Origin of the sequence: Streptomyces sp. NPDC059524, from assembly GCF_042749255.1 — a bacterium.
Lineage (GTDB): Bacteria > Actinomycetota > Actinomycetes > Streptomycetales > Streptomycetaceae > Streptomyces > Streptomyces xanthii.
On sequence record NZ_JBHYTK010000033.1, the window covers coordinates 1 to 54,844 of the forward strand.

A 54,844-nucleotide genomic window follows, 5' to 3' on the forward strand; every position below is an offset into this window, starting at 1 on the left:
GACTTATGTCCACCCCGCACCAGGGGGCGGCCCCGGGTGGCGGGTCAGAGCCGCTGGATGATCGTGCCGGTGGCCAGGGCGCCGCCCGCGCACATGGTGATCAGGGCGAACTCCTTGTCCCTGCGCTCCAGTTCGTGGAGGGCGGAGGCGATGAGGCGGGCGCCGGTCGCGCCGACGGGGTGGCCGAGGGCGATCGCGCCGCCGTTCACGTTGACCTTCTCCAGGTCCTGTTCGAAGACCTGGGCCCAGCTGAGGACGACCGACGCGAAAGCCTCGTTGATCTCGACGAGGTCGATGTCCTTGAGGGACATGCCGGCCTTGCCGAGGACGGCGCGGGTCGCGTCGACGGGTCCGTCGAGGTGGTAGTGCGGGTCGGCGCCGACGAGGGCCTGGGCGACGATGCGGGCGCGCGGCTTGAGCTTGAGGGCGCGGGCCATGCGCTTGGAGGCCCACATGATGGCGGAGGCGCCGTCGGATATCTGCGAGGAGTTGCCCGCGGTGTGGATGGCGGTGGGCATGACGGGCTTGAGGCGGGACAGGCCCTCCATGGTGGTGTCGCGCAGGCCCTCGTCGCGGTCGACGAGCCGCCACATACCGTGGCCGGCGGCCTGCTCCTCCTCGGTGGTGGGCACCTGCACGGCGAAGGTCTCGCGCTTGAAGCGCTCCTCGGCCCAGGCGGCGGCCGCCCGCTCCTGCGAGATGAGGCCGAGGGAGTCGACGTTCTCGCGGGTCAGTCCGCGGCGCCGGGCGATGCGCTCGGCGGCCTCGAACTGGTTGGGCAGGTCCACGTTCCACTCGTCGGGGAACGGCTTGCCGGGGCCGTGCTTGGAGCCGGAGCCGAGCGGGACGCGGGACATTGCCTCGACGCCGCAGGAGATGCCGACGTCGATGACGCCGGCCGCGATCATGTTGGCGGTCATGTGCGAGGCCTGCTGGGAGGAGCCGCACTGGCAGTCCACGGTGGTGGCCGCGGTCTCGTAGGGCAGGCCCATGGTGAGCCAGGCGGTGCGCGCCGGGTTCATGGACTGTTCGCCCGCGTGCGTGACGGTGCCGCCGACGATCTGCTCGACGCAGTCCGCCTGGATGCCGGTACGGCCGAGGAGCTCGCGGTAGGTCTCGCCCAGCAGATACGCGGGGTGGAGATTGGCCAGCGCGCCACCGCGCTTGCCGATCGGAGTACGTACGGCTTCGACGATGACGGGTTCCGCTGCCATGACCTTCGTCCCTCCACACATTCCCGGACCACCGGACCGACGGGCGACGCGCAAAACTAGAACGCGTACCAGTTCTCCGTGCAGTCTCGACGCGCTTACCCCGGGTACGCAAGGGGCGTGCACGTACATCGCACGGAACCGACACCGACGCAGGCCTTGCCACTTCTAGAACCGGTTACTACCTTTCGAGCCAGAACTGACGGATCGTCAGAACCAACACGGGAGTGACCCATGCCGTGCCCCGCGCTGCCCGACGGGTTCGACTTCACGGACCCCGATCTGCTGCAAGACCGTGTGCCGTACCCCGAGTTCGCCCAGCTGCGGCAGGCCGAACCGGTTCGCTGGATACCGCAGGAGCCCGGGATCTCCGGCTTCGCGGACGCGGGCTACTGGGCGGTGACCCGGCACGCGGACGTCAAATACGTCTCCACGCACCCGGAGCTCTACTCCTCCAACACCAACACCGCGGTGATCCGCTTCAACTCCTCGATCCAGCGCGACCAGATCGAGGTCCAGAAGATGATCATGCTGAACATGGACCCGCCGGAGCACACCCGGGTGCGCCAGATCGTGCAGCGCGGCTTCACCCCGCGCTCGATCCGCTCCCTGGAGGAGAAGCTGCGCAGCCGGGCCCTGGACATCGTCGCCAAGGCCCTGGAGCGGGACACGAGCGACGGCGGCTTCGACTTCGTCACGAACGTCGCGGTGGAGCTGCCGCTCCAGGCCATCGCCGAGCTCATCGGCATCGCCCAGGAGGACCGCGCCAAGGTCTTCGACTGGTCGAACAAGATGGTGGCGTACGACGACCCGGAGTACGCGATCACCGAGGAGATCGGCGCCGAGGCGGCGATGGAGATCGTCTCCTACGCGATGAACCTGGCCGCCGCCCGCAAGGAGTGCCCGGCCAAGGACATCGTGAGCCAGCTGGTCGCGGCCGAGGACCAGGGCAGCCTGTCCTCCGACGAGTTCGGCTTCTTCGTCATCCTGCTGGCCGTCGCCGGCAACGAGACGACGCGGAACGCGATCACGCACGGCATGCACGCCTTCCTCACCCACCCCGACCAGTGGGAGCTCTACAAGCGGGAGCGCCCGAGCACGACCGCGGAGGAGATCGTGCGCTGGGCGACCCCGGTCGTCTCCTTCCAGCGCACCGCCACCCAGGACACCGAGCTGGGCGGCCAGAAGATCAAGGCGGGCGACCGGGTCGGCCTCTTCTACTCCTCCGCCAACCACGACCCCGAGGTCTTCACCGACCCGGACACCTTCGACATCAAGCGCGACCCGAACCCGCACCTCGGGTTCGGCGGCGGCGGACCGCACTTCTGCCTCGGCAAGTCCCTCGCCGTCCTGGAGATCGACCTCATCTTCAACGCCATCGCGGACGCCATGCCCAACCTGCGGCTGACCGGCGACCCGCGCCGGCTGCGCGCAGCCTGGCTCAACGGCGTGAAGGAACTCCAGGTGTCGACCTCGGCACCCTGAGTGAGGAAGGGGCCGTAGGATCGGTGCCCGTGGCCACGGTCGAACTGCCCCTCTTACTCCTCCGCCGCTTCACCCTCACCGCGTCCCAGCGGACGGCCCTGTGCGCGACGGCGCCGGTGCTGCCGCTGTACGCGGTGTGGGCGCTGTTCCTCGCGACGGGCGGCGGCGACCTCGCGGCCCAGGAGGCGTGGGCCGCGTTCGCCGCCGAGCACGGCGGCTCGGCGTACGGCCTGTTCTGGTACGGCGGCACGCACGCCGCCAACTACTCCGTCCTGTCGCCCTGCCTGATGGCGTGGGCCGGGGTGCGCACGGTGACGGTGCTGTCGGGGATCGCGGCGTCCTGGCTGGGCGCCGTGCTGATCGTGCGCTGCGGGGTGCGGCGCCCGGCGGCGCCCGCCCTCCTCCTGTCCCTGGCGCTCTGGTGCGACGTGGCGTCGGGCCGTACGACGTTCGCGCTCGGGGTCGCGTGCGGGCTCGGCGCGTGCGTGGCGGTCACCGGGCGGCCCAGGTGTGCGGCCGGCGCGGTGTGCGCGGCGCTCGCCACGCTGGCGTCCCCGGTCGCCGGACTCTTCCTCGCCGTCGTCGGCGCCGGCCGGTTCCTCGTACGGAGTCGGGGTCCGGCGGCTGCGCTGGCGTTGCCGCCTGCCGCCGTCGTGGGCGCCACGACCCTGCTCTTCCCGTTCCGGGGCGAGCAGTTGATGCCGGCGGACCGGATCTGGCCACCGTTCCTGTTCGCGCTCGCGCTGGTGGTGGCGGGGCCCGCTCGGTGGCGTGCGGCGCGCGGGGCCGCCGCCGTGTACGCGCTCGGCACGGTCCTCACGTATCTGATCCCCTCCCCCGTCGGCACGAACGTGGAGCGGCTCGCCGAACTGGCCGCGCCCGCCGCCCTCCTGGCGGCCCTGCGCGTCCCCGGCCTGCCCCGTCTCCAGGCGCTCGTCCTGGCGGTGGCTCTCGTCTGGTCCTCGTACTGGGTCGGGCAGAAGACGCTCGACGACCTGAGGGTGTCCACGCGAGTCCCGGCCTGGGCGCGGCAAACCGGGGGCGTCGTACGGGAGTTGGAGCGGCTCGGCGCGGACCGTACGCGCGTGGAGGTGGTCCCCGCGCGCAACCACCGCGAGGCGACGCTGCTCGCCCCGCACGTGAACATGGCGCGTGGCTGGAACCGGCAGCTGGACGTGGAGCGCGGGCGCCTCTTCTACGACGGCTCGTTCTCGGCGGCGGCCTACCGGGCGTGGCTGGACCGGTGGGCCGTCGGGTTCGTGGTGCTGCCCGGGGGGAAGCCGGACGGGCCCGCGGAGCGGGAGGCGGCGCTCGTGCGGCGCGGGGCGCCCTATCTGGAGCCGGTGTGGCGGGACGCGCACTGGCGGGTGTACCGGGTGCGGGACGCGGTGCCGCTCGTGTCCGCGCCCGCGTCCGTGGTGGACACGGACGGGGCGCGGGTCACGGTGCGCTTCGCGCGGGCGGGCACGGCGACGCTGCGGGTCGCGTACTCGCCGTGGCTGCGGGCGGAGCACGGGTGTCTGCGGGTGCGGCAGCGCGGCGAGTTCACCGAACTGACGGCACCCGCCGCCGGGACGTACCGGCTCGGATCGGCGCTGCGGAGGCCGTCAGGCGCCGGCTGCGGTGCACGGTGACGGGCTCTCCGTCGGGCCCTCGGTGGGGGTGTCGGTCGGGCTGGGGCTCGGGGAGTCGGTCGGGCTCGCGCTGTCGGAGGGGCAGTCGGTCGGGGTGCCCGGGTCGGTGGGCGTGTCGGTCGGGCCGTCGGTGGGGTCACCGGTGACGGGCGGCGTGGTGGGCGGCTCCGTCGTGGGCGGCGGGGCGCTGTCCGAGGGGCCCGGGCTGGGGCTCGGACCGTCCGTCGGCCGGTCGGACGGCTTCGGTGTGCCGGGCGTGCGGGTCGGCTCGGGGCCGATGACGATGCCGCCGCCTCCCTTGCCGCCGTCCGAACCGCTGTCCCCGCCGTCACCGACGGGCTTGGTCGCGGGTGTCTTCGACCCGGCGCCGGGGCTGACCGGTACGACGCCCTTCCCGTCCGGCACCTTGTGGACGCCGCTGCGGTAGAACTCCATCCAGTACAGGACGAGCCGCACGTAGTCGCGCGAGTAGTTGTAGCTGAGGATGCCGCGCTCCAGGCCGCGCGCGGTGCCGAGGTCCCGGTTCCCCGCGCACAGGTAGTGCCCGGCGCCGAGGGCCGCGTCGAAGATGTTGTTGGGGTCGGCGCGGCCGTCGCCGTTGCCGTCGGCGCCCCAGCGGCGCCAGGTGCCGGGCAGGAACTGCATGGGGCCGACGGCCCGGTCGTAGACGGCGTCGCCGTCCCAGGCGCCGCCCTCGGTGTCCCGGATCAGGGCGAACCCCTTGCCGTTCAGCGGCGGTCCGGTGATCCGGTGCCGGGTCGTGCCGTCGGCGGTGACGTCACCGCCGCGGGCCTGCCCCGACTCGACCTTGCCGATCCCGGCGAGCAGCTGCCAGGGCAGCCGGCAGCCCGGGTCGGTGCGGCCGACGGACGCCTCGGCGCGGCGGTAGGCGGCGAGGACGGTCGCCGGGATGCCGGCCTCCGCCCGCACCTGTTCGCGCGGGAACGTCGTGCCCGGCGCGTCCGGCGTCCTCAGCGGCGGGAGTTCGGTGTGGTACGAGTCGTCGCCCTGTGAGGCGACGGGCGGCAGAGGCTCGTCGAGCACGGCGAACGGGTCGCTCCGGCCCGCCTTGTCGGCGCCGGAGCCCGCGTCGCGGAGCAGCTCCGGGGCCTGGGACGCGGTGAGCAGGGCGGTGGCGGCCACGGCCACGGCCGTGCCGCGCAGGCCCCGGCTCAGCCGGGTGGCGCGGCGCGGGCGGCGTCGGATACGCAGGGTGCTGCGCGGGGTGCGCAAGGGGTGCCCCTCTCGTTCGTCGCGTGCGGGTCGGTGGGTGCCGGTCAGGTGCCGAAGGTGTCGATGCCGGACACGCGCCAGCGCCCGTCCTTGCGGACGAGGTCGACGGCGAGCATGGCGCCCGCGTAGTTCGCGGCGGTGTCGGACTTGGCGGCGGTGCCGGTGCTGCTCTGGTCGGCGAACACGAGGACGCGGGCGCGGGGGCCGTCGATCCGCTCGACGGCGCTGTCGGTGACGGTCGTCGTGACGACCGTCTTCTGCTTCTCGGCCTGCGCGAGCACCGGCGCGAGCAGCTTGCGGTGCTGCTCGACCGCCTTCCCGGTCAGCAGCCGGTCCGCCGCCGCGCGCGCCGCCCCGGGATCCGCCTGGTCGTACGAGAACAGCGCCTCGACCGCCTTCTCCGCCTGCCCCTTGACCTCGCTGGTCCGGGCGGGATCGGACAGCGCGGCGTTGCGCGCCGCGGCCCCTGCGTCGAGGCTCTGCGCCCGGTGGAACGCCCAGCCGGCGAAGGCGCCGAGCAGGAGGGTGAGCAGGCACAGGGCGACGAGGGCCTTCGGGACGCGGGGCGCGGGCCGCGCGGACTCGCTCCGTACGGGCTTCTTCGGTACGGAATTCTTCGGTACGGATTTCTTCGGTACGGATTTCTCTGCCGGGGCCGGGGCCACGGCCGGGGCGGGCACCGCGGCGAGGCGGCGCTGCCGGTTGAGATGGTGGCGGGTGGTGTGGCGCGTCGTGGACATCGGGGTCCGCTCCCAACGGTTCGGGGGTCGGTCAGTCGGTGGTCGCGCTGTCGCCGACCGGGGCCTGGCCGAGGGCGCTGAGCTTCCAGTGGCCGTCGGTGCGGGTGAGTTCGCCGAGCATGCGGCTGTCCTTCTGCGAGGACTTGCCGCCGGAGGCGGTGACGGTGACGCGCAGGGCGACCATGACGCGGGCGCGGCCGGCCCGTTCGTCGAGCTCGGTGAGGGCGCCGTCGAGCACCTTCGCGGTGCTGACCGTGCGGGCCTCGCGGACCTGCTTCTCGAACGCGGAACGCCCACCGGTGAGTTGGCTGTGCAGCTCGCCGGTCGTGGACGACTCCCACAGGTCGAGGCCGTGCGCGAGGTCCTTGTGATCGAGGGTGTTGAGGTTCTGCACGGCCTGCTCTCCGGCCTCCAGGGCGTCGTCGCGCGCGGTGGCGTAGGCGGCGGTGTCGTCGTGCGCCGCGCCGTACCAGGACCAGCCGGCCCAGGCGGCGAAGGCTCCCGCGACGAGGGTCAGGGCGAGCGCGGCGAGCAGCAGTGGGCGTCCGATGCGGTCCATCCGGGTTCCTTTCAACGGGCCGTTCACCGGGCCTTGATGTCGACGATGCGCCAGACGTCGTCGCGCAGTTCGGCGGTGACGGACAGCTGGGCGGCGGACGTCGTGGGCTTCTTCGTGCCGCGCCGGGCGGTCTGGTCGAGGAACACGAGCAGGTGCGCGGTGCGGCCGCGCAGGCTGACGGTGCCGACGCGGACGGCCTGCGTGGACAGGGTGACCTTCTGGTCCCGCACATCGGCCCGGACCCGCGCGAAGAGCTGCGCGTACTGCTCCGCGGCGCGCCCGGACAGGACGGCCCGCGCGGACCGCTCGGTGGCCTCGGTCCCGTCGGGCGTGTACGAGAACACCTTGCCGAGCGCGTTGCTCACGTCCCCGTTGACCCGGGCGGTGGCGGCGGCGTCGGTGAGGGCGTGGTTGCGGGCGGCCGGGGCGTCGCGCAGGGAGTGGGCCTGGAACAACAGCACGCCTCCGGCGAGGGCGAGGAGCACGCCGAGGGTGACGGCCCCGATCGCCGCGCGACTCCACCGGCCGGTACGGGACTCGGCCTCGGCCTCGGCGGTGCCGGTGTCCTCGGGATCGGTGTGCAGGACGGGCCCGACGGCTTCCCTCTGCTCGTCACCCTTCGTGTCGCGCTCGGTGCCGGTCGTCCGGTCGCTCTTGGTGTCGCTCATCCGCCCACCGCCGTCACCGGGATCGCGTTCAGGGCGCGTACCTTCCAGGTGCCGTCGGACGCGCGGGACAGCGTCGCCTCCAGGCGTTTGCGGTCGGTCGTCGGGGTCTCGGCACCCTTGGGGGTGGTCTCCACGCGCAGGGTCGCGATGAGTTTCGCGGTGCCGGCATGATCGTCGAGGGCGGTGAGGGCCGCGTCCGTGACGGTGGCGCGGGAGGAGGGCCCGGAGGCCGGCGCGAGGCGGGAGAGATCGGTGCGCAGGGGGCCGGAGGTGACCGACTTCCAGGTGCCGATGCCGGCCTTGGCGCGGGCCGTCGTCGACGCGTCCAGGGTGGAGAGCGTGGCGACGGCGGCGCGGCCGTCGTCCAGCGCGGCGTCCCGCGCCCGCGCGTAGGCGAGGTCGTCGTCGCCGCGGGCCTGCGCGTACGACCAGGTGCCCGTCCCGCACAGGGCGACGGCCGCGGCGAGCCCGAGGCCCGTGAGGACCCGTCTCATGAGCCGTCCCCCGTTCCGCTCAGGCCGAGCAGTCCGGCCATGTCGCCGGAGGAGCCGTCGGCGCCGCTCTCCCGCAGGGAGGGCAGGTTCAGCGCTCCCGGCCGGGCCGGCTTCGGCACGGGACCGCCGCCCGGTGCGTGCGCCGATCCCCGCACGCCGACCCCGCTGGACGCGGGCGCGGTGCAGCGCGCCCCGGTGTTGAGCGCGGGCGCGGGACTCGTGTCCGTGCCGAGGCGGTAGCGGGTGCCTCCGTAGCCGGCCGTGCACGGGAGGGGCTTGAAGAAGGTGACCGTCATGCCGAAGTTGACCTTCTTTCCGTCGACGGCCGTGGCGCCGGCGGCGACGGCCCGGGGCAGCTGCACGAGCAGTTCCTCGGTGCCGCGCTGCCGGGTGACGGCGACCTCGGACGTGGTGAGCAGATTGGCGAGGACGACGCTCAGGTCCGGGTCCATGTCCCGCAGCAGCCCGCTGACCTGTGTGGCGGCGTCGGGCGCGGCCATGACGAGGCGGCGCAGGTCGGCGTCGGAGCCCTTGAGCGTGGCGGCGAGGTCCTTGGCGCCGGACGCGAAGTCGCGGATGGCCTGTCCCTCCTCGGCCTGGGTGCGGAGCACGACCGCGCCGTCGTTCATGAGGGTCGTGGTGCTGGGCAGGGCCCGGTCGGCGGCCCGGACGAAGTCGGTGCCGTTGTCGAGGAGCACCTGGAGGTCCTCACCGCGCCCTTCGAAGGCCTTGCCGAACTCGTCGACGACGGTGCGCAGATCGTCCAGCGGCACCGAGGTGGTGAGGTCGTCGACGCTCGTGAGCACGTCGGTGACGGGCCGCGGCACTGCGGTCCGGCTCGCGTCGATCCGCGAGCCGTCCTCCAGGTACGGGCCGTCCCCGCGCTGGGGCCGCAGGTCGATGTACTGCTCGCCGACCGCCGACAGGCTGGCGACGACGGCCTGGGTGTCGTCGGGGATGCGGGGCGCGGACTTCTTGATGCGCAGCTCGGCCTCGACCCCGTCGGCGGTGAGCCCGATCGGTCCGACCCGCCCCACGGACACGCCCCGATAGGTGACGTCGGAGTGCGTGAACAGGCCTCCTGTGCGCGGGAGTTGGACCTTCACGGTGTAGTAGTCGGCGGCTCCGACGTACCGCCCCAGGTCGGCGTACCGGATCCCGAGGAAGGCGAGGACGACGACGGCGATGACGAGGAACGCGAGGTTCTTGAGCCGGATGGCGAGCGTGATCACCGCTCCTCACCCCCTGAGGCCGACGCGGAGGCCGCCGCCGACGCGGACGGGTCCGGGGCGGAGGTCGCGGGCAGCGGCAGCGCGGGCCCGCTCGCACCGCCGGAGGCCGCCTTCTGCGTCCCCTTCTGCGGCTGCTGCCGCGTCCCCTTCTGCGCGGTCGCGGTCGGCGTCGGTGAGGGTGAGCCCTTGGTGAGCGGCGGGATGAGCTGGGTGCCCGGCGCCGCCGTCATGCTCAGATAGACGTTGAGGTAGTCGCCCTTGACCCCGCGCAGCACCTCGTCCGTGAACGGGTAGGTGAGCAGCACCTGGAGCGAGTCGGGCAGGTTCTTGCCGGAGTCGGCGAGCGCCTTGAGCGTGGGGGCGATGGCCTTGAGGTCGGCGACCATGTCGGCCTTGCCCCGGTCGACCGTGTCGACGGCGACGCCGCTGAGCCGGTCGAGGGAGCGGAGCATCGTCATGAGCGAACCCCGCTGGTCCTCCAGGGTCTTGAGGCCGGGCGACAGATCGGTGAGCACGGTGGCCACGTCTTCCTTGCGGTGGGCGAGGGTCGCGGAGAGCCGGTTGACGCCGTCGAGCGCGGCGGTGATGTCGCCGCGGTGCGTGTCGAGGTTGGTGACCAGGGTGTTGACGCGGCGCAGCGTGGAGCGGACCTCGCTCTCGCGGCCGCCGAGCGCGGAGTTGAGTTCCTTGGTGATGGTCTTGAGCTGGTTGACGCCGCCGCCGTTGAGGAGCAGGGACAGGGCGCCGAAGACCTCTTCGACCTCGGAGTTGCGTCCGGTGCGGGAGAGCGGGATGCGGTCGCCGGCGGCGAGGGCGCCGGTGGCGCCCTTGGCGGGTGCGACGAGCTGGACGTACTTCTCGCCGAGGAGACTGGACTGCTCGAGCCGGGCTCCGGTGTTGGCGGGCAGGTCGACGTCGCCGTTGATGCGCATGGTGACGCGGGCGTTCCAGTTCCGCCCGCTGCCGAGCCGGATGTCGGTGACGCGTCCGACGGCGACGTCGTTGACCTTGACCGCGGACTGCGGGACGAGGCTGAGCACGTCCTTCATGTCGGCGGTGACGGTGTAGGGGTGGTCCCCGAGGTCGGCGCCGCCGGGCAGCGGCAGCTCCTCGATGCCGCCGAAGGAGGGAGCGGGCAGCGAGACGACTCCGAGGGTCACGCAGAAGGCGACGGCGACGGAGACGGCCCCGCCGACGAGAAGGCCTCGCCGCATGGCTACTCACCCCCCACGGCGGGCAGCGGCAGCAACGGCCCGCCCTGGCTCAGCTCGTTCAGGTTGGCCCGCCCGTCGAGCGTCCGGGTCCGCGGGTTGTAGGCACTGACGACGTTCTGCGCGGCGAGCGGCGCGACGTCCAGCGCCTCCGCCAACGACGCCCGCTGCTCCACCAGCGCCCGTGTGATCGGCACGAGTTTGCGTACGTTCTTGCGCAGCTCGCCCCGGTTGTCCTTGATGAACTTCTTCACCTGCCCGAGCGCGATCCCCAGCTCCTTGAGCGCGCCTCCGAGATCGTCCCGGTTGTCGGCGAAGTAGCTGGTGACGTCGTCGAGGTTCTCCTGCGCCTTGCGCACCCCGCCGTCCTTCTTCTTGAGCATCGTGGTGAACGCCTGGAGTTGGCTGAGCGTCGTGAACAGGTCATCGCTGCGCCCGTCGAGCGTCTTGGCGGCCTTGCCGAACTGCTCGATGCTGTCGCCCATCGCGGCCCCGTTGCCTTTGAGGTTCTTCGCCCCGGTGCCGAGGAGGTCGGACAGGGCGCCCTTCTCATTGGCGCCGCCGGGTCCGAGCGCCTTGCTGAGTTCGGTGACGCTGTCGTAGAGCTGGTCGACCTCGACCGGCATGCGGTTGCGGGACGCGGGCAGCTTCGCCCCGTCCTCCAGCTGCGGGCCGCTCGCGTACGCGGGTGTCAGCTGCACGTACCGGTCGGCGACGACGCTCGGCGCGACGGCGACGGCGCGTGCCCCGGCGGGGATCTTCACCCCGTCGTCGACCGCGAGGACGACGCGCACCTGGGTGCCCTGCGGCCGCACCTCGGCGACCTTGCCGACGCGGACGCCGAGGACACGCAGGTCGGAGCCTGCGTAGATGCCGACGGCCCGGTCGAAGTAGGCGGTGATCCGCATGCCGCCGGAGTCGGCGGCGCGTACGCCGACGACGCCTGCCGCGATGAGCACGGCGAGGGCGACCCCGCCGACCAGAAGCTTCCACTTGACGGACATGCCCGCGGATGTCATCGGCCCCCGCCCTTCACGTCGTACTTCCCGTTCTTGGGCGGCATGCAGGAGGTCTTCGGCAGCGAGGTCTCCGGCAGGTAGTTCCGGGGCACGACGCCGCACAGGTAGCTGTCGAACCAGCGGCCGTTGCCGAGGGTGTTGCCGATGAGCCGGTAGTAGGGCCCGACGAGCGCGAGGGTCCGGTCGAGCTTCTTCTTGTTCTTCTCCAGGACGGTGGTGACGCGGCCGAGCGCCTGGAGGGTCGGCTTCAGCTGCTTCTCGTTGTCGTCGACGAGCCCGTCGAGCTGGACGCCGAGCGCCTTGCTGCCGGTGAGCAGCGCCTTGATGGCCGTGCGCCGCTTCTTGAGTTCGCCGAGCAGGGAGCCGCCGTCGTCGATGAGGGTCTCGAAGCTCGACTTCTTCGTCTTGAGCGTCTTGGTCAACCGCTCGCTGCCCGCGAGGAGTTCGGCGAGCTGCGTGTCGCGCGAGGAGACGGTCTTCGAGAGGGCGGAGAGGCCCTTCACCGCGGCGCGCACGTCGGGCGGCGAGTCCTTGAAGGTCTCGGAGATCGTCTCGAAGCTCTCGGCGAGCTGCTTGGTGTCGATCTCTTCGATGGTCCCGCTGAGGTCCTCGAAGGCTTCCGTCACGTCGTACGGGGAGGTGGTGCGGGCCAGCGGGATCCGGGACCCGGGGTCCTGCTCTCCGCCGCCGAGCGGGTCGAGGGCGACGTACTTCTCGCCGAGCAGGGTCTTGATGGCGATGGCGGCGGTGGTGCGGTCGCCGATCCAGGTGCTGTCGTCGTCGATGCGGAAGGCGACCTTGACCTTGGGTCCGTCGAGGCTGACAGAGGTGACCTCGCCGACCTTGACGCCGGCGATGCGGACCTCGTCGCCGTCGCCGAGTCCGGCGGCCTCGCTGAAGTCGGCGCTGTAGTCGGTGCCGCCGCCGACGAGGGGCAGGCTGCTGACGTTGAGCGCGGCGAGGGCCAGCAGCGCGAGGACGAGGAGTCCGGCGAGGGCGATGCCGACGGGGTTGCGTTCCTGGACGGGCTTGATCTCCAGGAACCGGGGCCGTTTCACGCTGGGCCGTTTCACTGGCACCTCGCATCTTCGACGACGATGCCGGTGGGGGGCTTCGACCCGTCGGACATGGTGACGCCGTCGACCTCGGCCCGGCACAGATAGAGGTTGAACCAGGAGCCGTAGGACGAGAGGCGGGACAGGGCGGTCATCTTGGCGGGCGTCCTGTCGAGGAAGTTCTCGATCTGCGGGATGCCGTCGCCGAGGGTGCCGGAGAGCCGGCCGAGCTGCTTGATGTCGTTCTTGAGGGGCTTACGGGCGTCCTGGAGGAAGCCGGCGGTGACGGTCGTCAGGTCACCCATGGCCTGGGCGGCGTCGCCGAGCGGTTTGCGGTCCTCGTTGAAGCCGGAGACGAGCCGGGTGAGGGTGGTGACGAGGTCGTCGAACTTGTCCTCGCGGTCGTTGATCGTCTTCAGGACCTCGGTGAGGTTGCCGACGACCTGCCCGATGACCTGGTCCTTCGCGGCGACGGTCGTGGTGAGGGAGCCGACGTGCTCGATGAGGCTGTCGACGGTGCCGCCCTCGCCCTGGAGGACCTTGACGATGGAGCCGGCCAGCTCGTTGACGTCCTTCGGCGAGAGGCCCTCGAAGAGCGGCTTGAAGCCGTTGAAGAGGAGGGTCAGGTCGAGGGCGGGCCGGGTGCGGGTGAGCGGGATGGTGGCACCGGGGTCGAGATCCCCCGTGTCGTCCCCGGTGCCACGTTCGAGGGCCACGTACCGCTGGCCGACCATGTTGAGGTACTTCACGGCGGCCGTGGTGGTACGGGGCAGTTCCCGTCCCTTGTCGACGGTGAAGGTGACCTGGGCGGTGCGGTGGTCGACGACGCGGACGTCGGTGACCTCGCCGACCTTGACGCCGGAGATCCGCACGCCGTCCCCGTCGATGAGCCCGGTGACGTCGGTGAACAGGGCGCGGTAAGTCGTGGTGTCCGTACCCACTCCCGTGTTGGCGATGGACAGTCCGAGCAGGGCGGTGGCGAGCGCGGTGACGACGAGGAAGATCAGGGACTTGATGACGGGCCCGGCGACGGACCGCCGGCGGACGTGCCCGAACTCGGTGTCTTTCGCGGTCACTTGAGCTTCACCTCCGTCCCCCGGTAGACGGGTCCGACGAGCAGGCTCGACCAGTCGGGCAGGTCGCCCGGCGCGGCCTTGACGGCCGGTGCGATGAGCTCGTTCACCAGGTCGTTCTCCTGCGGCGAGTTGGCGGGCCCGAGGTTCTGCTCGGCGGAGGCCGTGGCGGTGACGGGCGCGCGGGCGGCGGCGCCGAGGTACGGCACCGGGTAGCAGTGGGGGCCGCCGCCGGTGGAGTACGTGGGGGTGTCGCGGCCGGGGACGTAGTTGCCGCGCGAGGCGACGGTGGTGACGTCGACGTGCAGCCCGGGTTCGTCGGTGCCCTTGCCGAGCGCCTGGTCCATGCGGGGCACGAACTCGGTGAGGGTGCGCAGGGTGCACGGGAACGACGGCGAGTACTTCGCGAGCAGTTCGAGCGTGGGCCGTGAGGTGGCGGACAGCCGGATGATGTTGTCCTGGTTGGCCCGCAGGAAGGCGTCCAGGTCCTCGGCCGTGCGGGTCGTGCCGCCGTAGGCCGCGGCGAGGTCCTTCTCCTTCTCGGCGATCGTGCCGCTGGTGGTGGTGAAGTCGGTGAGCGCGTCGAGGATGCCGGGGGCGGCGTCCGCGTAGACGTGCGAGACCTTCACCAGCTGCTTGAGGTCCTCGTTGAGGGTCGGCAGGTTCGGGTTGAACTTCTTCAGGTGCGCGTCGAGCGTGCTGAGCGTCTCGCCGATCTTGCTGCCGCGTCCTTCGAGCGCCTGGGAGACGGCGGACAGCGTCGACGACAGTTTCTGCGGCTGCACGGCGGTGAGCATCGGCAGGACGTCGTCGAGGACCTGCTGGAGCTCGATGGCGTTGGCGGAACGGTCCTGCGGGATGACGGCCCCGGCCGGCAGCATCCGCGTACTGGGGTTGCTCGGCGGGACGAGGGCCACGTACCGCTCGCCGAACAGGGTGGTCGGCAGCATCTGGGCGCGCACGTCGTCGGGGATGCGGTCGAGGGCGCCCGGCTCGAGCGCGAGGGTGAGCCGGGCCCCGGTGTCGGTGGCGTCGATGTCCCGCACCTCGCCGAGGACGACGCCCCGCAGTTTGACCTCGGCCCCGAGGTGCATCTCGTTGCCTGCGCTGCCCGTCTCGACCACGACTTCGTCGGAGTCGACGAAGTCCTTGTTGTAGACGGCGACGGCGAGCCAGATGAGCAGGGCGGGCACGACGAGGAAGACGATGCCGGCGAGCCGGCGGCGCAGGGTCTCCATGGGTCAGCCCGCCACCTTCACGGTCGTCGTGGCGCCCCAGAGCGCCAGCGAGAGGAAGAAGTCGGTGACGGAGATCAGCACGATGGCGTTCCGCACGGACCGTCCGACCGCGATCCCGACGCCCGCCGGTCCCCCGCTCGCCCGGAACCCGTAGTAGCAGTGGGCGAGGATCACCATGACGCTGAAGACGAGCACCTTCAGCACCGAAAGGATCACGTCCGTGGGCGACAGGAAGAGATTGAAGTAGTGGTCGTACGTGCCCTGCGACTGCCCGTTGAAGACGGTCGTGACGATGCGGGAGGCGAGGTACGAGGAGAGCAGGCCGATCGCGTAGAGCGGGATGATGGCGACGACGCCGGCGATGATCCGGGTGGTGACGAGGTACGGCATGGACCGCACGCCCATCCCTTCGAGCGCGTCCACCTCCTCGTTGATCCGCATGGCGCCGAGCTGCGCGGTGAAGCCGGCGCCGACGGTGGCGGACAGGGCGAGTCCGGCGACGAGCGGGGCGATCTCGCGGGTGTTGAAGTACGCGGAGACGAACCCGGTGAAGGCGGCGGTGCCGATCTGGTCCAGGGCGGCGTAGCCCTGGAGGCCGACGACGGTGCCGGTGGCGGCGGTCATCGCGATCATCACGCCGATGGTGCCGCCGATGACACCGAGCCCGCCGGACCCGAAGGCGACCTCGGCGAGCAGCCGCTGCACTTCCTTGGTGTAGCGGCGCAGCGTGCGCGGGATCCACACCAAGGCGCGTAGGTAGAAGAGGAGTTGGTCGCCACCACGGTCGAGCCAGACGAGGGGGGAGGTCATGACGGGCTCAGCCTCCCTTCGGTGGAACGATCTGGAGGTAGATGCCGGTCATCACGGTGTTCACGAAGAAGAGCAGGATGAAGGTGATGACGACGGACTGGTTCACGGCGTCACCGACACCCTTGGGTCCGCCGCGCGGGTTGAGCCCCCGGTACGCGGCCACGATCCCGGCGATGAACCCGAAGATGAGGGCCTTCAGCTCGCTGATGTAGAGGTCGGGGAGCTGGGCGAGCGCGGAGAAGCTCTGGAGGTACGCGCCCGGGGTGCCGCCCTGAAGGACGATGTTGAAGAAGTACCCGCCCAGCGTGCCGACGACGGAGACCATGCCGTTGAGCAGCACGGCGACGGACATGGTGGCGAGGACGCGGGGCACGACGAGCCGCTGCACGGGCGAGACACCCATGACGGTCATGGCGTCGAGCTCCTCGCGGATCTTCCGGGATCCGAGGTCGGCGCAGATGGCGGATCCACCGGCGCCCGCGATGAGCAGGGCGACGATGAGCGGGCTGGCCTGTTGGATGACGGCGAGCACGCTGGCGCCGCCGGTGAACGACTGGGCGCCCAACTGCTGAGTGAGTGAGCCGACTTGGAGTGCGATGACGGCGCCGAACGGGATGGACACGAGCGCCGCCGGCAGGATCGTCACGCTGGCGACGAACCAGAACTGCTCGATGAACTCCCGGAATTGGAAGGGCCGCCGGAAGACGGCCCGCGCCACCTGGAGCGCGAGCGCGAACAGCCGGCCCGTCTGTCTGAGGGGGCCGAGCCATTTGGCCCCTCCGGCGTTTGAGGAGCGGGGTCCGGGGCGGCGCCCCGTGGCCTCCACGCCATCGCCGGTCGAGGCTCTCTCGTCGAGGCTCATGACAGCGTTGCCCCCTGCTCGACAGGCTCGGAGCCGTACGTGGCCCGAATGGCCGCCTGCGCGGTCTCCGGCAGGCTGGGCAGCATCTTCAGCACCCGCTCCCGGCGCCGGGCGACCGCCGCCCGCTCCCCCAGCCCGGGCGAGGGCTGGAGCTGCGGCACGAGCTCGCGCGGCGCGGTGCTCTTGGCGGGCCCCTCGGCGGCCAGCGTCGCCGCGTCCTTCTCCTCGGACATGCCGATCGGCCCGACCACGTCCGCGGTGAGGAACTGCCGGACCACCGGCTCCTCGCTCGTCAGCAGGACTTCCCGCGGCCCGAAGGTCACCAGGTTCCGCCGGTAGAGCATCCCCATGTTGTCGGGCATGGTCGCCGCGATATCGAGGTTGTGGGTGACGACGAGCATCGTCGCGTCGATCTGCGTGTTCAGGTCGATGAGCAGCTGCGAGAGAAAGGCGGTCCGTACGGGGTCGAGCCCGGAGTCCGGCTCGTCACAGAGGATGATCTGCGGGTCGAGCACGAGGGCCCGCGCGAGCCCGGCCCGCTTGCGCATACCGCCGCTGATCTCACCGGGCAGCTTGCCCTCGGCGCCCAACAGGCCGACCACGTCGATCCGTTCCATCACGATGCGACGGATCTCGGACTCCTTCTTCTTCGTGTGCTCGCGCAGCGGGAACGCGATGTTGTCGAAGAGGTTCATGGAGCCGAACAGGGCGCCGTCCTGGAACATGAGCCCGAACAGCTTGCGGGCCTCCATGATGTCCCGTTCGGGGCTGCGGGCCATGTCGACGCCGTCGACCAGGACCCGGCCGTGCTCGGGCTTGAGCAGCCCGATCAGGGACTTCAGGAAGACGGTCTTGCCGGTACCGGAGGGTCCGAGCATGACGCTCACCTCGCCGGCCGGCAGGGTGAGGCTGACGTCCTGCCAGATCTGCTGCTTGCCGAAGGACTTCGTGAGGCCCTCGACCTTTACTTCGATTCCCATGTCACCTCCAGCAAGCACTCGTGGCTCGGTCGCTCTGTTGCTCGATGTGCACCGGGGGCGCACGGTAAGTAGATTTCCCGCCCCGGGACAAGCGGTCGGACGGTGAATTCCGCTTTGTCATCCAGGCTTTGTCATCGAGTGACAAATCTGTACGGGGCGTTTGTTTTCTGCCGAGCAGTCGCATGGGGGGCGGGGGTGAGCGGGGTCTCGTGTTCCGGGGGGTTGGATTTCACGAGACCCCGCCCTCGGGGGCCACTCCGGAAGGAGGATCGGACCGGCGTTCCCCGATTCAACTCCAGGTCGACAGGGGGGTGTCGACGAGGAGTCCAGTGGCCACCGCATCGACGCTACGGCCGGGTAACCTCGCCTCGCAATAGCGGGCTCGGAACTTTCCCGCGGCCCGCCACCGACCCGGAATTCTTTGATGCCGGGAAATCAATTCGGCCGCGCCTTCTGTCAGCGAGTGATGAAACGGCGCGCGCTCAGGTCCGTCACTTCACGCCCTCGTGCCAGTACTGCGAGAGCAGCTTGCCCTCGTTCGGCACCGCACTGCTGGGCGACGCGAAGGCCGCGACGTACGTGGACGTGCTGTTGAGCGCGAGGCTGTTGCCGCCGGAGGCGGACGGCAGCCCGGACTTGAGGTTGACGGCCCAGTCGAGTGCGCCGAGCAGGCCGCAGCCGTTCGCCCCGGGGACGGCGTACGTCGAGTCGCCCTGGTTCGCCCCGAGGATGCTCAGCTGGTTGAGCACTCCCGTGGAGTTGAGGGTGCCGTCGGGATTGAAGCGCTGCTGCTTGACCGCCGGCGCCGAGGTGTTCTGCGGGCGCAGCACGATGGGGTTCGAGGAGGAGCCGATGTAGCACTTGTCGCCGAGGAACGGGTTCTCGAGCTTGATCCGGACCGGCAGGCTGATGATCGGCTGTCCCTGCGTCACGCCCGCGAGCAGCTTGAAGTCGGTCGGAGTGTTCACGGACTGGACCTTCGCGGTCACCCGGTTGAGGTCGTTGTCCGTGAGCTGCTTGCAGATGTCGCTGACCAGCGGGATGTCACTGGGACACATGAGCCCGAGGAGCCCGCCCGGCAGTTGGGCCGGGGCCGCGACGAGGGCGCCGTCGGCCGGCGGGACGACGGTGGTCGTGCCGTCGGAGTGGGTGATGACCCCGGCCTGGAGGTCGGTGCGACCGGTCGGCACGACGGAGGTGCCCATCTTGATGGAGCCGCTGTCCGAGCTGGAGGAGATGCAGATCGCCACGTCCGTCTTGCCGTCGGCGGCGAGCATGCTCGGGGCGTCGACGGGGCAGCGGCCGAACGGGGCCCAGGCGCCGTCCATCTCGGTGGCGGCGCCGGCCGGAGCCAGCGCGGCGAGGGTGGCGAGCGCCGTCGCGGCGGTCACGACACCGGCACGGGTCAGATTCTGCGTACGTCTCGTCGAGCGCATGGCGGATTTCCCTTCACGGAAGGCAGAAGGCGGGCGTGAGCGGGGAGAACTGCGGGAGCAGCCGGGACGTTACTGGCGGGAAACCTCTGCGGCAATGCCCCTCGTTGACAGAAATTCCACTACCGCCTCGTTTATCAACGAGTGAGCAATCCATCCAGGCATTCACTCGCCAAGTGAGCAGAGATGCACCCGGCCCGGAAAATGCTCACCCTCGGACAAGGTCCGCGCGATGGCCTGATCGGCCGAAGACAAAAAGAACCCCGACTTCAACCACTTCGCCGAATTCTCCCGGCATCCCATTGCGGCCTCTGGTTACTTGCTCGTAACGTCCATGAGGCAGGCGAGGGAAGGGCCGTGCCCCCACCCCCCTCTTCCGCCCGGAGTTGCACACCATCCGTCCCGGCCTCCCGCGGGACGGCGCTCCCCATCTCGTACGCCCTACATCCCTGGAGGGATTCACCGTGCGCAGAATGACCCGCAACACCGCCGTAGCCGCCGCCGCGTTCGCCGCGGCGGTCGGCCTCTCCGTGTCCTCCGCCTCCGCCACCGCCCAGGCCGGCTACGTCGTGTCCCCGGGCGGCGCCTTCGAGGCCAACGCGGTCAACCCGACGCTGACCGTGCCGGGTGCCACTCTCACCTGCGACACCTCTCACGCGGCCGGCACCCTGCAGACCGCATCCGCCGACGGTGTCGGCATCGGTGACATCAACAGCATCGACTTCGCCGGTTGCAACGTGAACGGCATCGACTTCGACGTGTCGCCGTCCGCGCTGCCGTGGAAGATCAACGTCACGGGCATGAGCAGCACCACGCGAGCCGACGGAACCATCACCGGCATCGTCGCGCAGATCACCGGCTTCGGCTGCGAGGCCACCTTCGCCGGCAGCGTGACCGGCTGGTACGAGAACGGCGCCAACATCCTGCACGTCACCGGTGGCGGCAGCCTCGCCGCGCAGGACGACGCGAACTGTCTCGGCCTCATCAACCCGGGCGACCATGCGGAATTCCTCGGCGACTACCAGCTGACGAGTGCCCAGACGATCTCCCAGGGCTGACCCGCGATCACGCACCAGGCACCGACCGACGCCCGCCACCGAGCTGACACTCGGCGGCGGGCGCTCGGCGCGTCCCGGAGCAGGCCGGACCACGAGACGACGACGGATGCCGGAGGGCGGCAGCCGGGCAGAGGAGACAGCTCACGATGAACGTCAGCGAGCAGCACCCTTCGCGGGCCGGCCGCGGGGGGCGACGTACGACCCGTCGTATCGCCACGGCGACGGCGATCGCCCTCGTCCTGGGCGTGACGTCCGGCACCGGTTCCCGTGCCGACGAGGCGCTCGACGCGGTCACGCTGACCTACGACTGCCCGCTGCCGGGCAGTTCGAACGGCTCGACGCGGGTGACGGCCCGCGTGCGGACGGAACTGCCCGCCGACGCCTCGGCCGGTGTGCCCATCGATCCGGGGCAGGTGACGGTGGACACGACAGCACCGTTCGACGACCTCGCCGGCTTGCTGCCCGAGGGAACCACGGCCTTGGCGAGCGAGGCCGAACTGGCCGTACAGGTACGGCACAACGGCGAGACGGCCGAGGCGACGTGGTCTCGGCTGGCCGCCCAGAGCCTCGTGCCCGGCGAGGGGGAGGACCTTCGCCTCACCCACCTGGGCAAGGCATCGACCATCACGGTGGGATCACCCGGTGACGTCACACTGTCCGCCGGCGAACTGCGCCTGAGCATCAGTCCGGTCGGCGAGGCGGACAAGGGCGTCGGTGAACCGGTGGTGCTGACGTGCTCGCCGGCAGAGGGACACGACGGGACCCTGGCGACCGTACCCGTGTCGGGCGAGGACCGCTCGGACACGGCAGGGGCCGATACCGGCGCCCCCTCGGGCCGTGAAGGCCGCGGAGGGCTGTCCGTGGCACCCGAGGCGGACGAGACCACGCCCGGGGCGCCGGAGACCTGCCCGGACGTCACCATCGAGGGCGAACCGGACCCGACCTACGCCCTGCCACCGCTGCCAGGCACGGAGTTGCAGGACGTCACCCATGGGGCGTCGAGGCGAGTCTGCACCTACGCAGCAGGACTGGCGGCCGTGCGCAAACAGAACGGCTCCATGATCATCAACGATCCTTCGCGTCGGCCCACGCTCATGAGCATGATCGTGGCCAAGAACTCGTACACCAGCAAGAGCACGCCGGGAAACGGGTTCTACAACCGGCAGGACTCCATCGGGCAGATCGATCTTCCCGACGCCGAGTCGACGTTCCTCACGTTCAACTTCACCCCCGTGACCGCGCGCGTGAGCTTCGACACCGGACCGGTCACGGCCACCACCGGAACCCGCGGCAGAAGTCCCAACAAGGAGGTCTGGGCAGCGATCAGCTTCGACCAGAGCCTTCGCCTGCACGACGTGAGCGTGAACGGGACACCGCTGGACGTCGGACCGAACTGCCGCTCCAAGGCGCCCTTCCGCGTGGTGCTGGAAGGAACATTCGGCCCCAACGGCACACAGGGAACCTACACAAACGTGCTCCTGGGAGGGCTCCTCACCAGCAAGAACTACCCGGTCGACATCCCGCCCTTCTCTGGTTGCGGCTCTCAGGGCGAGGACCTGGACGCCCTGTTCACCGCAGCCATCAGCGGGCCGGGGAACCTGATCGCGATGAATCAAGCGACGGTGTGCATCCCTGATTTCCCCGCCGGCCGCAACGGCTGCCCCCCGGCAGCCGCCGCCCTCCCCGCCCTGACCCTCCCCACCCTCTGACCCCTCCGACGTGCACCACCCGCGCTTTACAGCCAACCTCAAGCCGAGTGGTGTACATCACACGTAAGTTGCTCTAGTTTCAGGAGCTCCCAAAGGTACGCACCTGACGGCCACGCAAGGGCCACACGGGCCACACCCTTCGGCCCTTGCGACGCCGTTCCCCACCGGGCGCCCGGACAGCGAGGACCGCACATGCCTCCGCGCGTACAGCCACCTGACGTCAACGAACCGCTGGGTCCGCTCCCCCGCGAGTTCGCCGCCATCATGCGGCCCGAGATCCCCGGCCTGATCAAGGAGATCCGGGTCGAGGTCACCCGCGCGTATCCCGAGTACGCCCAGCTCCTCAACGGCCCGAGCGGGGCGGCGATCCGCCAGGGTGTCGAGCACGCCCTGTCGGCCTTCGTCGACCGGGTCGCCGACCCCGCCGCGTCCTCCATCGCCCGCGACGAGCTGCTCCGCAAGTTCGGCCGCGTCGAGGCCTACGAGGGCCGCGACCTGGAGACCCTCCAGAGCGCCTACCGGCTCGGCGCCCGGGTCGCCCTGCGCCGCGCCAAGACGATCGGCCGCCGCTTCGACCTGTCCCCCACCCTCCTCCTCACCTTCGCCGACGCGCTCTTCGCGTACATCGACGAACTGGGAGCGCTCTCACGCGAGGGCTATCTGGAGGTTCAGGCGAAGTCCGGATCGGCACTGGAAACGCTCCGAAGACGCTTGCTCCACCTCCTCCTCGCCGGCACCCCGCTCACCCACGCGACGATCAACGAGCTGTGCGATCAGGCCAGTTGGCCGCTCCCCGAGCAGGCCACCCTCATCGCCCTGCGCACCCCGGCGCCCGACGCCATCCAGGCGGACCTGGACATCGATGTCCTCGCCGACCTGGGCGCCCCGCAGCCTCATCTTCTGGTCCCCGGCCCGCTCACCCCCGAGCGCCGCGCGATGCTGGAGTCCGCGACCTACGGCACGCCGATCGCCATCGGCCTCCCGCTGCCCACCGCACAGGCCGCCGACTCGCTCCGCTGGGCCCGCCGCACGCTCCAGCTCGTCGACGACGACATCGTTGCCGACGCCCCGGTCCTCGACACCGCCGACCATCTCGTGACCCTGTGGCTGCTCTCCGACCCGGCCCTCGTCACCGAGATCGCCACCCGCGAACTGGCCCCGCTCGACAAGTCCTCCGGCACCCGCCGCGCCCGCCTCGTGGAGACCCTCCACGCCTGGCTGACCACACGCGGCACCGCCGAGCAGGTGGGCGACACCCTCGGCGTCCACGCCCAGACGGTCCGCTACCGCCTGCGCAACCTGGAGGCCCACTTCAACGGCCAACTCGACGACCCGGACCGCCGGTTCGCCATGGAGGCGGCACTGCGAGCACTCCACCTCCATGACGGCGGCGTCACCCGCTGACCTGCCCCGCGACGAACACGCGGAACACCCCCGGCGCGAGGCCGTCGTCACGACGGGCTCGATGCGCCGGCCGTGACCTCCCCCGCGTCACTGTCCGACCGTGGCTCCGGCCGAGACGGGTGGGACTTGGGCGTTCTGGCGCGGGGCCCCTGAAGCACGTACGTCAAAAGGAAGCCGAGCCCGACGACGACCGCGCCGCCGACCGCGTCGAGGACCCAGTGGTTGCCCGTCGCGACGATCGCGGACACCGTGAACAGCGGGTGGAGGAGGGCGAGCGCCTTCAGCCACCACTGGCGGGCCAGGATCGCGACGACGATGCCGCACCACAGGGACCAGCCGAAGTGCAGGGACGGCATCGCGGCGTACTGGTTGGTGAGCTGGGTGAGGGTGCCGTAGTCCGGCTTGGTGAAGTCCTGGACGCCGTGGACCGTGTCGATGAAGCCGAGGCCCGGCATCAGGCGCGGCGGGGCGAGCGGGTAGGCCCAGAAGCCGATCAGTGCGAGGAGTGTCGCGAAGCCGAGCGCGGCGCGGCCCCAGCGGTACTCGGCGGGGCGGCGCACGTACATGAAGCCGAGGACCGCGAGCGGGACGATGAAGTGGAAGGTCGTGTAGTAGAAGTTGAAGAAGTCCTTCAGCCAGGGGAGTTGGGTGGCGACCGTGTGGTTGATCGCGTGCTCGACGTCGAGGCCGAGGAACCTCTCGACGGTGTGGACCTGGTCGCCGTGCGCCTCGGCGGTCGCGCGGCCGCCGGAGATCGTGCCGCCCGTCGCGGCGAGGCGGACCTGCTGGTAGGCGGAGTAGCCGACGCGGATCAGGATGAGTTCGAGGATGAGGTTCGGGCGGTCCACGACCCGGCGCAGGAACGGCAGGAGCGGGACGTGCTTCCAGCGGGCGGGGGCCTGGGGCGCGTACGTGGCGGGGATCGGGGTCGCGTACAGGGGTGAGGTGCGCGGGAGGAAGGGGACCGCGACGGCCGCGGCGAGGGCGGCGATGAGGACGACATTGTCCCGGACGGGCTCCAGGAACGTCATGTTCGGCAGCATCATCGTCGCGGGCAGCGTGAGCGCGAGGACGACGAGGACCGGCCACATGTAGCGGTCGGAGGCGCGCTTGCCGACGCGGCCGACGACGGCGAGCAGCACCCACAGGAGCTGGTGCTGCCAGGTGGTCGGCGAGACGGCGACGGCGACGCAGCCGGTGACGGCGACCGCGAGGAGGAGCTGGCCGTCGCGGGCGTGGCGGACGGCGCGGCGCAGGCCGAGGACGGTGACGGCGGCGCCGAGCGCGAGGAAGAGGGCGATCTCGCCGGGGCCTTCGAGGCCGAGGCGGAGCAGCATGCCGTGCAGGGACTGGTTCGCGGTGGCGGCCGGGTCGGCGGCGAGTCCGGCGCCGGCGAGGTGGTGGATCCAGTACGTCCAGGAGTCCTGCGGCATGACGGCCCAGGCGAGGAGCGTGGCCGCGCCGAAGGTGCCGAGGGCGGTCGTGGCGGCCTGCCGGCGGCCGGTGAACCAGAGCAGCGGGGCGAAGAGGAGGACGGTCGGCTGGAGCGCGGCGGCGGCGCCGATGAGGAGACCGGAGGCCTTCTCGCCGGGGACGACGAAGCAGCCGAGCAGCACGAGGAGAACCGGGATGATGCTGGTCTGGCCGGTGGTGAAGGTGTTGCGGACCGGCAGGGACAGCATGAGGAGACTGATCGCGACGGGGGCCGCGAGCAGGGAGGTGCGGCGGGCGACCGGCTGCGGGAGGGCGCGGGCGGCGATCAGCCCGAGCGCGACGACGAGCGCGAGGGAGCCGAAGGTCCAGCCCCAGCCGAGCGCCTGCTCGGCGGCGACGGAGAAGGGTCTGAGGACGAGCCCGGAGAACGGGGTGCCGGTGAAGCGGTCGGTGCCGCCGGCGCCTTCGTAGAGGGAGCCGCTGACGTGCAGGACGCCCTCGGGGCCGATCCAGGTCTCCAGGTCGGTGAGGCGTTCGCCGCGCGGGGTGGACAGGACGGCGACGAGCTGGCGGGTCGCGAGAAGTGCGGCGAGCAACCAGAGGAGGGCGCGGGCGGCGGTCAGCCGGCCGGTGCCGTCGCCGATGCCGGTGGAGAGGGCGGCGGCGGTGGCGCCGGGTCTGCCGAGGGGGCCGGGTGTGCTCCGGGGGCCTGGGGAGCCGGGTGCGCCGCCCGCCGGTCCCGTCCCGCGCTCTGTGACCCGTCGTTCTGCCCGCTCCGCGTTCGCCACGTGCCGTCGGCCTCCAGCCGCCTGTCCCGGCACCCGCGCACGGCGAGTGCCCGCTCCGTCCTTGAATCCTCCTCCGTGGACCTTTTGGCGTCCTCTTCAGAGGTTCGCACCGTCCCGTACCGAAGGACGCGGGCACGCCCCGGTTCACCTGACTTCGGCCTGGTTACGGCCGGAAGGCGACACGACGGGCCCCGGTCCATGGCGTGCGGATCACGTGTTGATTGCGTGCTACATGGATCGGTTCCGCGACAAACCTCACAGGAGACCTGATCGCGAAGGCGCGCCCGCTCCCGCGTTTTCCCAGGCCAGGCCGGACATCACCACGGAGCGCTGCGGAGCGAACACTACCCGTTACCGCCCGGTGCGCCCCTATCGTCCCTTCAGGGCCGTTCCGCGTGAACGGCCTTTGCCCTTGTCCCCCACGAAAGGCAGGCGAGCGAGACCTTGTCGTCCACCCTCTCCGTCGCCCCCAGTACCAGCAGGTCCGGAGCCTCCTCGGCCCCGGACCGCCGCACCACCGCCGAGCAGCAAGACGTCACCGTCACCGACCCGTCCCTCGTCAAGCGGGCGGTCAAGGCGGCAGCGCTCGGCAACGCGATGGAGTGGTTCGACTTCGGCGTCTACGGCTACCTGACCGCGACCCTGGGGCACGTCTTCTTCCCGACGGCGTCCAGCACCGCGCAGGTCCTGTCCACGCTCGGCACCTTCGCCGCGGCCTTCCTGGTCCGCCCCATCGGCGGCGCCTTCTTCGGCCCGCTCGGCGACCGCATCGGCCGCCAGAAGGTCCTCGCCATCACCATGATCATGATGGCGGCGGGCACCTTCGCGATCGGCCTGATCCCCTCCTACAACACCATCGGTGTGTGGGCGCCCGTGCTGCTGATCATGGCGCGCATGGTGCAGGGCTTCTCGACGGGCGGTGAGTACGGCGGCGCGTGCACGTTCATCGCCGAGTACGCGCCCGACAAGCGCCGCGGCTTCTTCGGCTCGTTCCTCGAGTTCGGCACGCTCATCGGCTACGTCGCCGGTGCGGGCCTCGCCACCGCCCTGACGACGCTGATGTCCTCCGGCGACCTGTACGGCTGGGGCTGGCGCATCCCGTTCCTCATCGCCGGCCCGATCGGTCTGGTCGGCCTGTACGTGCGGATGAAGCTGGAGGAGACCCCGGCCTTCCAGAAGCTCGCGGAGGAGGCCGAGGCCAAGCAGAAGGCGCAGCCCAAGCCGAAGCTGCGCGAGATGTTCGTCGGCAAGGGCGCGGGCAGCGCCATGATGCTCTGCATCGCACTGGTCCTCGTCTTCAACGTCACCGACTACATGCTGCTGTCGTACATGCCGACCTTCCTCAGCGAGGAGATGGGCTACGACGCGACGCACGGCACGCTGATCCTCATCGGCGTGATGGTCCTGATGATGTGCGTGCAGATCCCGATGGGCGCCGCCAACGACCGCTTCGGCCACCGCAAGGTCATCGGCGCGGCCTGCGCCGGCTTCGTCCTGCTGTCCGTCCCGGCCGTCCTGCTGATCCGCGCCGGTTCGACCTGGTCCATCGCCCTGGGCCTCGCTGCGCTGGGCCTGCTCCTGGTCGGCTTCACGTCCTCGATGCCGTCGGCGCTCCCGGCCCTCTTCCCGACGAAGGTCCGCTACGGCTCCCTGTCCGTCGGCTTCAACCTCTCCGTGTCCCTGTTCGGCGGCACGACCCCGCTGGTGGCCGCCGCGCTCATCGCGGCCACGGGGAACCTGATGATCCCGGCGTACTACATGATGGCGGCGGCCGTCATCGGCGGCATCGCGGCCTGGCGCATGCGCGAGAGCGCGGGCAAGCCGCTGCCGGGTTCCGCTCCGGCGGTCTGATCTTTGCCGGGGCGGTGCGCCCCCTAGGGGCGCGGGGAACTGCGCGAGCAACCCGCGAAAAGCCGCGGACGCATCTGCTCATGAACCACGCAGACGCGTCCGCGGCTTTTCGAGCAACAGCCCCGTAACGACGGGAACCCGGCCGGACGATCACCCCGTCCGAACGGACATGCAGACCAACCGGGCCCGGGCCGCGCTGATCATCGTGGCCGCACTACTGTTCCAGCTCCTCGCGGTGAGCGTCCCCGCCAACGCGTGCGGCTGCGGAGCCATGGTGCCGCGCAGCCAGGGCCAGATCTCCGTGGACGACGAGACATCGGTGCTGCGCTGGGACGGCCGCACGGAGCAGATCGTGATGCGGCTCGCGGTGCACGGCAGCGCCCACGACGCCGCCTGGATCATGCCCGTCCCACACCGGGCGACCGTGAAGCTCGGCGACGTGGACCTGTTCACCGACCTGTCCGTGGCGACCGCCCCCGAGGTCCGCACCCGGCACTACTTCTGGCCCCGCGCCGGCGACTGGCCCTTCGACGGCGGAGCCGGAGACGGCGCCGCCGCCACCCCGTCCGCCGCCGGTTCCGGCGTCGGTGTCGTGGGCCGCGAGCGCCTCGGCCCCTTCGACGTCGCCCGGCTCACCGCCACCGACCCGGACGCGCTGGCCGACTGGCTGCACGACAACGGCTTCGAGCTGCCCGCCCGCCTCGACCGCGCCCTGCGCCCCTACGTCGACCAGGGCTGGGAGTACGTGGCGGTCCGCCTCGCCCCGGCCACCGCCGACCATCTCCCGATGACCGGCAGCCTCGACCCGCTGCATCTGACCTTCGCCAGCGAACGCCCCGTCTATCCCATGCGGCTGTCCCGCCTGGCCCGCACCGAGCAGCACCTCAACCTGTACGTGCTGGCCGCCCACCGGATGGAGCCCCGCTCGGCGATCGGCGGAGCCGCACCCCGGATGACGTTCGCGGGGAAGGTCACGAACACCTACGGCCCGCTCGCCGAGTTCGCGACCGGCACCCCGTACCTGACCGCGTACACCCAGGACTTCCCGACGCCGTCCACGATCGACGGCGACCACGAACTGCGCCGCTCCGCGCACGACACCGCGTACCGGCAGGTGAAGTACGAGGACGAGCTGCTGACCGTGGGGCCGGACATCCCGGTCTGGCTGCTGACCGTGCTCGGCGCGTTCGCGGCGGTGGCGACGACGGTGATCCTGCTCGTGGTCCGGGCCCGGCGCCGGCGACCCGTCGTGCCGCCTGCCCCCGTCCAGGCGCCGCCGCCCCTACGCTGACGGACATGACGACAGACTCCCCGGCAGCCCGCCAGCCCGATGTCGCAACCGCTGTCGACGCCTACTTCAGCGAACTCCTCGCCCCGGCCGACGAGGTGCTCGCCGCGGCCCTCGCCGACAGCGAGGCCGCCGGCCTCCCCCGGATCAACGTCTCGGCCACCAACGGAAAGCTCCTGCACCTGCTGGCCCTCACCCAGGGCGCCCGGCGCATCCTGGAGATCGGCACGCTCGGCGGCTACAGCACCATCTGGCTGGCCCGCGCGCTGCCCGCCGACGGTGCGCTGATCACCCTGGAGTACAGCGCGAAGCACGCGGAGGTGGCGCGGACCAACCTGGCCCGCGCCGGCTTCGACAAGACGGTCGAGGTGCGGGTCGGCGCGGCGCTCGACTCGCTGCCGGTCCTCGCCGGCGAGGGCCAGGTCTTCGACCTGGTCTTCATCGACGCGGACAAGGCCAACAACCCGAACTACCTGGAGTGGGCGGTGAAGCTGACCCGCCCCGGCAGCCTGATCGTCGTCGACAACGTCGTGCGCGGCGGCCGCGTCGTCGACCCGGACGACACGGAGCCGGACATCACCGGCACCCGCGCCGCCCTCAAGTTCCTCTCCGAGCACCCGAAGCTGGACGCGACCGCGATCCAGACGGTCGGCGTGAAGGGCTACGACGGCTTCGCGCTGGCCCGCGTGAAGGACTGACACCCGCTCAGTTCTCCTGGTAGAAGCCCACGTTGACGCTGCGCGGCCCGCTCCGGTCGAGGACGACGATCTCGCCGGACGCGCCGCGCGGCAGCTCGACGACCCCGCCGTACGGGACGGGCTGCCCGGGCCCCTGCGGGCTGCCGAACCGCACCCGCACCTCCGACGCCGGGTCGTCCTGCGAGCCGCGCAGCCAGCCCATGCTCCACTCGCCGCCGGGCCCGCACCGGAACTCCAGGTGCACCCGCGACACGAACAGCCAGTCGTCCGGCGTCACGAGCCGGCACTGGGCGGCGTCCCGCCCCACGCGCAGCACGGCGCCCGCCACACTGTCCGCCTCGGCCATCACCATGCCGGCCGTGGCCCCCGCGTCCTCGCCACCCACCGTGGCCATGGTCAGTTCGAGCACCGCACTCCCCCAAGCGTTCCGCGCTGTTCCTCCCGGCCTGCTGTTCGGCCGGGACGCCGCGCATCATAGGACGCCGGAGCCGCCTCTGGGACACTGAACCCATGACCGAACGCAAACCACCCGGCGTCAGCTTCGAGTCATTCGTCGACAAGCAGATCCGTGACGCGGAGCGTCGCGGCGACTTCTCCTCGCTGCCCGGCGCCGGCAAGCCGCTCGACACCTCGCCCGACACCCTCTACGACGAGAACTGGTGGGTGAAGCAGAAGCTCGCCCGCGAGGGCTTCTCCGTGCTCCCACCCTCCCTGGAACTGCGCAAGGAGGCCGAGGACACGCTGGCGGCGATCACGTCGGCGCCCTCGGAACGGATCGTCCGCGCGCGGATGAAGGAACTCAACGACAAGATCCGCGACATGATGTTCAAACCGCCGCCCGGCCCGCCCCTCGGCCTGAAGCCCTACGACGTGGACGAGATCGTGGAGCGCTGGCGGCAGGCCCGTGGGTGACGCCTACTTGGTCGGCGCCTGAGCCCAGTGCACGGCCACCCGTTCCCTTGTGTTCGCGTTTCGGCCCCTGCCGACGCTACGTGCCACGCTCACACGGCCAACGAACAGCGCAAGGAAATCGCGCCGTGCGGAAACGTCCCAGCCGGCCCAGGTCGACTCCGGGCCAAGAGGGTCCCCCTCCAGCGCTGTCCACTCCGGCGGGATGGACCCTGTGTCGGCCTCAGCGGTTCCCAGCTCTTCCACGCGCCCGGCCGTACGCGCCTCATGTGCTGTCAACCGTTCCACGGATTCACGGAACATCTGGTCACCCACGGCACCCGCGTACAGCCCTGCCTGCCGGTCGACGTACAGCGTGCGGAGCGCTTCTCGTACGTGCTCCAACTCTGTGCGTGCGGCAGCCAGTTCTTCCAGCCGTTCGCTCGTTTCCGCCTGAGCTGCGAACCGGCGCGCCGCTTCGGCGAACCATTCCTGGTCCTCGGGGTCCGCCGGGTCCAGCGCAGTCAGGCGCGACCACACCGTACGGGCCACCACGTCATCGGCAGCATCCATGTTGATGGCCAGCCCGCCATGCCCCGGCACTGCACCGGACTGCGCACGGTTGCAGCGGTAGAGCTGCTTACCGTTGCGCTTGTCCGTGACCATGGAACTGCCGCAGACGCCACAGAAGAGCATTCCGGCGCCTCCTAGCAGCGAGGGAACCGACCGACCACGCTGGCGACCCACGTGGGGTGTGCGGCCGTCGAGCACGTCTTGAAGGCGCCACCAGTCGTCAGCGGGCACGATCCCTTCATGCGCCACCAGCGGGGCTCCCGAGTCGTCGCGCAGGACGGCGCGTTTGGTTCCCTGGCGCTCAGCCGCATAACCAGCCAGGCGGGGATCACGCAGGATGCGCAGCACGGTGGAAGACACCCACGTCGTACGCTCCAGCGGAACGCTCACGCCCCTGTCCCGACGGGCGGTCACCCGCGCCGCCATGTGCGCCGCTTTGGTCGGCACGCCTTCGCCGTTCAGCCTCCGGGCGATGGCCGATGCCGCCATACCACCGAGCGCCCAAGAGACCATGTCGCGTACGTGAGGAGCCTCAGCGGGATCCGGGACCAGCTTGACCACCACCAGTTCCCCCCGCGGTTCCCGCGTCGACTCGAAGCCGTACGGAGCCATGCCGGACACATGGGAGCCCGCAGCGCGCAGTGTCTCTTTCGTCGCCGTGACGTACGCCGACTTCATGTCGGACTCTTGCTGAGCCAGCGCAGCGATCAGGCCGAAGATCGCTACCCCCGTGGGAGTGGAGGTGTCCAGGTACGGTTCCTCGACGCTGACAAGCAGCACGCCGTGTTCGGCCAGCTCCTCGTTGATGAGCATGGCCTCAAGGGCACCCTGTCGCGTGAGGCGGGACAGCGAGAACACGACCACTGCGTCTACGTGCCCGGCGCGAACGGCGGACATCATCTCCTCGAACTCCGGCCGGACGACCTTGGGGTCCCAGCCGGATGTGCCGACGTCGGCGAAGTGACCCGCGTTGTCCCACCCCTTGGCCGTGATCAACGCCTCGCACTTGGTCCGCTGCGCTTCGGGAGACGACGCGGAGTCGTCCTCACGCTTCCTTGACTGCCGGATGTAGGACACTGCGCGCACACGGTCCAGATCAGGGGTCCAGTCGAGGCCCCGTTTGACGAGAGGTGTCATGTGCCTAGCGTAGTAAAAATCAATGTCCTGACCGTCCCGGCCGAGCAGCGCGAGGTCCTCGAGAAGCGCTTCGCGTCGCGCGCCGGCACCGTCGAGAACTCCGACGGCTTCGAGTGGTTCGAGCTGCTGCGCCCCATCGAGGGCACCGACGACTACCTCGTGTACACGCGCTGGCGTGACGAGGAGTCGTTCCAGGCCTGGATGGAGGGCCCGATGAAGTCCGCCCACCAGGGCGGCGGCGAACGCCCGAAGCCCGCCGCGTCCGGCTCCACGGTGTGGTCCTTCGAGGTCGTCCAGCAGGCGGCACCGAAGACCGCGTAGCGGACGCAAGCACCCCCCGTCAGCCGTCCAGAGGTCGGATTCGGTCAAGGTCCATCTCGCATGCATGACAAGCCCCTGGCATCGCCACGATCTTCTCCATGGGATCTTCGGGGGCGAACAAGACTCGTTTCGGTGGGCTGGGCAAATGGTGGGGGGTGCTTGCGGGCGCATTATTGATCGCAGCCTGGATCAATTCCGCCGCCGGCCCAGCGGCTGTGGCGACTCTGTCCGCCGCCGTACTCATCTGGTGCTTCTTCCAGGCACCTGTGAGTTGCGGCGCACCCGTCCGCGGGCGGACCGACGGTTGTCGCAACAACGCGGCCGGCCTGCTGCTGGGATGCCACATCCGCCAGCACCGCTGGCAGAAGCTGAAGATGCTGATTCTGCGCCGACAGGTGCGAACCTTCTGCGCTGGTCTCTTTTCTGACGGCAAAGCGGTCATCGTGACCTTGGCCGGATTAGGCAGCTTCGTTTCGGGCCTGGTGGCCTTGGTTCCCGGCGTCATTGTCAAGTGACGGCAGAACCGCCTGAATCGGTCTCGCCCCACCTCGTATCGAACCTCTGAGGGCTGTCCCGCGAGGCGACCCCGGCCCGCGCCGGCCGACCTCGCCGGCCTGACCGCCCCGTTGCGCACCCTCCGTCGACGGTCTCCCCGACACGGTGCGGGGGAGACCTAGCCGCTCGTCTCCGACTCCAGCATGGCCCGCGTCGGCGCGTCGTACGCGCCCGGCGTGCGGGTCTGGATGCCGCGGGCGACCTGGTAGCGGCGCACGGCCCACTCCGTCGGGCTGTTGTAGTTGCCGTTCGCCTCGCCCGTGTAGAGGTTGAGCTCGCGGAGGCGGCGCTGGAGTTCGGCGACCTCCGGGCCGCGGTCGCCGCGGCTCAGGGTGCCGGAGCCGGCGCCCCACTCCTCCCGCTCGGAGCGGGAGGGGCTCGGCGCGGTACTGGTCCGCTCCTCGCTCGGGGTGGGGCTCGCGCTGGTGCGGCTCGGGGTCGGTGACGGCGACGCCGAGGCGCTGACCGAGGCCGACGCGGAGGCGGAGGCGGAGGCCGAGGCGGACGGCGCGGAGGACTCCAGGGAGGGCGCCCTCGAGGTCGTACCGGGAGCGGACGAGGCGACCAGGTCCGACGGATGCGTGTCGTCCGCCGTGACCTTCGAGGAGTCGCCACCCGAGGTGACCAGGACCGTGACGAGCGCCGCGACGCTCAGTACGCCCGCCACAGCTGCGAGCAGCGCCACGGGTGCCTTGCGGCGCTGCGGTTCCTCCGGCTCCGGATCGTCGCGCTCGGCGTCCGGCGCCGCGCGCTGCGGCGGCAGCGGCGCGGGCGTGTACGGGAGCGAGGCGCGCGGCGGCGCGGGCTCCTCCGGCTCGGGCAGCGTGACGTACGGGCGCACCCGCAGCGGGCCGAATCCCTCCGCCTCCCCCAGGTCCTGCCCCGGGTCGGTGCCCGGGTGGTTCGTCTCTTCGTGGTCGTTGCCGAACTGGTCGCTCACCGTGCTGTTCCCCATCCCCTGAGCGTTGTCCGCATTATGCAGACCGTATGAAGAACGTGTGGTGTCGGTCCGGGGAAAACGGACACCTCACCCTGGACTCAACAGGCCAAAACGGCACACAGCCACCAGGATGGAGGGGTCAGCTCTCCGGCCGGTCCGAGCCGAAGGGCCCGTGGAGGTGGCCATGAGCACCCAGGACAGCGGCACTCAGGACGGTGGTACTCGGGACGGCGGCGGCGCGGCGGGCAGGGCCCGTACGCACGCGGCCCTGCCGGACGACACGGCGAAGAGCGGCAGCGTCCTGGTGTCCATCGGCGCGCTGCTGCTCGGGATGCTGCTCGCCGCGCTCGACCAGACGATCGTCTCCACGGCCCTGCCCACCATCGTCAGCGACCTCGGCGGCCTCGACCACCTGTCCTGGGTGGTCACCGCGTACATGCTGGCGTCGACGGCCGCGACCCCGCTGTGGGGCAAGCTCGGCGACCAGTACGGGCGCAAGAAGCTCTTCCAGATCGCGATCGTGATCTTCCTGATCGGTTCGGCGCTGTGCGGCGTCGCGCAGAACATGCCGCAGCTCATCGGCTTCCGGGCGCTCCAGGGTCTGGGCGGCGGCGGCCTGATGGTGCTGTCGATGGCGATCGTCGGCGACATCGTCTCCCCGCGCGAACGCGGCAAGTACCAGGGCCTGTTCGGCGCGGTCTTCGGTGCGACGAGCGTGCTCGGCCCGCTGCTGGGCGGACTGTTCACGGAGCATCTGAGCTGGCGCTGGGTGTTCTACGTGAACCTGCCGATCGGGGTGGTCGCGCTCGCCGTGATCGCCGCCGCGCTCCACATCCCGGTCCGCGCCCGCAAGCACCGCATCGACTACCTCGGCACCTTCCTCATCGCGTCCGTCGCGACCTGCCTCGTGCTCGTCGCCTCGCTCGGCGGCACCACCTGGGACTGGGACTCGGCGCAGATCATCGGCCTCGCCGTACTGGGCGTGCTGCTCGCGGTCGTGTTCGTGTTCGTCGAGTTCCGGGCGGCGGAGCCGGTGCTGCCGATGAAGCTGTTCCGGGTGCGGACGTTCACGCTGTCCGCCGTGATCAGTTTCGTGGTGGGCTTCGCGATGTTCGGCGCGATGACGTACCTGCCGACGTTCCTCCAGGTCGTGCACGGGGTGTCGCCGACCATGTCGGGCGTGCACATGCTGCCGATGGTGTTCGGGCTGCTGATCGCGTCCACCGGGTCCGGGCAGATCGTCAGCCGCACCGGCCGCTGGAAGGTCTTCCCCGTCGTCGGCACCGCCGTCACCGCGCTCGGCCTGCTGCTCCTGCACAACCTCGACGAGAACAGCTCGACCCTGGAGATGAGCGGCTACTTCCTCGTCTTCGGCTTCGGGCTCGGCCTCGTCATGCAGGTGCTCGTCCTGATCGTGCAGAACGCGGTCCCGTACGAGGATCTGGGCGTCGCCACCTCGGGCGCGACGTTCTTCCGCTCCATCGGCGCCTCGTTCGGCGTCGCGATCTTCGGCACGATCTTCACCAACCGGCTCGCCACGAAGCTCACCGACGCCCTGGCCGGGCAGCAGCTGCCGCCGGGCGTCAGCCCGGAGTCGCTCGGCGCGGACCCGCGCGGCATCGCCGGCCTGCCGCCCGCGCTCCAGCCGCAGGTGCTGCACGCCTACTCGTCGTCCATCACCGACGTCTTCCTGTACGCGGCGCCGGTCGCGCTGCTCGCGTTCGTCCTGTCCTGGTTCCTCCGCGAGGACAAGCTCCGCGCCTCGGTGACCGCCCCGGACACGACCGAGACCCTCGCCTCCAACCCCGTGGAGCGGTCCTCGTACGACGAGTGCGCGCGGGCCCTGTCGGCGCTCGGCACGCGGGAGGGGCGGCGGGCGATCTACGAGAAGATCACCGCCCGGGCGGGCGAGGACCTGCTGCCGGCGGCGGGCTGGCTGATCCTGCGCATCAACCGGTACGGCTGGGCCGAGCCGTCCGCGCTCGCCGAGCGCAGCCGGGTCCCGCTCGCGGTGATCATCGCGGCGGCCCGGCAGGTCGAGGAGCGGCGTCTCGCGCGGCGCGACGGGCTCGACCTGGTGCTGACCGAGGAGGGCCGCGAGGTCGCGCGGCGGCTGGCGAAGGCCCGCGAGGAGTCCCTCGCGGAGCTGCTCGGCGACTGGTGGGGGCCCGACCGGCCGACCGACCTCAACCAGCTCGTCGCCGAGCTCAACACGGAGATGTGCGGATCGGACGCGGAGCGGCCGCACGACGGGAGGCCGGAGCGCGGACGGGCGGGCCTGCCCGCCTGAGCCCTACCTCTCCGTCTTCCGGAGGTCCTTGCTGAACCAGTGCTCGGCGTAGAGGGCGTCGTTGAACGCCTCGGTCTCCTCGTACCCGAGCCGGGCGTACAGGGCGCGGGCCTCCACGAGGTCGGTCCGGGTGTCGAGCCGGATCAGCTCGGCGCCCAGCTCGCGGGCCGCGTCCTCGGCGGCGGCCACGAGGCGGGCCGCGCCGCCGGTGCCGCGCAGGTCCGCCCGAACGTAGACCCGGGTGAGCTCGGCCGTGCCGGCGTCGGCGAGCCACACCCCGGCCATTCCGGCGGGCTCGCCCCGGTACCGGCCCACGAGGAGCCGGCCCTTCGGCGGCGTCAGATGATCGCCCGGGTCGGCGGCGATCTCCCGCTCCAGCTCGTCGGCGTCCGTGTCGCGGCCCTCGTACCGCTGGTACCAGCGGTCGCTCACCTCGGTGTAGTACGCGCGCCAGAGCGCGGCGGCGTCGGGCGAGTCATGGGGCTCGGCGGCAATGGTCCAGGCGGCTTCAGGCATCCCTGATGATGTTCCGCCCCGGGGGTCCCCCCGCAACCGGTTATCGCGGCCCCGGCACCGAGCACCCGGGTCAGTCCAGGCAGAACTCGTTGCCCTCGATGTCCTGCATCGTCAGGCACGACTCGTTCTCCTCGTCGGCCAGCTGCAGCAGCACCCGCGTCGCGCCGAGCTTCTCCAGACGGGCCTCCTCGGCCAGGATCACGGCGAGCCGCTCCTCTCCGACGAGCCCCTTGCCGACCCGTACGTCGAGGTGCACGCGGTTCTTGACGACCTTGCCCTCCGGGACGCGCTGGAAGTACATGCGCGGGCCCTGGCCGGTGGGGTCGGAGGCCGCGGCCCAGGAGCCGTCCCCGTCCTCGTCGACCGTCGGCACGTACCCCATCACCTCGCACCAGAAGCGGGCGACCCGCGCCGGGTCGGCGCAGTCGAAGGTGACCTGGATTTCCTTGATCGACGTCATCGGGCCATCGTAGGAGCGGTCCCCGCGGCCCGACACCCTATTTTTTCGACGGGCCCGATCACGGTCAGCGCGCCCCGGACGAGCAGTCCGGTCGTGAGGCCGTCCACGGTGCGCAGCCCGTCCCGCCGTCCGGCCGGACGGTGCGCAGCCCGTCCCGCCGTCCGGCCGCGAGGGCCCGCTCGGTCACCACGGCCGTGTCCGGGACGGGAACCATGGTCAGGGCGGCGAGCAGCCCGGTCGCCGCGAGCAGCTGTACGAACATGGCGCCCGGCCGCCGCGTCCCGGGCCGCGCTCAGCCCACGTGCAGCAGGATCTCCCCGTCGGCCGCCGCCTCGACGCGCACGGAGGTCAGGTCGTCGACCTGGACGGTGGGGCCGTACTCGGCGGCCCGGGGCCCGATCCCGACGACCCGCATGCCGGCGGCGAGGCCCGCCGCGATGCCCGCGCCGGAGTCCTCGAAGACGACGCAGTCGGCGGGGTCGACGCCCAGTTCGGCGGCGCCCTTGAGGAAGCCCTCGGGGTCGGGCTTGCTGGCGCCCACGTTCTCGGCGGTCACCCGGACCGTCGGGTAGGGCAGCCCCGCGGCGGCCATCCGCCCGGTCGACAGGGGGACGTCGGCCGAGGTGACCAGGGCGTGCGGGAGGCCGCCGGTGATCAGCGCGTCGAGGAACGCGGCCGCGCCCGGCACGGGCACGACGCCGTCCATGTCGGCGGTCTCCTCGGCGAGCATGCGGGCGTTGTCCGCGTGGTTCTCGGCCATGGGGCGGTCGGGCAGCAGCAGCGCCATCGAGGCGTAGCCCTGGCGGCCGTGCACGACCCGCATGACCTGGTCGGGGTCGAGCCCGTGACCGGCGGCCCAGCGCAGCCAGCAGCGTTCGACGACGGCATCGGAGTTGACGAGGGTGCCGTCCATGTCGAGCAGCAGGGCGCGTGCGGACAGAACGGTGGGCGTGGCCGTCATCGGGGGGCTCCAGGGAACGGAGGCGGGGGTGCGGGTCCAAAGCGGGCCCCGCCCGCCGGTCAGGGAGACGGGCGGGAACCACTTTGTTCCCCCACGGTACAAAGCGGGCCCGCAATATCCAAATCCGCCCCGAATGGAGCGCCGCCAGGGGTGCGGGGACCCGCCCGACCAGCCATGACGGCGCCCCGCCCGGCGCCGGAATCCCAACTGGCGGCAGGGCGGGCCTGATTGACCCCTTGTCGAACCATCAACTTGACGCGACCCTGTCACCCAACGGACGCCCACCCGCAACCCCACTCGGCCACCATCCGAACGACCAGCGTCCGAACGGCCCCCCACACCCAGGGAGTTCACATGCCCAGCCGCACCTTCTACGCGCGTCGACGCACGGCCCTGATCACCGCCGCGGCGGCCACCGCCGCCCTGACCGCCCTCACCGTCACCCCGGCGGACGCCTCCCCGCCCACCCCCGTCAGCGCCTCCACCGCCCGCGCCTACCTCTCCGAACTGACCGTCAAGGCCGAGGGATCGAGCGACGGCTACAGCCGCGACAAGTTCCCCCACTGGATCACCCAGTCCGGCACCTGCAACACCCGCGAGGTCGTCCTCAAGCGCGACGGCACGAACGTCGTCACGGACTCCAACTGCGCGGCCACCTCGGGGCGTTGGTACTCCGAGTACGACGGCGCCACCTGGACCGCCGCGTCGGACCTGGACATCGACCACGTCGTCCCGCTGTCCGAGGCCTGGAAGTCCGGCGCCAGCTCCTGGACGACGGCGCAGCGCCAGGGCTTCGCCAACGACCTGACCCGCCCCCAGCTCATCGCGGTCACCGACAACGTCAACCAGTCCAAGGGTGACCAGGACCCGGCCGAGTGGATGCCCTCGCGCACCGCGTACACGTGCACGTACCTGCGTATGTGGGTCCAGGTGAAGCACTACTACAACCTCACGGTCGACTCGGCGGAGAAGAGCGCGATCCAGTCCGGCCTCAGCGGCTGCTGACCCCTCCCGGGACGGAAACCCCGGAACCGCAGGGCCCGCCTCCGGCGTTCCAGTGCTACAAAGCGCGCGGGGAATGCCGGAGGACGAGCGGAGGCGATCACGTGGCGGGACTGCGCCTGGGCCCATTGCTGCGGTACGTGGACGAGGACACGGCGACGGTCTGGGTGGAGACGGCCCGGCCCGCCCTCGCCGAGGTCCGCTGCGCGGACGGCGCGGCGGGCAGCGCGCGCACGTTCCAGGTCGAGGGGCACCACTACGCCCTGATACCGGTCACCGGTCTCACCCCGGGCACCGAGACGGCGTACGAGGTGAGCGTCGACGGCCGCCGCGTGTGGCCCGAGCCGGACTCCCCCTTCCCCGCGAGCACCATCCGCACCCCGGACCACGGCGCCCCCGGCCCCGCCCCGTTCCGTGTCACGTTCGGCTCCTGCCGCTGGGCCGCGCCGCCCGCCGGAGGCCACGACCCGGCGGGCCCGGACGCCCTGGACACCCTCGCGGCGCACCTGGCCGCCGACCCCGGCGCCGACCGCCCCGACGTCCTCGTCCTGCTCGGCGACCAGGTCTACGCGGACGAGACGTCCCCCGCGACGCGCGCCTGGCTGGCCCGCCGCCGCGAACTCTCCGACCCGCCGGGAGCGCAGGTCGCGGACTACGAGGAGTACACGCACCTCTACTACGAATCCTGGCGCGACCCCGAGGTCCGCTGGCTGCTCTCCACCGTGCCCAGTTGCACGATCTTCGACGACCACGACCTGATCGACGACTGGAACACGAGCGCGGCCTGGCTCGCCGACATGCGCGCGACCCCGTGGTGGCGCGAGCGGCTGCTGAGCGGCCTGATGTCGTACTGGGTGTACCAGCACCTGGGGAACCTGACACCCGCCGAGCTCGCCGCCGACCCCTTGTACGAGGAGGTGCGCGCGACGCCGGACGGGACGAACGCCCTGCGCGCGTTCGCCGCGCGGGCCGACGCCGATCCGGCGCACGTCCGCTGGAGCTACCGGCGCGATTTCGGCCGCACCCGGCTGCTGATGGTCGACACCCGCGCCGCCCGCGTCCTGGACGAGCCGGAGCGGGCCATGCTCGACCCGGACGAGGCCCGCTGGCTGCGTGACCAGGCACTCGACACCGCGCGGGACTGCGACCACCTGCTCATCGGCACCTCCCTGCCGTGGCTGCTGCCGCATCTGATCCACGACGTGGAGCGGTGGAACGCGGCGCAGTGCGCGGGTGAACGCGGCCCGCGCCGGGCCCGGTTCGGGGAGTCCCTGCGGCGGCGGGCCGACCTGGAGCACTGGGCGGCGTTCCCGGACTCGTTCGACGCGCTGACGGAGCTGATAGCCGAGGCGGGTTCGGGGCCGGCCGCCCCGGCGACGGTCTGCGTCCTGTCCGGGGACGTGCACCACGCCTACGTCGCCGAGCCACGCTGGCCCGAGGACTTCCCCGCGGGCGTGCCGAGTTCCCGCGTCGTGCAGCTGACCTGCTCCCCCGTGCACAACTCGATCCCCGCCACGATCCGTCTGGGCTTCCGGCTGGGCTGGAGCCGGCCCGCGCGCGCCTTCGGCGAACGGCTCGCCCGGCGCCTTCGCCCGAGTGGATCCGGAATCGACTGGCGGCGCACGGGCGGCCCCTGGTTCGGGAACCAGTTGATGACGCTGACCCTGCGGGCACGGGACGCCGAGCTGACCCTCGATCAGGCGGACCCGCGGCGCGGGCTGACACGCGTCACCAAACGGAACCTGAACTGAGGCCTTCTGGAGCCGTGCCGGAGACGTCGGATTTGGCTAAATGTTGAACTTGCAAGTTCAAGTAAGGTTCCCCTAATCTCTGGGCTCCCCCAACATGAGGAGTCCCCACCATGACTGGACGTCTGAACAGCGCCCAGCCCTACGCCCTCGGCCTGTTCCGCATAGTCGTCGGCCTGCTCTTCGCCTGCCACGGCACCGCATCCCTCTTCGGCTACCCCGAGAGCCCGATGGGCGGAGCCGCTCCCGCCGTCGGCGCCTGGCCGGGCTGGTACGCCGGTGTCATCGAGGTCGTCTGCGGCGCCCTCGTCCTCGTCGGCCTCGGCACCCGCGCGGCCGCGTTCCTGGCCTCCGGCGCGATGGCCTACGCCTACTTCGACGTCCACCAGTCGATGGCCCTGTGGCCCATCGCCAACGGTGGCGACGCCGCCGCCCTGTTCTGCTGGGCGATGCTGCTCCTCGTCTTCACCGGCTCCGGCGCCCTCGGCCTGGACCGGCTGTTCGCGGCGCGCGGTGCGCGCACGTCCGGGGAGCAGAGCCCCGAGCGCGAGAAGGTCGCGGCCTGACCGCGCCCCGCACCACACGCACCACCCGCACGACGCGTCCGGACCTCAGCCCAGCGACGCGAACGGCACCGTGAAGCAGGCCACGCGGTGCCCCGCCCCGCCGGGCGCGTCGTGCAGCACCACCGATTCGGCCTCGCCCCGGCGCAGACCCCACGCCTTGTGCACGACGGCCCGGCCGTCGCCCGCCCGGTCGGTGGTGAAGTCCAGCCAGACCTCGTTCGCGGCGTCCGCCCGCCCGGGGTCCTCCTCGTGCCGGTAGTGGCCGCCCGCCGCCTCGGGATCGGCCCCGCACGGCTCCCGGTGGACGTGCGCCCCGTAGTCGTGGCCCGGCTCCAGCCCTTCGACGGCGAGCCGTACGGTCATGTCGCCCCGACCGCCCTCCTGTTCGACCTCGATCGACGCGCCCGGCGGCACGAGCCGGTCGTCGTAGGTGACCGCGGCCGACGGCACGAAGGCCGTGGGCGGCGCGAAGCGCCCCTCGACCCGCAGCCAGTACGCGTCCGACCCGCCGCCGCCCGGCGCACCGCCCGCGACGCCGGCGCCGCCCGTCGCGAGCACGGCCGCCGCGAGGACGCCGCTCACCATTCCTGTGACCATCACCGGTTCCTCCTCGTACCCCTGCACCCCCCGCGCCCCCTGGTCCGTTGGTACGGGACACCGGCCTTTGGCGCCCGGTCCGACACGGCGATCGAGTGAACGTGACGTGGGGAACATCTGTACCCCTTGCGTCACTTCAGCAACTCTTGAGGCGTACGCTGTACAGCTGTCATCAGCCGCTCCCAGCCCGGAGGAACGGTCGGAGGAACATCACAAGAACGGTCGTACGGGTCGACGTACGGGGAGTGGACACGCGGTGTTGGAGAGTGTGGGGTCGCTGACCGGCAGTCCCTGGATCTACGCGATCGTCGCCGTCTCGGTCCTCTGCGACGTCTTCCTGCCCGTGCTGCCGAGCGGTGTCCTCGTGATCACCGCGGCGACCGCCGCGGCGGCCGGCACCGGCGCGGCCACCGGGGAGGTCCCGCACGGGGTGCCCGACCTGCTGGCGCTCACGCTGAGCGCGGCGACCGCCTCCGTCCTCGGCGACCTCGTCGCCTACCGGCTGGCCTGGCGCGGCGGCGACCGCCTCGACCGGGCCATCGCCCGCTCCCGGCGACTGTCCACCGCGCAGGAACGTCTCGGCGGGGCGCTCGGCCGCTCCAGCGGCGGACTGCTCGTGATCATCGCCCGGTTCGCGCCCGCGGGCCGCTCGGTGGTCTCCTTCGCGGCCGGCACGGCGCACCGCCGGGTCCGCGAGTTCCTGCCCTGGTCGGCCCTGGCGGGTTTCGCCTGGGCCGCGTACAGCGTCGCGCTCGGCTACTTCGGGGCGCACTGGCTCGGCGCGGGCTGGATGTCCACGCTGGTCTCGCTGCTCGCCCTGGTGGGCGCGGGGTTCGTCGCCGCGTACGTGATGCGCCGCCCGGCCCCGGTGGCTCAGGAGGCCTGAGCCGCCTCGGCGGGTCTCGGGTGCGATCCGCGTACCTCCAGGCCGTCGAGCAGGGCGGCGGTGGCGCGGGCGATCTCGTCCACGGCCCGGTCGAACACCTCGCGGTTGTGCGCGGCCGGGGCCCGGAAGCCGGACACCTTGCGCACGTACTGGAGGGCTGCGGCCCTGATCTCGTCCTCGGTGGCCTCTTCGGGCTGGGCGGGCGGGCGGAGCGTCTTGATGCTGCGGCACATGTCTTCAGTCTGACGCGCCGAGCCACCCCTGTCAGACGTACACACGTTCGCGTGAACCGGGCCGAGTCACTCGCCTCACTAAATCGAACAGACGTACCATTGGCGGGTGGCAGCGAACGATGACTCCGCCCCCGACTTCGACTACCCGAGCGACCTCCTCGCCGGTCAGGAGGAGCTGCACCAGGTCCGGGCCGATCTCCAGGCCCTCCTCAAGCGGCTCCCCTGGTCCGTGGAGCCCCTCGACGCCGTGAGCGACACCCAGGGCTGGCGCAAGCTGGAGCGCCCGGCCTCTCCGGGCTGGACCGGCGACGAGCAGGCCGAGGTCGAGAAGCTCCGGCAGCGCGAGCTGGAGCTGGCCGTCTTCGTGACGTGCCACCGCTACTGGTCCGGCCTCAGCGGCACCGAGGCGGTCCGCGCCCGCGCCGCCCTCAAGCACCTCCACGAGCGCCCCGGCACGGACGAGCCCGGCTGACGCGCCCCGCCCCCGCCCTCGCCCTCGCTCCCGCCCGGGAATGACGAAAGCCCCCTCACCGGTCGTGGTGAGAGGGCTTCGTACGGGACGGACACGGTGGGCGCGGACGGTTTCGAACCGCCGACATCCTGCTTGTAAGGCAGGCGCTCTACCCCTGAGCTACGCACCCGGCAGCCTGGCGCTGTGACCAGGACGAGCCGACAGCCTACCCTGCCGACGCCCGTGCCCCGCAAACCCGTATCGGGCCGGGCCGCTGCGGGGGTTTACCCCACCGTGGATCCGGTGGCCGTCCGGATCCCGCCCGGACCGCTCCCCCCGTACGTTCATGACGGGCCGGACGCCGAGGCGGCCCGCACCAGCCGTCGCCCCAGGGGGAGTTCGCCATGACCGTCCGCCGTCCGCACCGCACCGCCCGCGTGCTCGCCGTCACCGCCGCCACCGCCGCCCTCGCGGCGGGCCTGACGGCCTGCGGTGCCGACGCCGGCGACGACACCCGGCCCGAGCACCGCTCCTTCGCCCTCCAGGGCCGCACCCTCACCGTCGACTCCGACGACTCCGCGCTCGAACTCGTCCCCGCGGACGGCGACGAGGTGAAGGTCACCCGGTGGTTCCAGGGCTCCACCGTGATCGGCTCCGACCCGCGGACCACCTGGCGCTGGGACGGCGACGAGGACCGGCTGACGCTGCGCCTCGACTGCTCCGGCTTCATCGCCGACTGCTCGTCCCGGCACCGCGTCGAGGTGCCGCGGGGCGTCGAGGTCGTCGTACGGACCGACGACGGCAGCGTGCGCGCCACCGGCTTCCGGCACGGCCTCGACATCACCTCGCAGGACGGCTCGGTCCGGATCGGCAACAGCTCCGGGCCGCTGCGGGTGCGCAGCGACGACGGCTCCGTGAAGGCCACCGGGATCGACGCCCGCCAGGTGTCCGTGCGCACCCAGGACGGCTCGGCGGACCTGGACCTGCGCACCGTGCCCGACCGGGTCGACGCCGTCAGCGACGACGGCTCGCTCGATGTCGCGCTGCCCGGATCGGCCGCGTACCGGGTGAGCTCGCACACGGACGACGGCTCGGTCCGGGTGTCCGTGCGGCGCGACGCCGACAGCGCGCACCGGGTCACGGTCCGCACCCAGGACGGAAAAGTCACCCTCCGAACCGCGAACTAACGGGGCCGTGTGTTCGTCATTAACCGGTGGGAGAATGAACACCGGTCAAGGCTGGCGACGGGCACAGGAGAGGTCAGAGGTTGGTGACGACGGCGACGACGAAGCGTCCCCGAGGGGTGCGTGGCCGTGTCGTTCAGCGCCGCGTCCCCGCGTCCCCCTGGCGGGACCTCCTCACTCTGACGCTGCTGCCGGTGCCGCTGCTGGCCGCCGCGGTCACCGCCTCGTTCCACGCGGGCGGTACGCGCCGCTGGTTCGGCGGCCGCTCGGAGAGCCAGCGGGCCGAGGCGCAGGCCGCCAAGGACGCGGCCGCCGCGGCGTTCTACGAGCTGGACACCGCCCAGCGCGACCTGCGGATCTCCATCGAGACCATCACGGCCGTCGACGACTCCCCCGCCGCCCGCCGCGCCGTCACCGACTTCCAGCAGCTCGGCGCCCGCATCGACGAGGCCAGCGGGCGGTACATCACCGCGGTCGACGCCCACGACCTCGACCGGGACGACCTGGAGGCCTCCGTCGCCGCGCGTGCCCGGGGCGAACTGGCGCGGGCGAAGGACGACTTGGTCCGGGTCAAGCAGGACCTCGACCGGTTCGCGCAGGGGCTCGGCCCGCTGCTCGGCAAGGCCGAGACCCAACTGGCCCGGCTCGCCCCCGCCGTGGAGCGCGCCCGCCAGGCCCTGCTCGCGGCGACGAACGCGCTGGACGCGGTCCGCCAGGCCGGGCTCAAGGCCGACGACCTCGCGGCCCGGCTCGCCGCCCTCGGCCCCGAGCTGACCAGGCTCAACCAGGGGGCCGGGCAGCACGGCGTGCCCGAGACCCTGGAGCGGGCCGAGCGGGTCGCCCGGGACGCCGAGGCGGTGCGCGCGGAGGCGCAGCGGCTGCCCGAGAAGGCCGCCGAGATCGACCGCAGACTCGTCTCGCTGCGCACCCGCGCCCAGGCCCTGACCACCCGGGCCGGGCAGGTCGAGCCGGTCCTGAGCGAGCTGCGGCGCCGGTTCGCCGCCGCGTGCTGGCAGGACCTCCAGCGCGTCCCGGAGCTCGCCGCGGAGAACGTGAAGCAGGCCGAGACCAAGCTCGCCGAGGCCCGCACGGCCCGCGACGAGCAGCGCTGGCCGGACGCGACGTCCCGCCTCTCCACCGTCCGCGCCCTGCTCAACACGACGGACGAGTCGGTCTCCGCGGCCTCCGACCGGCTGCGGCGGCTGAACGCGGTGGCGAAGGACCCGCAGCAGGAGATCGACCGTACGCGGTTCGCGATCCGGGACGCGCAGCGCCTCGCGATGGCCGGCCGCGCCACGCCCGATCCGCGGCACGCCCGCCCGCTGGACGACTCGGTGGGCCGGCTCGACCGCGCCGTCGCCGGCCTGGAGGGCCGCCACCCCGACTACTGGCACTTCCTGACCGAGACGGAGGCGGTGCGGCAGACCGTCGCCCGGGTCGTCGCCCAGATCCGCGAGGACCGCGGCGGGGCCGCCTGACCTGCGCGTCCTCTCGGCCTCCGGCGATGTTGGCACTCGCCGTGCGGCGGGCGGATCCTTGGAGTACGTACGCGCGAGGAGGCGAGGCGATCATGGCGGCCACGCAAGTACTCCACCCACGATCCCGGCGGCGCGTCAGGCTGGACGAGCACCTGCCCGTCGATCACCGGCTCAGCCAGGTCTACCGCGCCGGGGCGGGTCTCATGGGTCTCGTCCTGCTGGCCTTCGGCATCCTCGGCCTCATCGACAGGATCGGCTTCTTCGACACGGGCGGTGACACCGTCGCGGGCCTCAACACGAACGGCGCGCTCAGCGTGCTGTCCATCTGCGTCGGCCTGCTGCTGTTCGCCGGCATGGTCGTCGGCGGCAACTTCGCGTCGACCCTGAACATGACGCTGGGCGTCCTGTTCATCCTCAGCGGCTTCGTGAACCTGGCCCTGCTCGACACCGGTGCGAACTTCCTGGCGTTCAAGATGCAGAACGTGCTGTTCAGCTTTGTCGTCGGGCTGCTGCTGATGTTCTTCGGCATGTACGGGCGGGTCAGCGGGGGGCTGCCGCACGACAACCCGTACTGGCAGGCCCGCCACCGCCCCGACGAGCTCTAGGGCCTAGCCGCAGCAACCGCCTCCGCAGCAACCGCCGCCTCCGCCTGCGCCTGCGGCGCTGGGGGCGCGTCCGGCGCCGCCGGTCATCGCGACGGTCGACAGGAGCTTGACCGTGTCCGAGTGGCCCGCGGGGCAGCTCGCCGGAGCCGACGACTCAGCCATCGGCCGAGCCAGCTCGAACAGCTCCCCGCACTCGCGGCACCGGTATTCATAACGAGGCATGCGGACAGCCTACGGCGTTGTGGGCCCCCTCTGAGCGCCGTCGCATTGTCCGGCGCCCCGAGCGCACCCTGGCCAACGAGCCTCGCCCGCCCCACCGGGGTTGGTCGGCCTCGACTACCGCGCCGTCTTCCGGGGCGGACGATCGTCGCCGACTACCGCGCCGTCGTGGCTGATCGCGCAGTTCCCCGCGCCCCTCACGGAACCCATCCACCCGGCGCTGACAGCCTCTGGCCCTACCCGTCCCGCCATTCGCCCCAGCCCTTCTCCCACCCGCCCGCCCCCTCCGGGGGCGCGTCGGCCCGGCACCCAGCCTCGGGCAACACCCCAGCGCCAACCACACGTTCCGGTCGGGCCCGCCTTGCCCCGGCACTCCGGCCCCGGCCGCGCATGCGGTCGACCCTGCCTTGGGCAGCCTGCCGCCTGGGGCGATGGGGGTACCCCCCTGCTCGAGCGCAGCCGGGAGCTTGGGGAGGGTGGATAAGGCGGCACCCCGGCGCCGGGTATGCGATCGGTCAGCCTCCGCTCCAACGCCGTTGGGGCCGAACACCGTCGGCGACTGCCGCGCCGTCGTGGCTGATCGCGCAGTTCCCCGCGCCCCTGACGGGGCGCATCTGCCCTCGCCTTGATCTCGCCCTCGGCGGAGCCGCTGATCCGTCCAGTGCCGGGCCGACGCCCCCGGAGGGGGCGGGCGGGTGGGAGCGGGGCTGGGCCAGGGCGCGGATACAGGCACAGGTACGGGTACGGCGCGCGGGCATGGGCGCGGGCACAGGCACGGGCGCGCAACCCCGCCCGCGCCTGGGGTCCGATTCGGTCCCCGGCGACGGGGCGTGGGCCGGCCCCGGCGCCGGTCGGCTGGGCCGGGATCGGCTCCGGCGCCGGGTGGGTCAGAGTTCGTTCAGGAAGGCTCGGAGGATTGATTCGCCGGCCAGGACTCCTCGGTCGGGGAGGGGGGTCACGTGGGGGGCCGTCCAGCCCAGGTCCGCGAGTTCGCCGTGGTCGGGGCGCCAGCCCAGGTCCACCACGCCGAGAAGATCCGCGTCCAGCAACGAGTCCCCCGCCCCGAGCACCCGCCCGGCGCCGACCCGCCGGGCGACCTCCCGTACGGCCGCGCCCTTGGTGAGCGGCTTCGGCACGGCGTAGACCTTGCGGCCCTGCAGGGAGACGGACCAGCCGAGCTCCTCCGCCCACGCCCCGAGCTCCTTGACCCAGCCCTCGGGCAGCCGCGCCCGGTCCACGACCAGGTACGCGAACAGGTCCTCGGCGACCCGCTCCTTGAGCAGCCACTGCGGATCGGTGGCCGCCACCATCCGCTCCCGCACCTCGGCGAGCGGCGCGCACTCGTGCTCCAGCCGCTCCCCCACGGCCGCCCGCCAGTCGGGGTCGGAGACGCCGTCGACCAGCAGGTGCCCGCCGTTCGCGGTGATCGCGTACTTCGGCACGGGCCCGGGCAGCCGGATCCGCCCGTACTGCTCCCGCGTCCGCGTGGTCGTCGGCACGAACACGGACCGCCGGCCCAGCTCGGCCAGCAGTCCGGCCGCGTCCTGCGTGACGTAGGACAGCGGCTTGCTCTCGTAGACCTCGACGCAGAGCAGGCGCGGGGCCTGCGCGTCGGGCATCGTGAGCCCGAGGGCCCCGGCCGAATAGATCAACGTACGGTCGAGGTCGCTCGCGACGACCGAGACACCCGCGCTCGCACCCACGGCAGCACTCCCCGCGCTCACTTCGACGCCACCGCCTTGCCGTCCGCACCCGTCGCCCCGCGCGTGAACCGCGGGTGGATCAATCCGACGCAGCTGTACGGCAGTTCGTCCACGGTCTCGACCGGGACGCCGCGCTGCTCGGCGAGCAGGCGCACGTGGTCGAGGTCCGCTCCGGCGTCCGCGCGGGCCAGGATCTTCCACGGCACGCGGCGCAGCAGCACCCGGGTCGTCTCACCGACACCGGGCTTGACCAGGTTCACGTCGTGGATGCCGTACTCCTCGCTGATCCGCTCGACGGCGGCCCAGCCCTCCCAGGTGGGTGTGCGGTCGGCCTCCAGGAGTTCCTTGACGGCGAGGTCCACCGCGTCCGTGACGTCGTCGAAGCATGCGGCGACCGCGTCGAGGAACGCGCCGGAGACGTCCGCGCCGGCCAGCTCCCGGTAGAACTTCGCCCCGTGGAAGTCCTCGGGCCCCACCAGGTCGGCGCGCAGCACGGTGCGCGATATCAGCCCGGACACGGTCGAGTTGAGGCAGGCGGAGGGGATGAGGAAGTCCTCGCGGGTGCCGTAGGTGCGCACGCAGGATCCGGGGTCGGCGAGCACCGCGATCTCCGGGTCGAAGCCGGCCGCGCCCCCGGACGCCTCGAACTCCCGTATCGCCGCGGCGAGTTCGCGGGTGATGGCGCCCTTGCCGGTCCAGCCGTCGACGAAGACGACGTCACGCGGGTCGTGGTGGGCGGCGAGCCAGCGCAGCGCGTTGGCGTCGATGCCGCGGCCGCGGACGATGGAGACGGCGTAGTGCGGCAGGTCGAGGTCGTGCCGGTGCGCGGCCCAGCGGCGCATGAGCACGCCCACGGGCGTGCCGGCGCGGGCCAGCGAGACGAGGACGGGGCGCCGGCCGGGGCGCTCGGCGAGCACGGTCTCGGTGACGACGCCGACGGCCCGGGCGATGCGCCCGGCGGAGGTGTCGAGCGCGGCGTGGAAAAGCTCCTGGTACTGCTCGCTGGGCTGGTACTCGACGGGCAGCGACTCCGCGTAGTGCGCGCCGCCGCTCTGGATGGCCTCCTCGCGCTCCTCGGTGGGCGCCTCCAGGGTCACGTCCGAGAGGTCCTGGAGCAGCCAGCCGACCTCGTCCGGGGCGTACGAGGAGAAGGCGGGGCCGCGCAGCGGCTCGGGCAGGGGCATGGGGGGCCTTTCGGGCGCGGTCGCGGACGCGGGCACGTAGGAGGGGATGACGACGACCACGACGCGGGCGGTGTGCTCGGCGACGCGGTCGAGGAGGCCGCCGGGCGCGCTCAGCCCGGGGGTGTCGCCGGCCGAGTCGAGGCAGACGACGACGGTGTCGAAGCCGCCGCCCGCCACGTTGTACGCGAAGCGGTCGCCGGGGCCGTCGGCCGGGTCGTCGTGCGCGGGGAAGACGAGGCGGGTGCGGATCGCGTAGCCGGGGTCGTCGACGGCGAGGACGGGCGAGCGGGTGGTGGTGGAGTACGCGAGGTCGGCGCCGGTGTCCTCCAGGGCGGTGGCCAGGCGCAGCGGGGCGTACATCAGCTCCTCGTTGCCGAGGACGAGGGTGCGGCCCTCGATGTGGGGGGCGATGCGCGCGGCCATGGCGGGCAGCGCGGCCTCCAGGGCGGCGCGGTGCGCGGGCGTGAAGCCGTGCCGGCCGCCGTCGGGCACGCCGGCCGGCCAGCCGAGCCCGGTGACGCGGACGATCTCGCCGCGCTCGCTCCCGGGCGGGGGCGCGCCGGCGCCCTCGTGCTCCTCGACGAGCGCCTGGCCCTTCTCCAGCACGCCGTCGGGCAGGGCGACCGTGCCGCGGGCGGCGGCGACGAGGTCGACGCGGGCGCCGATCTCGGCGGCAAACGCGTCGAGGCGGCCCTGGTCGCCGGGCGAGCGCATGTCGACGAGCGCGACGATGACGTAGTGGTCGCGGGCGTGCAGTTCGTGCAGGGCGCGGATCGTGTTGAGGACCGTGTTGCCCGTGGAGAACTCGTCGTCGACGAGGACGAGCGGTCCGTCGCCGGCGAGGAGGGCGGGGTCCTCGGGGAGCAGCAGGTGCGAGGTGGCGTGGGAGTGGGACTCCTCGAAGCCGCCGGCGCGGGCGACGCCCTCGACGGGGCGGCGCGTGGAGTGCAGGTAGGGGGCCAGTTCGATGCCGTCGGCGACGGCGTGGCCGAGGCCGGTCGCGGTCTCCGCGTAGCCGAGCACGACGGCGCGGGCGGCCTGCGCGTCGCCGAGCAGCGCGCGGACGCGTACGCCCAGGTCGTGGCCCGCGGCCCGGACCACGGAGGGGCGCTGCGGGACGTGCTTGCCCAGCACGTTCGACACGAGCAGATGGGCCCGCTTGGGGTTGCGGCGCAGCGCGAGGCCGAGCAGCTCCGTCAGTCGCCGCTCACCGTCCCGCTCCACGCCGTTCAGCTCGACGCCGAGCCGCTCGGCGACCCAGGTACCCGTCCACACCACGTCGTTCCCGTTTCCTTCCACGTTCGTCGTACGGCTCATGCGGGCAGGCCCGCCGCCAGGAGTTCCACGAAGCCGACGTCCTCGCGGGCCACGCCGAAGGCCTCGGCGCGCTGGAGCGTGCGCTCGGCCCAGGCGCGGTGCGGCTTCACCTCGTTCATCTTGTTCGTGTACGCGGAGCGCATGACGCCGCCGCCGTCGCGCTCGGGGCGCAGGATGTCCCGGGCGTCGCTGTACTCCTCGTGGCTGACCACGGACAGCGCGTGCACGGGCAGGACGTGCGAGGGGTGGATGCAGGTCTTGCCCTGCAGCCCGTTGGCCCGGTCGAGCTCGATCTCACGCAGCAGGCCGTCCATGTCGTGCTGGATGAGGGCCTGGCGCAGCTCGTCGGCCCGGACCTCCAGGAAGGGGCTGCGGCGCAGCTGCGGCTTGAACATGCGCTCCTGGTGGCGGAAGTACTCCCAGACGGGTCCGGTCACGGTGAAGCCGGTGCCGTCGGAGCGGCCGAGCCGGTTGACGACGTCGCCGATGACGGAGGCCACGATCTGGACGTCGTACGCGGTCATGTCCGGCGGCCGGCGCAGCCCGTACGCGGAGCAGAAGTCGGTGACGCCGAGGCGCAGGGCGAGGACGCGGTCGCGGTACTTGTCGACGGTGCGAGAGATGCCGGCGAGCGTCTCGGTGCGGGTCTCCAGGTGCAGCAGCTCGGGGGACTCCAGGACAGGCATGGCGAAGAGCCGCCGGCCGGTGGCCGCCTCGGCGGCGGTGAGCGCTTCCAGGAAGGGGACGCCGCGCTCCTCGGTGAACTTCGGCAGTACGAATCCGGACAGCAGCGCGACGGAGGCGCCGAGCCGGTCGGTGAGGCCGGTGATCTGCTCGGGGGTGCGGACCCTGATGAAGAGCAGTGGGGGTTCGGCGGCGCCGTCCGTGACGCGTGTGTGCAGGTCGGCGAACTGGCGGACCAGGTTGTCCTCGGCGCCGGCGACCTCGGCGTCGTCGATCGAGTCCTCCAGGCACAGCACCATGGACACGACGCCGCGGCCGGCCTGCTTGAGCACGTCGTCGGCGAGGCGGGGGCGGGTGGCCGGGCTGTAGAGCGTGGCGCCGAGCGCGGCCGCGAGGAGCCGGGGCGAGGAGTCGGCCGAGAAGGCGCGCGGCTCCTCGTGGAACAGCCGTTCCCGCACCTCAGGGGCTATGTGCCCGAAATGACGCATGTGAGTCCCCCGATGATTTCCCGTTGGTGTGGTGGCAGACAGGTGCTGCACGGACTGTGCCGAGCTGACAAGAGGTGGCCGGTAATAGTACGTACAAACGTGTGTCAAGGGTTCCCGTGTGCCATGAAATTCAGGTAACCCACGCATGTCGTACACGTCCTTCCGGACGGTGTGTGCAGGGTCGTGCGCAGGCGATGACGGGGCCCCGCATTGTCCGGGCCGGGGCCGGGAGGGCAGGATGACCGCATGACGCACGCGATGCTCAAGGGGGCGAACATCCCGCTCGACGCCACGGCGGTGCGCGCCGTGCTCCGGTGGTCCCCGGGGCAGGACGTGCCGCCGGTGGACGCGTCGGCGCTGCTGCTCGGCCAGAACGGCCGGGTCCGCTCCGACGACGACTTCGTCTTCTACAACCAGCCGCGCCACCCTTCGGGGAAGGTCTGGCGGCTCGGTCAGAAGCGGGTCCCCGACGGGATGACGGACACGATCCAGGCGGACCTGGCGGGGATACCCCCGGAGATCTCCCGGGTCCTGCTGACGGCCTCCCCGGACGACGGCGTCAGCTTCGACCAGGTGCCGGGCCTGCGGATGAGCGTCTACGACGCGGCGGCGGGCGAGGGTGCCGAGCCGCTCGCGTACTTCGACATCAAGCCGGAGACGGGCGCCGAGACCGCGCTGATCTGCGCCGAGCTGTACCGGCGGGACGGCGGCTGGCGGCTGCGCGCGGTGGGTGAGGGCTACTCCAGCGGTCTGGTCGGGCTCGCCACGGACTTCGGCATCCTGGTCGACGAGGCCGCGGTTCCCGAGCCGGAGCCGGAGCCCGCCCCGCCGGCCCCGCCGGCCTCGGCCACCCCGGTCACGGCCCCGGTGGCCCCGCCGGCCCCGGTGTCCTCCGAGTCCGTGACGACGGCGCAGGTCTCGCACCAGCCGCCGCCCTCCCCTGCCTTCCCGGTGCCTCCGCAGCAGTCTCCGGGCTACGGGTATCCGCCGGCCCCGGCGACGCAGCCGGCGCCGCCCTCGCAGCCCGCCTACGGCTATCCGCAGCCGGTGGCGGCCGCGGCCGGGGCTGCGGACCCGGCGTTCCGCATGCCGCCGCAGGGCCCCCAGTTCATCGGGCGGTGACCCGGGGCGGGCGCCTCGCTCAGGGGCGCTCGCCCACCTTGGGCTTGTAGCCCCGGCCCCACTGCAGGCCCCAGCCGTACAGCCGGTCCAGCTCGGACTGGAATCCGTACACGAACTTCACCTCGCGCCGTACGACGAGGTCGCCCTTGACGTTCTCGATGGAGACGACGGCGCAGGAGCGGGCCTGCGGGGCGCGCTCGTCGAGGCTGATCTCGATGCGCGGCCCGTTGCTCGGGTACAGCGTGACGATGGCGTGGGTACGGTCGAACGCCGGCGTCTGGTCGTAGATGTAGACGAACACCAGCAGGCGTTTGATGGCGTCGCGGTGGTCGAGATTGACGTAGATCGTCTCGCCCGACGCCGAGCCGAACCGGTCGTCCCCGCTGAGCTTCACGTACGGCGGCGCGTTCAGGTCCCCGAAGAAGCTGCCCAGCGGCTGGACGACGCCCTTGTCGCCGTCCTTCAGCTCGTACAGGCAGCCGAGGTCCAGGTCGACGTTGACCATCGACTGGGTGTGCGCCTGGACGACGTCCGGCTTGAACATGCGGGACGGATGGCGCAGCAGGCTGCTGCGCTCCGGCCCGCCGAGGTCCGTGGTGCGCATCCGCCAGGACAGGTTCACGCGCAGGTTGCCGGTCGCGGCGCCCTGCTTGGACAGGGAGACCGCGGGGTGCCGCTTGGTCAGCTCGATCGCGTTGGTCGCGGCGCTGCCCGAGTCGAAGTCGAACTGCGCCGAGCGCCCGCTCCACAACCGGTCCCAGAAGGACATCTCCGCCCCCAGATTCAGTGGTCCTCCACATGCCGACGGGGCGGCCGCGGAGGACTCGTCCTCGTACGGCCGCCCCGTCCAGAGCGTTCCAGAAATGACCCCCGGGTCAAACCCCGGACGTCACCTCGGCTTTGTCCGTGCTGCCGCCCTCCTCGGCCGCGAGGCGCTTGTTGCGCCGCACCGACGAGAAGAAGGACCAGGCGATCAGGACGACACCGACGAGACCGGTGATGATCTCGTGGATCTCGTACTGGATGGTGACCAGGAGGATCACGGCGAGGGCGCCGATCGCGTAGTGCGCACCGTGCTCCAGGTACACGTAGTCGTCCAGGGTGCCTTGGCGGACCAGGTAGACCGTGAGCGACCGGACGTACATGGCGCCGATGCCGAGGCCGAGCGCCATGAGGACGATGTCGTTGGTGATCGCGAAGGCACCGATGACGCCGTCGAAGGAGAAGGACGCGTCAAGGACCTCGAGGTAGAGGAACATGAAGAACGCGGCCTGGCCGGCCAGCAGCACCGCGGACTTGGGCTTGCCCTCGCGTGCGGCGCGCTCCTCCTCCTCGTGCTCGCGCTCTTCCTCCTCCTCCAGGCGGTTCTCGAAGAAGCTGGAGAGGCCGCCGACGATCAGGTACGTGATGAGGCCGCCGACGCCCGCGAGGAGGACGGTGGCCTGCTTGTCGACGTGGGCGCCGCCGTGCTGGTGCGCGTTGAGCGCGACGGTCAGGGAGGCGACGAGCAGGACGATCAGCGCGATGCAGACCGAGAGCATGTCGACCTTGCCGAGCTTGGCCAGCGGC

At 71.7% G+C, this 54,844-nt stretch carries 53 protein-coding genes and 1 tRNA gene (1 of these 54 cut by a window edge); 21 read left to right on the top strand and 33 right to left on the bottom strand.

Annotated features, from left to right (window positions below; translation table 11 throughout):
- Positions 1-44 precede the first annotated feature (44 nt).
- A complete protein-coding gene (locus ACFW9D_RS12380; protein WP_188339187.1) occupies positions 45-1,214 on the bottom strand; it encodes a steroid 3-ketoacyl-CoA thiolase in 1,170 nt (389 codons plus the stop codon).
- Positions 1,215-1,445: 231 nt separating this feature from the next.
- Between ACFW9D_RS12380 and ACFW9D_RS12385 the strand changes: the two genes are divergently transcribed.
- Positions 1,446-2,696 (top strand): cytochrome P450, encoded by a 1,251-nt coding sequence (locus tag ACFW9D_RS12385; RefSeq protein WP_384620888.1) that lies wholly within the window; start codon positions 1,446-1,448, stop codon positions 2,694-2,696.
- A gap of 29 nt (positions 2,697-2,725) precedes the next feature.
- Positions 2,726-4,330, top strand: a complete 1,605-nt coding sequence (locus ACFW9D_RS12390; RefSeq protein WP_384620891.1) for a hypothetical protein — start codon at positions 2,726-2,728, stop codon at positions 4,328-4,330.
- Here the strand turns inward: ACFW9D_RS12390 and ACFW9D_RS12395 are convergent.
- The 15 genes from ACFW9D_RS12395 to ACFW9D_RS12465 form a co-directional block, all read right to left on the bottom strand.
- The gene (locus tag ACFW9D_RS12395; protein ID WP_384620994.1) at positions 4,304-5,542 is read right to left on the bottom strand and encodes a lytic transglycosylase domain-containing protein; all 1,239 of its coding nucleotides are present in this window, start codon (positions 5,540-5,542) and stop codon (positions 4,304-4,306) included. The genes ACFW9D_RS12390 and ACFW9D_RS12395 overlap by 27 nt on opposite strands.
- Positions 5,543-5,607: 65 nt before the next feature.
- The gene (locus ACFW9D_RS12400; protein ID WP_384620894.1) at positions 5,608-6,303 is read right to left on the bottom strand and encodes a hypothetical protein; all 696 of its coding nucleotides are present in this window, start codon (positions 6,301-6,303) and stop codon (positions 5,608-5,610) included.
- 31 nt (positions 6,304-6,334) lie between these two features.
- Complete coding sequence (locus ACFW9D_RS12405; RefSeq protein WP_384620897.1) at positions 6,335-6,862, bottom strand: nuclear transport factor 2 family protein; 528 nt, start codon at positions 6,860-6,862, stop codon at positions 6,335-6,337.
- Between the two features lie 23 nt (positions 6,863-6,885).
- Complete coding sequence (locus ACFW9D_RS12410) at positions 6,886-7,530, bottom strand: hypothetical protein (protein WP_384620900.1); 645 nt, start codon at positions 7,528-7,530, stop codon at positions 6,886-6,888.
- Complete coding sequence (locus ACFW9D_RS12415; RefSeq protein WP_384620902.1) at positions 7,527-8,024, bottom strand: hypothetical protein; 498 nt, start codon at positions 8,022-8,024, stop codon at positions 7,527-7,529. The genes ACFW9D_RS12410 and ACFW9D_RS12415 overlap by 4 nt, the downstream gene beginning before the upstream one ends.
- Positions 8,021-9,256: an MCE family protein gene (locus tag ACFW9D_RS12420; RefSeq protein WP_188339181.1), complete on the bottom strand. Its 1,236-nt coding sequence runs from the start codon at positions 9,254-9,256 to the stop codon at positions 8,021-8,023. The genes ACFW9D_RS12415 and ACFW9D_RS12420 overlap by 4 nt, the downstream gene beginning before the upstream one ends.
- Positions 9,253-10,470, bottom strand: coding sequence for an MCE family protein (locus ACFW9D_RS12425; RefSeq protein ID WP_384620905.1), 1,218 nt, complete (start codon positions 10,468-10,470; stop codon positions 9,253-9,255). Before ACFW9D_RS12425 ends, ACFW9D_RS12420 begins: the two co-directional genes overlap by 4 nt.
- A 2-nt stretch (positions 10,471-10,472) precedes the next feature.
- Positions 10,473-11,471, bottom strand: a complete 999-nt coding sequence (locus tag ACFW9D_RS12430) for an MCE family protein (protein ID WP_384620908.1) — start codon at positions 11,469-11,471, stop codon at positions 10,473-10,475.
- A gap of 11 nt (positions 11,472-11,482) precedes the next feature.
- The gene (locus tag ACFW9D_RS12435; RefSeq protein ID WP_384620910.1) at positions 11,483-12,544 is read right to left on the bottom strand and encodes an MCE family protein; all 1,062 of its coding nucleotides are present in this window, start codon (positions 12,542-12,544) and stop codon (positions 11,483-11,485) included.
- 11 nt (positions 12,545-12,555) lie between these two features.
- Complete coding sequence (locus ACFW9D_RS12440; RefSeq protein ID WP_188339178.1) at positions 12,556-13,617, bottom strand: MCE family protein; 1,062 nt, start codon at positions 13,615-13,617, stop codon at positions 12,556-12,558.
- Positions 13,614-14,852 (bottom strand): MCE family protein, encoded by a 1,239-nt coding sequence (locus ACFW9D_RS12445; RefSeq protein WP_384620912.1) that lies wholly within the window; start codon positions 14,850-14,852, stop codon positions 13,614-13,616. Before ACFW9D_RS12445 ends, ACFW9D_RS12440 begins: the two co-directional genes overlap by 4 nt.
- 3 nt (positions 14,853-14,855) lie before the next feature.
- Positions 14,856-15,662, bottom strand: a complete 807-nt coding sequence (locus tag ACFW9D_RS12450) for an MlaE family ABC transporter permease (protein ID WP_384620915.1) — start codon at positions 15,660-15,662, stop codon at positions 14,856-14,858.
- A 7-nt stretch (positions 15,663-15,669) separates the two neighbouring features.
- Positions 15,670-16,524, bottom strand: coding sequence for an MlaE family ABC transporter permease (locus ACFW9D_RS12455; RefSeq protein ID WP_384620918.1), 855 nt, complete (start codon positions 16,522-16,524; stop codon positions 15,670-15,672).
- Positions 16,521-17,504, bottom strand: coding sequence for an ABC transporter ATP-binding protein (locus ACFW9D_RS12460; protein ID WP_384620921.1), 984 nt, complete (start codon positions 17,502-17,504; stop codon positions 16,521-16,523). Before ACFW9D_RS12460 ends, ACFW9D_RS12455 begins: the two co-directional genes overlap by 4 nt.
- 491 nt (positions 17,505-17,995) lie before the next feature.
- Positions 17,996-18,940 (bottom strand): hypothetical protein, encoded by a 945-nt coding sequence (locus tag ACFW9D_RS12465; protein WP_384620924.1) that lies wholly within the window; start codon positions 18,938-18,940, stop codon positions 17,996-17,998.
- 470 nt (positions 18,941-19,410) lie between these two features.
- Between ACFW9D_RS12465 and ACFW9D_RS12470 the strand changes: the two genes are divergently transcribed.
- The 3 genes from ACFW9D_RS12470 to ACFW9D_RS12480 all read left to right on the top strand — a co-directional run bounded on the left by ACFW9D_RS12470 (position 19,411) and on the right by ACFW9D_RS12480 (position 23,108).
- Positions 19,411-19,995 carry a hypothetical protein gene (locus tag ACFW9D_RS12470; RefSeq protein WP_384620927.1) on the top strand — a complete coding sequence of 195 codons (585 nt, stop codon included), beginning with the start codon at positions 19,411-19,413 and terminating at the stop codon, positions 19,993-19,995.
- A gap of 146 nt (positions 19,996-20,141) precedes the next feature.
- Complete coding sequence (locus ACFW9D_RS12475; RefSeq protein ID WP_384620929.1) at positions 20,142-21,704, top strand: DUF6801 domain-containing protein; 1,563 nt, start codon at positions 20,142-20,144, stop codon at positions 21,702-21,704.
- Positions 21,705-21,896: 192 nt separating this feature from the next.
- The gene (locus ACFW9D_RS12480) at positions 21,897-23,108 is read left to right on the top strand and encodes a helix-turn-helix domain-containing protein (RefSeq protein ID WP_384620931.1); all 1,212 of its coding nucleotides are present in this window, start codon (positions 21,897-21,899) and stop codon (positions 23,106-23,108) included.
- A gap of 47 nt (positions 23,109-23,155) precedes the next feature.
- Here ACFW9D_RS12480 and ACFW9D_RS12485 read toward each other — a convergent pair whose 3' ends face one another.
- Entirely contained in the window at positions 23,156-25,165 is a 2,010-nt protein-coding gene (locus ACFW9D_RS12485) for a bifunctional glycosyltransferase 87/phosphatase PAP2 family protein (RefSeq protein ID WP_384620996.1), read from the bottom strand.
- Positions 25,166-25,774: 609 nt separating this feature from the next.
- Between ACFW9D_RS12485 and ACFW9D_RS12490 the strand changes: the two genes are divergently transcribed.
- The 3 genes from ACFW9D_RS12490 to ACFW9D_RS12500 all read left to right on the top strand — a co-directional run bounded on the left by ACFW9D_RS12490 (position 25,775) and on the right by ACFW9D_RS12500 (position 29,167).
- Entirely contained in the window at positions 25,775-27,181 is a 1,407-nt protein-coding gene (locus ACFW9D_RS12490) for an MFS transporter (protein WP_384620934.1), read from the top strand.
- A gap of 169 nt (positions 27,182-27,350) precedes the next feature.
- Positions 27,351-28,472, top strand: coding sequence for a DUF2330 domain-containing protein (locus ACFW9D_RS12495; protein ID WP_384620936.1), 1,122 nt, complete (start codon positions 27,351-27,353; stop codon positions 28,470-28,472).
- Positions 28,473-28,477: 5 nt separating this feature from the next.
- Positions 28,478-29,167 (top strand): O-methyltransferase, encoded by a 690-nt coding sequence (locus ACFW9D_RS12500; protein ID WP_188339168.1) that lies wholly within the window; start codon positions 28,478-28,480, stop codon positions 29,165-29,167.
- Positions 29,168-29,174: 7 nt separating this feature from the next.
- Here the strand turns inward: ACFW9D_RS12500 and ACFW9D_RS12505 are convergent, their stop codons facing one another.
- On the bottom strand, positions 29,175-29,576 hold the full coding sequence (locus ACFW9D_RS12505; protein WP_384620940.1) for a hypothetical protein: 402 nt from the start codon (positions 29,574-29,576) through the stop codon (positions 29,175-29,177).
- A gap of 101 nt (positions 29,577-29,677) precedes the next feature.
- Between ACFW9D_RS12505 and ACFW9D_RS12510 the strand changes: the two genes are divergently transcribed.
- Positions 29,678-30,079 carry a DUF1992 domain-containing protein gene (locus ACFW9D_RS12510; protein WP_188339166.1) on the top strand — a complete coding sequence of 134 codons (402 nt, stop codon included), beginning with the start codon at positions 29,678-29,680 and terminating at the stop codon, positions 30,077-30,079.
- Between the two features lie 3 nt (positions 30,080-30,082).
- Here ACFW9D_RS12510 and ACFW9D_RS12515 read toward each other — a convergent pair whose 3' ends face one another.
- The gene (locus tag ACFW9D_RS12515; RefSeq protein WP_384620944.1) at positions 30,083-31,765 is read right to left on the bottom strand and encodes a recombinase family protein; all 1,683 of its coding nucleotides are present in this window, start codon (positions 31,763-31,765) and stop codon (positions 30,083-30,085) included.
- On the opposite strand from ACFW9D_RS12515, the gene ACFW9D_RS12520 reads away from it, so the two are divergent.
- Together ACFW9D_RS12520 and ACFW9D_RS12525 are read left to right on the top strand one after the other, a co-directional pair.
- The gene (locus ACFW9D_RS12520) at positions 31,766-32,086 is read left to right on the top strand and encodes an antibiotic biosynthesis monooxygenase family protein (RefSeq protein ID WP_384620947.1); all 321 of its coding nucleotides are present in this window, start codon (positions 31,766-31,768) and stop codon (positions 32,084-32,086) included.
- Positions 32,087-32,184: 98 nt separating this feature from the next.
- A complete protein-coding gene (locus ACFW9D_RS12525; protein WP_384620950.1) occupies positions 32,185-32,601 on the top strand; it encodes a hypothetical protein in 417 nt (138 codons plus the stop codon).
- A 158-nt stretch (positions 32,602-32,759) separates the two neighbouring features.
- On the opposite strand, the gene ACFW9D_RS12530 is transcribed toward ACFW9D_RS12525, so the two are convergent.
- The gene (locus ACFW9D_RS12530; RefSeq protein ID WP_384620952.1) at positions 32,760-33,596 is read right to left on the bottom strand and encodes a peptidoglycan-binding protein; all 837 of its coding nucleotides are present in this window, start codon (positions 33,594-33,596) and stop codon (positions 32,760-32,762) included.
- 169 nt (positions 33,597-33,765) lie between these two features.
- Between ACFW9D_RS12530 and ACFW9D_RS12535 the strand changes: the two genes are divergently transcribed.
- On the top strand, positions 33,766-35,871 hold the full coding sequence (locus tag ACFW9D_RS12535; RefSeq protein WP_384620955.1) for a DHA2 family efflux MFS transporter permease subunit: 2,106 nt from the start codon (positions 33,766-33,768) through the stop codon (positions 35,869-35,871).
- A gap of 3 nt (positions 35,872-35,874) precedes the next feature.
- Here ACFW9D_RS12535 and ACFW9D_RS12540 read toward each other — a convergent pair whose 3' ends face one another.
- The 4 genes from ACFW9D_RS12540 to ACFW9D_RS12555 form a co-directional block, all read right to left on the bottom strand.
- Positions 35,875-36,387, bottom strand: a complete 513-nt coding sequence (locus ACFW9D_RS12540; protein ID WP_384620958.1) for a GNAT family N-acetyltransferase — start codon at positions 36,385-36,387, stop codon at positions 35,875-35,877.
- A 70-nt stretch (positions 36,388-36,457) separates the two neighbouring features.
- Complete coding sequence (locus tag ACFW9D_RS12545) at positions 36,458-36,847, bottom strand: VOC family protein (RefSeq protein WP_188339161.1); 390 nt, start codon at positions 36,845-36,847, stop codon at positions 36,458-36,460.
- A 64-nt stretch (positions 36,848-36,911) separates the two neighbouring features.
- Positions 36,912-37,109 carry a hypothetical protein gene (locus tag ACFW9D_RS12550; protein ID WP_384620961.1) on the bottom strand — a complete coding sequence of 66 codons (198 nt, stop codon included), beginning with the start codon at positions 37,107-37,109 and terminating at the stop codon, positions 36,912-36,914.
- Positions 37,110-37,139: 30 nt separating this feature from the next.
- The gene (locus ACFW9D_RS12555; RefSeq protein WP_188339160.1) at positions 37,140-37,808 is read right to left on the bottom strand and encodes an HAD-IA family hydrolase; all 669 of its coding nucleotides are present in this window, start codon (positions 37,806-37,808) and stop codon (positions 37,140-37,142) included.
- Between the two features lie 354 nt (positions 37,809-38,162).
- Between ACFW9D_RS12555 and ACFW9D_RS12560 the strand changes: the two genes are divergently transcribed.
- The 3 genes from ACFW9D_RS12560 (at position 38,163) to ACFW9D_RS12570 (ending at position 41,124) form a co-directional block, all read left to right on the top strand.
- Positions 38,163-38,813 (top strand): HNH endonuclease family protein, encoded by a 651-nt coding sequence (locus tag ACFW9D_RS12560; RefSeq protein ID WP_384620965.1) that lies wholly within the window; start codon positions 38,163-38,165, stop codon positions 38,811-38,813.
- A gap of 101 nt (positions 38,814-38,914) precedes the next feature.
- Positions 38,915-40,561, top strand: a complete 1,647-nt coding sequence (locus tag ACFW9D_RS12565; protein ID WP_384620968.1) for an alkaline phosphatase D family protein — start codon at positions 38,915-38,917, stop codon at positions 40,559-40,561.
- Positions 40,562-40,671: 110 nt separating this feature from the next.
- On the top strand, positions 40,672-41,124 hold the full coding sequence (locus ACFW9D_RS12570) for a DoxX family protein (protein WP_384620971.1): 453 nt from the start codon (positions 40,672-40,674) through the stop codon (positions 41,122-41,124).
- 45 nt (positions 41,125-41,169) lie between these two features.
- On the opposite strand, the gene ACFW9D_RS12575 is transcribed toward ACFW9D_RS12570, so the two are convergent.
- On the bottom strand, positions 41,170-41,721 hold the full coding sequence (locus tag ACFW9D_RS12575; RefSeq protein ID WP_384620999.1) for a superoxide dismutase family protein: 552 nt from the start codon (positions 41,719-41,721) through the stop codon (positions 41,170-41,172).
- A gap of 256 nt (positions 41,722-41,977) precedes the next feature.
- Between ACFW9D_RS12575 and ACFW9D_RS12580 the strand changes: the two genes are divergently transcribed.
- Positions 41,978-42,607, top strand: a complete 630-nt coding sequence (locus ACFW9D_RS12580) for a DedA family protein (RefSeq protein WP_384620973.1) — start codon at positions 41,978-41,980, stop codon at positions 42,605-42,607.
- On the opposite strand, the gene ACFW9D_RS12585 is transcribed toward ACFW9D_RS12580, so the two are convergent.
- Entirely contained in the window at positions 42,595-42,840 is a 246-nt protein-coding gene (locus tag ACFW9D_RS12585; protein ID WP_188339155.1) for a DUF2277 domain-containing protein, read from the bottom strand. The genes ACFW9D_RS12580 and ACFW9D_RS12585 overlap by 13 nt on opposite strands.
- A gap of 106 nt (positions 42,841-42,946) precedes the next feature.
- Here ACFW9D_RS12585 and ACFW9D_RS12590 point away from each other — a divergent pair, with 106 nt between their 5' ends.
- Positions 42,947-43,312, top strand: coding sequence for a hypothetical protein (locus tag ACFW9D_RS12590; protein ID WP_188339154.1), 366 nt, complete (start codon positions 42,947-42,949; stop codon positions 43,310-43,312).
- A gap of 97 nt (positions 43,313-43,409) precedes the next feature.
- Here the strand turns inward: ACFW9D_RS12590 and ACFW9D_RS12595 are convergent.
- Positions 43,410-43,481: transfer RNA gene (locus ACFW9D_RS12595), tRNA-Val, on the bottom strand.
- A 214-nt stretch (positions 43,482-43,695) separates the two neighbouring features.
- On the opposite strand from ACFW9D_RS12595, the gene ACFW9D_RS12600 reads away from it, so the two are divergent.
- The 3 genes from ACFW9D_RS12600 (at position 43,696) to ACFW9D_RS12610 (ending at position 46,558) form a co-directional block, all read left to right on the top strand.
- Complete coding sequence (locus tag ACFW9D_RS12600) at positions 43,696-44,478, top strand: DUF4097 family beta strand repeat-containing protein (protein ID WP_384620976.1); 783 nt, start codon at positions 43,696-43,698, stop codon at positions 44,476-44,478.
- A 116-nt stretch (positions 44,479-44,594) separates the two neighbouring features.
- Entirely contained in the window at positions 44,595-45,953 is a 1,359-nt protein-coding gene (locus ACFW9D_RS12605) for a hypothetical protein (protein ID WP_384620979.1), read from the top strand.
- A gap of 92 nt (positions 45,954-46,045) precedes the next feature.
- Entirely contained in the window at positions 46,046-46,558 is a 513-nt protein-coding gene (locus ACFW9D_RS12610) for a DUF4383 domain-containing protein (RefSeq protein WP_188339151.1), read from the top strand.
- Positions 46,559-46,561: 3 nt separating this feature from the next.
- On the opposite strand, the gene ACFW9D_RS12615 is transcribed toward ACFW9D_RS12610, so the two are convergent.
- The 4 genes from ACFW9D_RS12615 to ACFW9D_RS12630 form a co-directional block, all read right to left on the bottom strand.
- Positions 46,562-46,780, bottom strand: coding sequence for a zinc ribbon domain-containing protein (locus ACFW9D_RS12615; protein ID WP_384620982.1), 219 nt, complete (start codon positions 46,778-46,780; stop codon positions 46,562-46,564).
- 884 nt (positions 46,781-47,664) lie between these two features.
- Positions 47,665-48,396 carry an HAD family hydrolase gene (locus ACFW9D_RS12620; protein WP_384621002.1) on the bottom strand — a complete coding sequence of 244 codons (732 nt, stop codon included), beginning with the start codon at positions 48,394-48,396 and terminating at the stop codon, positions 47,665-47,667.
- A gap of 101 nt (positions 48,397-48,497) precedes the next feature.
- Complete coding sequence (locus ACFW9D_RS12625) at positions 48,498-50,981, bottom strand: phosphoribosyltransferase (RefSeq protein ID WP_384620985.1); 2,484 nt, start codon at positions 50,979-50,981, stop codon at positions 48,498-48,500.
- The gene (locus ACFW9D_RS12630) at positions 50,978-52,153 is read right to left on the bottom strand and encodes an HpcH/HpaI aldolase/citrate lyase family protein (RefSeq protein WP_384620987.1); all 1,176 of its coding nucleotides are present in this window, start codon (positions 52,151-52,153) and stop codon (positions 50,978-50,980) included. The genes ACFW9D_RS12625 and ACFW9D_RS12630 overlap by 4 nt, the downstream gene beginning before the upstream one ends.
- 246 nt (positions 52,154-52,399) lie before the next feature.
- On the opposite strand from ACFW9D_RS12630, the gene ACFW9D_RS12635 reads away from it, so the two are divergent.
- Positions 52,400-53,275, top strand: coding sequence for a TerD family protein (locus tag ACFW9D_RS12635; RefSeq protein WP_384620989.1), 876 nt, complete (start codon positions 52,400-52,402; stop codon positions 53,273-53,275).
- Positions 53,276-53,294: 19 nt separating this feature from the next.
- Here the strand turns inward: ACFW9D_RS12635 and ACFW9D_RS12640 are convergent, their stop codons facing one another.
- Entirely contained in the window at positions 53,295-54,044 is a 750-nt protein-coding gene (locus tag ACFW9D_RS12640) for a Tellurium resistance (protein WP_188339145.1), read from the bottom strand.
- Positions 54,045-54,150: 106 nt separating this feature from the next.
- On the bottom strand, positions 54,151-54,844 hold the 3' portion of the coding sequence (locus ACFW9D_RS12645) for a DUF475 domain-containing protein (RefSeq protein ID WP_188339144.1). The gene runs 446 nt beyond the window's last position; 694 of the gene's 1,140 nt are visible here — the last part of the coding sequence; its start codon lies beyond the right edge, outside the window; the stop codon is at positions 54,151-54,153.

What these genes read in the sequence shown, in the direction of transcription:
- ACFW9D_RS12380 (WP_188339187.1), bottom strand. Translation starts at nt 1,214, where the DNA reads ATGGCAGCGGAACCCGTCATCGTCGAAGCCGTACGTACTCCGATCGGC.
- ACFW9D_RS12385 (WP_384620888.1), top strand. Translation starts at nt 1,446, where the DNA reads ATGCCGTGCCCCGCGCTGCCCGACGGGTTCGACTTCACGGACCCCGAT.
- ACFW9D_RS12400 (WP_384620894.1), bottom strand. Translation starts at nt 6,303, where the DNA reads ATGTCCACGACGCGCCACACCACCCGCCACCATCTCAACCGGCAGCGC.
- ACFW9D_RS12405 (WP_384620897.1), bottom strand. Translation starts at nt 6,862, where the DNA reads ATGGACCGCATCGGACGCCCACTGCTGCTCGCCGCGCTCGCCCTGACC.
- ACFW9D_RS12410 (WP_384620900.1), bottom strand. Translation starts at nt 7,530, where the DNA reads ATGAGCGACACCAAGAGCGACCGGACGACCGGCACCGAGCGCGACACG.
- ACFW9D_RS12415 (WP_384620902.1), bottom strand. Translation starts at nt 8,024, where the DNA reads ATGAGACGGGTCCTCACGGGCCTCGGGCTCGCCGCGGCCGTCGCCCTG.
- ACFW9D_RS12425 (WP_384620905.1), bottom strand. Translation starts at nt 10,470, where the DNA reads ATGCGGCGAGGCCTTCTCGTCGGCGGGGCCGTCTCCGTCGCCGTCGCC.
- ACFW9D_RS12430 (WP_384620908.1), bottom strand. Translation starts at nt 11,471, where the DNA reads ATGTCCGTCAAGTGGAAGCTTCTGGTCGGCGGGGTCGCCCTCGCCGTG.
- ACFW9D_RS12445 (WP_384620912.1), bottom strand. Translation starts at nt 14,852, where the DNA reads ATGGAGACCCTGCGCCGCCGGCTCGCCGGCATCGTCTTCCTCGTCGTG.
- ACFW9D_RS12450 (WP_384620915.1), bottom strand. Translation starts at nt 15,662, where the DNA reads ATGACCTCCCCCCTCGTCTGGCTCGACCGTGGTGGCGACCAACTCCTC.
- ACFW9D_RS12455 (WP_384620918.1), bottom strand. Translation starts at nt 16,524, where the DNA reads ATGAGCCTCGACGAGAGAGCCTCGACCGGCGATGGCGTGGAGGCCACG.
- ACFW9D_RS12460 (WP_384620921.1), bottom strand. Translation starts at nt 17,504, where the DNA reads ATGGGAATCGAAGTAAAGGTCGAGGGCCTCACGAAGTCCTTCGGCAAG.
- ACFW9D_RS12465 (WP_384620924.1), bottom strand. Translation starts at nt 18,940, where the DNA reads ATGCGCTCGACGAGACGTACGCAGAATCTGACCCGTGCCGGTGTCGTG.
- ACFW9D_RS12470 (WP_384620927.1), top strand. Translation starts at nt 19,411, where the DNA reads ATGACCCGCAACACCGCCGTAGCCGCCGCCGCGTTCGCCGCGGCGGTC.
- ACFW9D_RS12475 (WP_384620929.1), top strand. Translation starts at nt 20,142, where the DNA reads ATGAACGTCAGCGAGCAGCACCCTTCGCGGGCCGGCCGCGGGGGGCGA.
- ACFW9D_RS12480 (WP_384620931.1), top strand. Translation starts at nt 21,897, where the DNA reads ATGCCTCCGCGCGTACAGCCACCTGACGTCAACGAACCGCTGGGTCCG.
- ACFW9D_RS12495 (WP_384620936.1), top strand. Translation starts at nt 27,351, where the DNA reads ATGCAGACCAACCGGGCCCGGGCCGCGCTGATCATCGTGGCCGCACTA.
- ACFW9D_RS12500 (WP_188339168.1), top strand. Translation starts at nt 28,478, where the DNA reads ATGACGACAGACTCCCCGGCAGCCCGCCAGCCCGATGTCGCAACCGCT.
- ACFW9D_RS12510 (WP_188339166.1), top strand. Translation starts at nt 29,678, where the DNA reads ATGACCGAACGCAAACCACCCGGCGTCAGCTTCGAGTCATTCGTCGAC.
- ACFW9D_RS12515 (WP_384620944.1), bottom strand. Translation starts at nt 31,765, where the DNA reads ATGACACCTCTCGTCAAACGGGGCCTCGACTGGACCCCTGATCTGGAC.
- ACFW9D_RS12525 (WP_384620950.1), top strand. Translation starts at nt 32,185, where the DNA reads ATGGGATCTTCGGGGGCGAACAAGACTCGTTTCGGTGGGCTGGGCAAA.
- ACFW9D_RS12530 (WP_384620952.1), bottom strand. Translation starts at nt 33,596, where the DNA reads ATGGGGAACAGCACGGTGAGCGACCAGTTCGGCAACGACCACGAAGAG.
- ACFW9D_RS12535 (WP_384620955.1), top strand. Translation starts at nt 33,766, where the DNA reads ATGAGCACCCAGGACAGCGGCACTCAGGACGGTGGTACTCGGGACGGC.
- ACFW9D_RS12540 (WP_384620958.1), bottom strand. Translation starts at nt 36,387, where the DNA reads ATGCCTGAAGCCGCCTGGACCATTGCCGCCGAGCCCCATGACTCGCCC.
- ACFW9D_RS12545 (WP_188339161.1), bottom strand. Translation starts at nt 36,847, where the DNA reads ATGACGTCGATCAAGGAAATCCAGGTCACCTTCGACTGCGCCGACCCG.
- ACFW9D_RS12550 (WP_384620961.1), bottom strand. Translation starts at nt 37,109, where the DNA reads ATGTTCGTACAGCTGCTCGCGGCGACCGGGCTGCTCGCCGCCCTGACC.
- ACFW9D_RS12555 (WP_188339160.1), bottom strand. Translation starts at nt 37,808, where the DNA reads ATGACGGCCACGCCCACCGTTCTGTCCGCACGCGCCCTGCTGCTCGAC.
- ACFW9D_RS12560 (WP_384620965.1), top strand. Translation starts at nt 38,163, where the DNA reads ATGCCCAGCCGCACCTTCTACGCGCGTCGACGCACGGCCCTGATCACC.
- ACFW9D_RS12570 (WP_384620971.1), top strand. Translation starts at nt 40,672, where the DNA reads ATGACTGGACGTCTGAACAGCGCCCAGCCCTACGCCCTCGGCCTGTTC.
- ACFW9D_RS12575 (WP_384620999.1), bottom strand. Translation starts at nt 41,721, where the DNA reads ATGGTCACAGGAATGGTGAGCGGCGTCCTCGCGGCGGCCGTGCTCGCG.
- ACFW9D_RS12585 (WP_188339155.1), bottom strand. Translation starts at nt 42,840, where the DNA reads ATGTGCCGCAGCATCAAGACGCTCCGCCCGCCCGCCCAGCCCGAAGAG.
- ACFW9D_RS12600 (WP_384620976.1), top strand. Translation starts at nt 43,696, where the DNA reads ATGACCGTCCGCCGTCCGCACCGCACCGCCCGCGTGCTCGCCGTCACC.
- ACFW9D_RS12610 (WP_188339151.1), top strand. Translation starts at nt 46,046, where the DNA reads ATGGCGGCCACGCAAGTACTCCACCCACGATCCCGGCGGCGCGTCAGG.
- ACFW9D_RS12615 (WP_384620982.1), bottom strand. Translation starts at nt 46,780, where the DNA reads ATGCCTCGTTATGAATACCGGTGCCGCGAGTGCGGGGAGCTGTTCGAG.
- ACFW9D_RS12620 (WP_384621002.1), bottom strand. Translation starts at nt 48,396, where the DNA reads ATGCCCGACGCGCAGGCCCCGCGCCTGCTCTGCGTCGAGGTCTACGAG.
- ACFW9D_RS12625 (WP_384620985.1), bottom strand. Translation starts at nt 50,981, where the DNA reads ATGAGCCGTACGACGAACGTGGAAGGAAACGGGAACGACGTGGTGTGG.
- ACFW9D_RS12630 (WP_384620987.1), bottom strand. Translation starts at nt 52,153, where the DNA reads ATGCGTCATTTCGGGCACATAGCCCCTGAGGTGCGGGAACGGCTGTTC.
- ACFW9D_RS12635 (WP_384620989.1), top strand. Translation starts at nt 52,400, where the DNA reads ATGACGCACGCGATGCTCAAGGGGGCGAACATCCCGCTCGACGCCACG.
- ACFW9D_RS12640 (WP_188339145.1), bottom strand. Translation starts at nt 54,044, where the DNA reads ATGTCCTTCTGGGACCGGTTGTGGAGCGGGCGCTCGGCGCAGTTCGAC.